The 56506-nt window shown below is 70.5% G+C and carries 52 protein-coding genes and 3 pseudogenes (2 of these 55 running past the window's edge); 35 read left to right on the top strand and 20 right to left on the bottom strand.

Annotated features, from left to right (window positions below):
* Together AQJ46_RS24290 and AQJ46_RS24285 are read right to left on the bottom strand one after the other, a co-directional pair.
* On the bottom strand, positions 1-441 hold the 5' portion of the coding sequence (locus AQJ46_RS24290; protein ID WP_057610630.1) for a type 1 glutamine amidotransferase. The gene continues 288 nt to the left of window position 1, outside the view; 441 of the gene's 729 nt are visible here — the first part of the coding sequence; it begins with the start codon at positions 439-441; the stop codon falls past the left edge of the window.
* 16 nt (positions 442-457) lie between these two features.
* Positions 458-1696, bottom strand: coding sequence for a MurT ligase domain-containing protein (locus AQJ46_RS24285; protein ID WP_057610631.1), 1239 nt, complete (start codon positions 1694-1696; stop codon positions 458-460).
* 111 nt (positions 1697-1807) lie between these two features.
* On the opposite strand from AQJ46_RS24285, the gene def reads away from it, so the two are divergent.
* A complete protein-coding gene (def, locus tag AQJ46_RS24280) occupies positions 1808-2353 on the top strand; it encodes a peptide deformylase (RefSeq protein WP_059207597.1) in 546 nt (181 codons plus the stop codon).
* Positions 2354-2416: 63 nt separating this feature from the next.
* Here def and AQJ46_RS24275 read toward each other — a convergent pair whose 3' ends face one another.
* Positions 2417-3061, bottom strand: a complete 645-nt coding sequence (locus AQJ46_RS24275; RefSeq protein WP_057610633.1) for a TetR family transcriptional regulator — start codon at positions 3059-3061, stop codon at positions 2417-2419.
* Between the two features lie 172 nt (positions 3062-3233).
* Between AQJ46_RS24275 and AQJ46_RS24270 the strand changes: the two genes are divergently transcribed.
* The gene (locus tag AQJ46_RS24270) at positions 3234-4460 is read left to right on the top strand and encodes an acyl-CoA dehydrogenase family protein (protein WP_057610634.1); all 1227 of its coding nucleotides are present in this window, start codon (positions 3234-3236) and stop codon (positions 4458-4460) included.
* A gap of 77 nt (positions 4461-4537) precedes the next feature.
* Here AQJ46_RS24270 and AQJ46_RS24265 read toward each other — a convergent pair whose 3' ends face one another.
* From AQJ46_RS24265 to AQJ46_RS24245, 5 genes are all read right to left on the bottom strand, one after another.
* Positions 4538-4774 carry a DUF6213 family protein gene (locus tag AQJ46_RS24265; protein ID WP_057610635.1) on the bottom strand — a complete coding sequence of 79 codons (237 nt, stop codon included), beginning with the start codon at positions 4772-4774 and terminating at the stop codon, positions 4538-4540.
* Between the two features lie 25 nt (positions 4775-4799).
* Positions 4800-6185, bottom strand: coding sequence for an NADP-dependent succinic semialdehyde dehydrogenase (locus tag AQJ46_RS24260; protein WP_059207596.1), 1386 nt, complete (start codon positions 6183-6185; stop codon positions 4800-4802).
* Positions 6186-6255: 70 nt separating this feature from the next.
* Positions 6256-6717, bottom strand: coding sequence for an NUDIX domain-containing protein (locus AQJ46_RS24255; protein ID WP_059207595.1), 462 nt, complete (start codon positions 6715-6717; stop codon positions 6256-6258).
* Entirely contained in the window at positions 6714-8252 is a 1539-nt protein-coding gene (locus AQJ46_RS24250) for an ATP-dependent DNA ligase (protein ID WP_059207594.1), read from the bottom strand. Before AQJ46_RS24250 ends, AQJ46_RS24255 begins: the two co-directional genes overlap by 4 nt.
* Before the next feature lie 51 nt (positions 8253-8303).
* Complete coding sequence (locus AQJ46_RS24245; RefSeq protein WP_059207593.1) at positions 8304-9239, bottom strand: NAD(P)/FAD-dependent oxidoreductase; 936 nt, start codon at positions 9237-9239, stop codon at positions 8304-8306.
* Positions 9240-9303: 64 nt separating this feature from the next.
* Between AQJ46_RS24245 and AQJ46_RS24240 the strand changes: the two genes are divergently transcribed.
* From AQJ46_RS24240 to AQJ46_RS24200, 9 genes are all read left to right on the top strand, one after another.
* A complete protein-coding gene (locus AQJ46_RS24240; RefSeq protein WP_059207592.1) occupies positions 9304-9876 on the top strand; it encodes a helix-turn-helix domain-containing protein in 573 nt (190 codons plus the stop codon).
* A 117-nt stretch (positions 9877-9993) separates the two neighbouring features.
* Positions 9994-11643: a dolichyl-phosphate-mannose--protein mannosyltransferase gene (locus AQJ46_RS24235; protein ID WP_208616976.1), complete on the top strand. Its 1650-nt coding sequence runs from the start codon at positions 9994-9996 to the stop codon at positions 11641-11643.
* 61 nt (positions 11644-11704) lie between these two features.
* Positions 11705-12541 (top strand): prephenate dehydratase, encoded by an 837-nt coding sequence (locus AQJ46_RS24230; protein WP_057610641.1) that lies wholly within the window; start codon positions 11705-11707, stop codon positions 12539-12541.
* 97 nt (positions 12542-12638) lie between these two features.
* The gene (locus AQJ46_RS24225) at positions 12639-12833 is read left to right on the top strand and encodes a hypothetical protein (RefSeq protein WP_059207591.1); all 195 of its coding nucleotides are present in this window, start codon (positions 12639-12641) and stop codon (positions 12831-12833) included.
* Positions 12834-12969: 136 nt separating this feature from the next.
* Complete coding sequence (locus tag AQJ46_RS24220; RefSeq protein ID WP_059207590.1) at positions 12970-13938, top strand: NADPH:quinone oxidoreductase family protein; 969 nt, start codon at positions 12970-12972, stop codon at positions 13936-13938.
* Positions 13935-15116, top strand: a complete 1182-nt coding sequence (locus tag AQJ46_RS24215; RefSeq protein ID WP_059207589.1) for an acyl-CoA dehydrogenase family protein — start codon at positions 13935-13937, stop codon at positions 15114-15116. The genes AQJ46_RS24220 and AQJ46_RS24215 overlap by 4 nt, the downstream gene beginning before the upstream one ends.
* Positions 15113-16195 (top strand): acyl-CoA dehydrogenase family protein, encoded by a 1083-nt coding sequence (locus AQJ46_RS24210; RefSeq protein WP_059207588.1) that lies wholly within the window; start codon positions 15113-15115, stop codon positions 16193-16195. Before AQJ46_RS24215 ends, AQJ46_RS24210 begins: the two co-directional genes overlap by 4 nt.
* A 181-nt stretch (positions 16196-16376) precedes the next feature.
* Positions 16377-17234, top strand: a complete 858-nt coding sequence (locus AQJ46_RS24205; RefSeq protein WP_059207587.1) for a phosphatidylinositol-specific phospholipase C/glycerophosphodiester phosphodiesterase family protein — start codon at positions 16377-16379, stop codon at positions 17232-17234.
* A gap of 131 nt (positions 17235-17365) precedes the next feature.
* A complete protein-coding gene (locus AQJ46_RS24200) occupies positions 17366-17560 on the top strand; it encodes a hypothetical protein (protein ID WP_057610647.1) in 195 nt (64 codons plus the stop codon).
* A gap of 2 nt (positions 17561-17562) precedes the next feature.
* Here AQJ46_RS24200 and AQJ46_RS24195 read toward each other — a convergent pair whose 3' ends face one another.
* The 4 genes from AQJ46_RS24195 to AQJ46_RS58810 all read right to left on the bottom strand — a co-directional run bounded on the left by AQJ46_RS24195 (position 17563) and on the right by AQJ46_RS58810 (position 20910).
* Positions 17563-18801 carry a phosphodiester glycosidase family protein gene (locus tag AQJ46_RS24195; protein WP_057610648.1) on the bottom strand — a complete coding sequence of 413 codons (1239 nt, stop codon included), beginning with the start codon at positions 18799-18801 and terminating at the stop codon, positions 17563-17565.
* Between the two features lie 73 nt (positions 18802-18874).
* Entirely contained in the window at positions 18875-19258 is a 384-nt protein-coding gene (locus AQJ46_RS24190) for a DUF779 domain-containing protein (protein WP_199873715.1), read from the bottom strand.
* A 67-nt stretch (positions 19259-19325) separates the two neighbouring features.
* Positions 19326-19577 carry a hypothetical protein gene (locus AQJ46_RS24185; RefSeq protein ID WP_225887387.1) on the bottom strand — a complete coding sequence of 84 codons (252 nt, stop codon included), beginning with the start codon at positions 19575-19577 and terminating at the stop codon, positions 19326-19328.
* 166 nt (positions 19578-19743) lie between these two features.
* Positions 19744-20910 (bottom strand): bifunctional class I SAM-dependent methyltransferase/NUDIX hydrolase, encoded by a 1167-nt coding sequence (locus AQJ46_RS58810; RefSeq protein ID WP_059207585.1) that lies wholly within the window; start codon positions 20908-20910, stop codon positions 19744-19746.
* A 176-nt stretch (positions 20911-21086) separates the two neighbouring features.
* Here AQJ46_RS58810 and AQJ46_RS24175 point away from each other — a divergent pair, with 176 nt between their 5' ends.
* From AQJ46_RS24175 to AQJ46_RS24155, 5 genes are all read left to right on the top strand, one after another.
* The gene (locus tag AQJ46_RS24175) at positions 21087-22736 is read left to right on the top strand and encodes a cellulase family glycosylhydrolase (protein WP_455770092.1); all 1650 of its coding nucleotides are present in this window, start codon (positions 21087-21089) and stop codon (positions 22734-22736) included.
* Positions 22737-22893: 157 nt separating this feature from the next.
* A complete protein-coding gene (locus AQJ46_RS24170; RefSeq protein WP_208616975.1) occupies positions 22894-24945 on the top strand; it encodes a galactose-binding domain-containing protein in 2052 nt (683 codons plus the stop codon).
* A gap of 22 nt (positions 24946-24967) precedes the next feature.
* Positions 24968-25558, top strand: a complete 591-nt coding sequence (locus AQJ46_RS24165; protein WP_057610653.1) for a TetR/AcrR family transcriptional regulator — start codon at positions 24968-24970, stop codon at positions 25556-25558.
* Between the two features lie 54 nt (positions 25559-25612).
* Positions 25613-25960 carry a VOC family protein gene (locus tag AQJ46_RS24160; RefSeq protein WP_059207720.1) on the top strand — a complete coding sequence of 116 codons (348 nt, stop codon included), beginning with the start codon at positions 25613-25615 and terminating at the stop codon, positions 25958-25960.
* A 54-nt stretch (positions 25961-26014) separates the two neighbouring features.
* Complete coding sequence (locus AQJ46_RS24155; protein ID WP_059207583.1) at positions 26015-28393, top strand: ATP-binding cassette domain-containing protein; 2379 nt, start codon at positions 26015-26017, stop codon at positions 28391-28393.
* Positions 28394-28459: 66 nt separating this feature from the next.
* Here the strand turns inward: AQJ46_RS24155 and AQJ46_RS24150 are convergent.
* Positions 28460-28903, bottom strand: a pseudogene (locus AQJ46_RS24150) (TetR family transcriptional regulator); the annotation flags it as partial.
* Between AQJ46_RS24150 and AQJ46_RS24145 the strand changes: the two are divergent.
* From AQJ46_RS24145 to AQJ46_RS24130, 4 genes are all read left to right on the top strand, one after another.
* Entirely contained in the window at positions 28836-29948 is a 1113-nt protein-coding gene (locus tag AQJ46_RS24145; protein ID WP_225887386.1) for an S-(hydroxymethyl)mycothiol dehydrogenase, read from the top strand. The pseudogene AQJ46_RS24150 and the gene AQJ46_RS24145 overlap by 68 nt on opposite strands.
* A gap of 163 nt (positions 29949-30111) precedes the next feature.
* The gene (locus AQJ46_RS24140; RefSeq protein WP_059207582.1) at positions 30112-30474 is read left to right on the top strand and encodes a bifunctional 3-phenylpropionate/cinnamic acid dioxygenase ferredoxin subunit; all 363 of its coding nucleotides are present in this window, start codon (positions 30112-30114) and stop codon (positions 30472-30474) included.
* Positions 30471-31631, top strand: a complete 1161-nt coding sequence (locus tag AQJ46_RS24135; RefSeq protein WP_059207581.1) for an NAD(P)/FAD-dependent oxidoreductase — start codon at positions 30471-30473, stop codon at positions 31629-31631. Before AQJ46_RS24140 ends, AQJ46_RS24135 begins: the two co-directional genes overlap by 4 nt.
* An 88-nt stretch (positions 31632-31719) precedes the next feature.
* The gene (locus tag AQJ46_RS24130; protein WP_059207580.1) at positions 31720-32847 is read left to right on the top strand and encodes an aromatic ring-hydroxylating oxygenase subunit alpha; all 1128 of its coding nucleotides are present in this window, start codon (positions 31720-31722) and stop codon (positions 32845-32847) included.
* Here the strand turns inward: AQJ46_RS24130 and AQJ46_RS24125 are convergent.
* Positions 32835-33581, bottom strand: coding sequence for an IclR family transcriptional regulator (locus AQJ46_RS24125; RefSeq protein WP_059207579.1), 747 nt, complete (start codon positions 33579-33581; stop codon positions 32835-32837). The genes AQJ46_RS24130 and AQJ46_RS24125 overlap by 13 nt on opposite strands.
* A 159-nt stretch (positions 33582-33740) precedes the next feature.
* Positions 33741-35399 (bottom strand): PucR family transcriptional regulator, encoded by a 1659-nt coding sequence (locus AQJ46_RS24120; RefSeq protein ID WP_059207578.1) that lies wholly within the window; start codon positions 35397-35399, stop codon positions 33741-33743.
* Positions 35400-35663: 264 nt separating this feature from the next.
* Here AQJ46_RS24120 and AQJ46_RS24115 point away from each other — a divergent pair.
* Positions 35664-36087, top strand: a pseudogene (locus tag AQJ46_RS24115) (aminotransferase class III-fold pyridoxal phosphate-dependent enzyme); the annotation flags it as partial.
* Here the strand turns inward: AQJ46_RS24115 and AQJ46_RS24110 are convergent.
* Both AQJ46_RS24110 and AQJ46_RS24105 read right to left on the bottom strand, forming a co-directional pair.
* A complete protein-coding gene (locus AQJ46_RS24110) occupies positions 36083-36337 on the bottom strand; it encodes a DoxX family protein (protein ID WP_059207577.1) in 255 nt (84 codons plus the stop codon). The pseudogene AQJ46_RS24115 and the gene AQJ46_RS24110 overlap by 5 nt on opposite strands.
* A gap of 164 nt (positions 36338-36501) precedes the next feature.
* Complete coding sequence (locus AQJ46_RS24105; RefSeq protein ID WP_059207576.1) at positions 36502-37011, bottom strand: carboxymuconolactone decarboxylase family protein; 510 nt, start codon at positions 37009-37011, stop codon at positions 36502-36504.
* A gap of 117 nt (positions 37012-37128) precedes the next feature.
* Between AQJ46_RS24105 and AQJ46_RS24100 the strand changes: the two genes are divergently transcribed.
* The 5 genes and pseudogenes from AQJ46_RS24100 to AQJ46_RS24080 form a co-directional block, all read left to right on the top strand.
* Positions 37129-38055: a pirin family protein gene (locus AQJ46_RS24100; RefSeq protein WP_225887385.1), complete on the top strand. Its 927-nt coding sequence runs from the start codon at positions 37129-37131 to the stop codon at positions 38053-38055.
* A 21-nt stretch (positions 38056-38076) separates the two neighbouring features.
* Complete coding sequence (locus AQJ46_RS57300) at positions 38077-38415, top strand: GNAT family N-acetyltransferase (protein WP_059207574.1); 339 nt, start codon at positions 38077-38079, stop codon at positions 38413-38415.
* A 113-nt stretch (positions 38416-38528) separates the two neighbouring features.
* Positions 38529-39635, top strand: coding sequence for an LLM class flavin-dependent oxidoreductase (locus AQJ46_RS24090; RefSeq protein WP_059207573.1), 1107 nt, complete (start codon positions 38529-38531; stop codon positions 39633-39635).
* A 111-nt stretch (positions 39636-39746) separates the two neighbouring features.
* Positions 39747-40178 carry a tetratricopeptide repeat protein gene (locus AQJ46_RS24085; protein ID WP_059207572.1) on the top strand — a complete coding sequence of 144 codons (432 nt, stop codon included), beginning with the start codon at positions 39747-39749 and terminating at the stop codon, positions 40176-40178.
* A 396-nt stretch (positions 40179-40574) separates the two neighbouring features.
* Positions 40575-41108 (top strand): annotated as a pseudogene (locus tag AQJ46_RS24080) (glycine cleavage T C-terminal barrel domain-containing protein); the annotation flags it as partial.
* Between the two features lie 44 nt (positions 41109-41152).
* On the opposite strand, the gene AQJ46_RS24075 reads toward AQJ46_RS24080, so the two are convergent.
* Positions 41153-41944, bottom strand: coding sequence for an IclR family transcriptional regulator (locus AQJ46_RS24075; RefSeq protein WP_059207570.1), 792 nt, complete (start codon positions 41942-41944; stop codon positions 41153-41155).
* A gap of 150 nt (positions 41945-42094) precedes the next feature.
* Here AQJ46_RS24075 and AQJ46_RS24070 point away from each other — a divergent pair, with 150 nt between their 5' ends.
* Together AQJ46_RS24070 and AQJ46_RS55515 are read left to right on the top strand one after the other, a co-directional pair.
* Entirely contained in the window at positions 42095-44200 is a 2106-nt protein-coding gene (locus AQJ46_RS24070) for an alpha-galactosidase (protein WP_059207569.1), read from the top strand.
* 192 nt (positions 44201-44392) lie between these two features.
* Entirely contained in the window at positions 44393-44587 is a 195-nt protein-coding gene (locus AQJ46_RS55515) for a hypothetical protein (protein WP_159064047.1), read from the top strand.
* A 51-nt stretch (positions 44588-44638) separates the two neighbouring features.
* On the opposite strand, the gene AQJ46_RS24065 is transcribed toward AQJ46_RS55515, so the two are convergent.
* Positions 44639-45190 (bottom strand): CGNR zinc finger domain-containing protein, encoded by a 552-nt coding sequence (locus tag AQJ46_RS24065; RefSeq protein WP_059207568.1) that lies wholly within the window; start codon positions 45188-45190, stop codon positions 44639-44641.
* A 61-nt stretch (positions 45191-45251) separates the two neighbouring features.
* On the opposite strand from AQJ46_RS24065, the gene AQJ46_RS24060 reads away from it, so the two are divergent.
* Together AQJ46_RS24060 and AQJ46_RS24055 are read left to right on the top strand one after the other, a co-directional pair.
* A complete protein-coding gene (locus tag AQJ46_RS24060) occupies positions 45252-45581 on the top strand; it encodes a hypothetical protein (RefSeq protein WP_059207567.1) in 330 nt (109 codons plus the stop codon).
* A gap of 42 nt (positions 45582-45623) precedes the next feature.
* Positions 45624-46700: a LacI family DNA-binding transcriptional regulator gene (locus AQJ46_RS24055; protein ID WP_059207566.1), complete on the top strand. Its 1077-nt coding sequence runs from the start codon at positions 45624-45626 to the stop codon at positions 46698-46700.
* An 18-nt stretch (positions 46701-46718) separates the two neighbouring features.
* Here the strand turns inward: AQJ46_RS24055 and AQJ46_RS24050 are convergent, their stop codons facing one another.
* Positions 46719-50324, bottom strand: a complete 3606-nt coding sequence (locus AQJ46_RS24050; protein WP_059207565.1) for a LamG-like jellyroll fold domain-containing protein — start codon at positions 50322-50324, stop codon at positions 46719-46721.
* Positions 50325-50722: 398 nt separating this feature from the next.
* On the opposite strand from AQJ46_RS24050, the gene AQJ46_RS24045 reads away from it, so the two are divergent.
* The 5 genes from AQJ46_RS24045 to AQJ46_RS24025 form a co-directional block, all read left to right on the top strand.
* The gene (locus tag AQJ46_RS24045) at positions 50723-51742 is read left to right on the top strand and encodes a LacI family DNA-binding transcriptional regulator (RefSeq protein WP_059207564.1); all 1020 of its coding nucleotides are present in this window, start codon (positions 50723-50725) and stop codon (positions 51740-51742) included.
* Between the two features lie 133 nt (positions 51743-51875).
* Positions 51876-53123: a sugar ABC transporter substrate-binding protein gene (locus AQJ46_RS24040; protein WP_059207563.1), complete on the top strand. Its 1248-nt coding sequence runs from the start codon at positions 51876-51878 to the stop codon at positions 53121-53123.
* A 20-nt stretch (positions 53124-53143) separates the two neighbouring features.
* Positions 53144-54097, top strand: a complete 954-nt coding sequence (locus tag AQJ46_RS24035; protein WP_059207562.1) for a carbohydrate ABC transporter permease — start codon at positions 53144-53146, stop codon at positions 54095-54097.
* Complete coding sequence (locus tag AQJ46_RS24030; RefSeq protein WP_059207561.1) at positions 54094-54903, top strand: carbohydrate ABC transporter permease; 810 nt, start codon at positions 54094-54096, stop codon at positions 54901-54903. Before AQJ46_RS24035 ends, AQJ46_RS24030 begins: the two co-directional genes overlap by 4 nt.
* A gap of 66 nt (positions 54904-54969) precedes the next feature.
* Positions 54970-56506, top strand: the 5' portion of a protein-coding gene (locus AQJ46_RS24025; RefSeq protein WP_059207560.1) for an amylo-alpha-1,6-glucosidase. Its footprint extends 224 nt past the window's final position; the window shows 1537 of its 1761 coding nt (coding positions 1-1537); the start codon lies at positions 54970-54972; its stop codon lies off the right edge, out of view.

Here is a 56506-nt window from a genome sequence, read left to right as displayed (position 1 = left end):
CAGCGGGGGCAGGCCCAGGCGCGGGTCGATGTCGGCGAGCACGTCACCGACGCAGCGCTCGCCCTCACCGCGCACGGAGACCACGTCGAGCAGGCCGAGGCCGGGCTCGCGCTGGCCGAGGTCGTTGATGAACTCGTGGCCGAGGATCTGGTAGCCGGCGCACACGGAGAAGACGATCGCGCCGTTGCCGACGGCCCGGTGCAGACCGCCGTCCCGGCGCAGCCGCTCGGCCGCGAGCCGCTGCGGCCGGTCCTCGCCGCCGCCGATCAGGTAGATGTCGCCGGAGGTCGGGATCGGCTGGTCGCTGCGCACGTCCAGGCGGGCCACGTCGAGGCCCCGCTGGCGGGCCCGGCGTTCGATGACGAGGGCGTTGCCCTGGTCGCCGTAGGTGCTGAGCAGGTCGGGGTAGATCCAGACGATCCGCAGGCTGTTGTCGCTCACAAAAGTCCCCTGTGTCTCAGTTGCCGACGCGGCGGCGCAGGTCCTGGAAGGCGGTGTAGTTCGCGATGACCTCGATACGGCCGTGCGGGCTCATCTGCACGGCCTGGTCGAGGTTGTCGCAGACCTGGAAGTTCTGGTTCGCGACCTCGAGTCGCACCGCGAGGTCCAGCTTACGGTCGCCGATCACGCAGATCGGGTGGCCGGTGAGTCGGGTGTAGTCCACGTCCCACAGCCAGGAGGTGTCGGTGCCGTCGGCGCCGCGGGCGTTGACGGAGAGGATCACCGGGGTGGGCGGCGGGTCGATCAGGCTGAACGTTTCGAGCCAGCCGGCCGGGTTCTTCGCGAGCAGCAGGCGCAGGTCGCGCTGCTGGAACTGGACGACGTCGTAGCGCCCCGCCACGGCCTGCACCTGGTACATGCGTTCCAGGGCGACCTGCGGCGGCACGCCGAAGACGGCGGCCACGGCGGCGGAGGAAGCCGCGTTGGCCTTGTTGGCGCGGCCGGGCAGCTGGAGGTGGATGGGCCAGGCGGAGCCGTGCGGGTCGAGCACGTGGTCGCCGGACAGGGCCCAGCTCGGCGTGGGACGCCGGAACCCGCACTCGCCGCAGAACCAGTCGTCGCCCGGCCGCTGCATCACACCACCGCAGGACGGGCAGGACCAGGCGTCGTCCTTCCACATCTGTCCGGCGGCGACCCAGATGACGTTGGGGGAGGAGGAGGCGGCCCACACGACGAGCGGGTCGTCGGCGTTGGCGACGACGACGGCCTTCGAACCCGCGAGCCCCTCGCGCCAGTTCTCCGCGAGCATGCGGGTCTCGGCGGCGCGGTCGAGCTGGTCGCGGGAGAGGTTCAGCAGGGCGATGCACTTGGGGTCGGTGTCGCGGGCCACGCCGGCGAGGTACTTCTCGTCGACCTCGATGACGCCGTACCGGGCGTCCGAGCCGCCCGCGAGGGCGGAGGTGATACCGGCGGGCATGTTGGCGCCGAGGGCGTTGGAGACGACGGGCCCGGCGGCGCCCAGTGCCTCCGCGATCAGCCGGGTGGTGGTGGTCTTTCCGTTGGTCGCCGAGACGAGGACGACGTCCAGGTTCTGGGCGAGCCGGGCAAGAAGGTCGGGGTCGAGTTTGAGGGCCACCCGGCCGCCGATGACCGAACCGCTGCCGCGACCCGCGGCTCGGGATGCCGCCGCGACGGCCTTGCCCGCCGTCACGGCCAGCTTGGCCCGCGGCGAGAGCGGGTCCGAGTTGCCTGTCATCAGATCTCGATCCTCCTTGCGTACGCGCCGCGCACAGCCTCCGGCCACGTGGTGTGGACCTCAGCCTATCGAGATCCGTAAGCACTCCCGAATCGCCGTACCCTTGCGGCCATGCGAAACGGCTCCATTCCGGGCACGCGGGGGCGCGTCCGCGCGGTCACCCTGCTCGGCACCCCGGTGTTGCACACGCCCTGCGAGGACGTCACCGACTTCGGTCCCGAACTGGCGACCCTGGTGGAGGACTTGTTCGCGACGATGTACGCGGCCGAGGGCGTGGGCCTCGCCGCCAACCAGATCGGCGTGCCGCTCCGCGTCTTCGTCTACGACTGCCCGGACGACGAGGAGGTCCGTCACCTCGGACATGTGGTGAACCCACGCCTGGTGGAGACGGACGGTGTGGTGCTGAGGGGCCCCGAGGGCTGCCTGTCGTTGCCGGGCCTGGAGGCGGGAACGGAACGTCACGACCACGCGGTGGTGGAGGGTTTCACGATGACGGGTGAGCCCGTGACCCTCCACGGCACGGGCTTCTTCGCGAGATGCCTACAACACGAGATGGACCACTTGAAGGGCAAGGTCTACGCGGACCGCTTGGCGGGCCGGCGCAAGCGGAAGCTCATGCGACAAGTGGCCCGGACTTCTTGGCACAGGTCCAGCTGACCCACCAGGGGCGCGGGGAACTGCGCGACCAGCCCCCACGAACCAGCAGTCGACCGACAACCGTCAGAACCCAGGACCCCCCACCTTGTCCCCCACCGCAGCGAGCCGCCCCCACAACAGATCCGCCAGACTCCGCACCAACTCCGCCCGCGGGCAAGGCCGCTCCCCGAGCCACCAGTCACCCGCCGCATACATCATCCCGACGATCCCGTGCCCCCACACCCGCGCCAGCAACTGACTCCCGGGCCCGAGATCCAGCCGTTCCTCGATGACCTGCCCCAACTCTTCACCCATCCTGCGCAGCAAGGGCGCGGAATGTTTACCGACATCGAACCCCTGCTCCCCGACCTGCCCTCCCTCGGCCGGGTGCATCAGGAACCGGTACACCTGAGGCCGGGCCTCGATCGCGGCCAGGTACGTGTCCAACGTCGCCTCGACCCGCTCACGCCGCTCCGCAGGAGCGTCCAGCGCGGCCCGGAGCGAGTCCAGCAGCGCATCCGTGTGCCGCTTGGCGAGGGCGGCGTAGAGTCCCCCCTTGTCACCGAAGTGCCGATACAGGATCGGCTTGGTGATGCCGGCCTCTGCGGCGATCGCGTTCATAGAGGCCTGCGGCCCGTCGCGCAGCACCACTCTGTCCGCGGCCTCCAGCAGTTCACGCCGACGGCGGTCGGCGGACCGCTGCTGATCGGTCCGCTGTGTGGTGTCCATGAGCTCTCCCCACCCGTACTGAATCGGTAACGCCTGCGCAAACTAACACCCGGCAGGCGACAGGCATCGAACAGGCTGCTGACTGGTCATCGGGAGTTGACTTTTCCTACCCGTGGGTAACAGACTCGGGTTACCGCAAGTAACATGCACGTGCGTCGCCGCTGGAGGGGACATGGCCGAGTTCACCATGGAGCTCAACGACGAACAGAAGGAGGTCCGGGACTGGCTGCACGGCTTCGCCGCCGACGTCATCCGCCCCGCGGCCGCCGAATGGGACGAGCGTGAGGAGACTCCCTGGCCGGTCATCCAGGAGGCCGCGAAGGTAGGCATCTACTCCCTCGACTTCTACGCCCAGCAGTACTTCGATCCCACCGGGCTCGGTATCCCGATGGCGATGGAGGAGCTCTTCTGGGGCGACGCGGGCATCGCCCTGTCGATCGTAGGCACCGGTCTCGCCGCTGTGGGCGTTCTCGCCAACGGTACCGAGGAGCAGATCGGTACCTGGATCCCGCAGATGTACGGCGACGCCAACGATGTCAAGGTCGCCGCGTTCTGCTCGTCCGAGCCGGACGCCGGCTCCGACGTGGCCTCCATGCGTACACGTGCCGTGTACGACGAGGCCAAGGACGAGTGGGTGCTCAACGGCACCAAGACCTGGGCGACCAACGGTGGTATCGCCAACGTCCACGTGGTCGTCGCGGTCGTCGACGCCGAGCTCGGCTCCAAGGGCCACGCGTCGTTCATCGTGCCGCCGAACACGCCGGGGCTCTCCCAGGGCCAGAAGTTCAAGAAGCACGGCATCCGTGCCTCGCACACGGCCGAGGTCGTGCTGGAGAACGTCCGGGTGCCCGGTTCCTGCCTCCTCGGAGGCAAGGAGAAGCTGGACCAGCGCCTCGCGCGGGCCCGGGAGCGGGCGAAGACCGGCGGCGAGCGGGTGAAGAACGCGGCGATGGCCACGTTCGAGGCGTCGCGGCCCGCCGTGGGCGCCATGGCCGTGGGCACCGCCCGGGCCGCCTACGAAGTCGCCCTCGACTACGCCAAGACGCGTGAGCAGTTCGGGCGGCCGATCATCGACAACCAGGGCGTGGCCTTCCAGCTCGCGGACATGCGCACCTCCATCGACGCGGCCCGACTCCTCGTGTGGCGCGCTTCCTGGATGGCGATCAACGGAAAGCAGTTCACCGCCGCCGAGGGCTCGATGTCGAAGCTCTTCGCGAGTGAGACGGCAAAGAAGGTCACGGCACAGGCGGTCCAGATCCTGGGCGGCAACGGCTACACCCGGGAGTACCCGGTGGAGCGCATGCACCGGGACGCCGCGATCTACACGATCTTCGAGGGCACGAGCGAGATCCAGCGACTGGTCATCGCCCGGACCCTGTCCGGCATGTCCATCCGCTGACGAAGTCCGAACGGCACGTCTTCGCCGACTCGTCCGCCGGGTCGGCGAAGACGCACACGGCAGCGAACCAGCAAGCCCTACGGCGCACTGCCGCTGCTGTGCGCGATACAGGCCACATCGATCCGATCGGCCAGCTTGGCCAGTTCGATCGTCAGCGCGGCCACCGTATCCTCGTCGAGCCCGTCGGCCCCGGCCTCGACCAGGTGCAGCCATCGCCCGCCAAGACTGCGGAGCAACTTGCTCACATCGGCGGCAGTCACCTGCAGGGTCCCGCGGTCATCGACGATCAGAGGCAGAGTCACTTCGCGGTTCACACCCGGGATGTTAGCCGCGCAAGCGTCACGCTCCGTGCCAAACCGTGGTGATGTTGCAGAACTCCCTGATTCCGTGCCCGGACAGCTCACGCCCGTAGCCGGACCGCTTGACCCCGCCGAACGGGAACGCCGGATGCGAGGCGGTCATCCCGTTGACGTACACCCCGCCGGCCTCCAGATCCCGTACGAACCGGTCGACCTCGGCCTCGTCCCGCGTCCACACGTTCGAACTCAGCCCGAACGGCGAGTCGTTGGCGATCAGTACCGCCTCGTCGAGGCCGTCCGCCCGGTACAGCGTGGCCACCGGCCCGAACGTCTCCTCGCGGTGGATGCGCATCTCGCGGGTGACGTCGGCGATGACGGTCGGCGGGTAGTACCAGCCGGGCCCGTCCGGGCGCTGCCCGCCGCACAGCACGCTCGCCCCGCTGCGCCTGGCGTCGTCGACGAGTTCCTCCAGATCGGCCCGGCCCTGCTCGCTGGACAGCGGCCCGACCTCGGTGTCCTCCTCCAGCGGGTCGCCGACCTTGAGGGCCTTCATGCCCTCGACGAACCGCTCGGCGAAACGGTCGTAGACATCGGTGTGCACGATGAACCGCTTGGCGGCGATGCAGGACTGCCCGTTGTTCTGCACCCGCGCGGTCACCGCGATCTCGGCCGCCCGGTCGATGTCCGCGGACGGCATGACGATGTACGGGTCGCTGCCGCCGAGCTCCAGCACCGTCTTCTTCACCATGTTCCCGGCCGTGGACGCCACGGCCCGCCCGGCGGGCTCACTCCCCGTGAGCGTGGCCGCCTTGACGCGTTCGTCGCGCAGGATCTCGTCGATCGCGCCGGACCCGACGAGCAGCGTCTGGAAGCAGCCCTCCGGGAAGCCCGCCTGATGGAAGAGGTCCTCCAGGAACAGCGCGGTCTGCGGCACGTTCGAGGCGTGCTTGAGCAGGCCGACGTTGCCCGCCATCAGCGCGGGCGCGGCGAAGCGGACCACCTGCCACAGCGGGAAGTTCCACGGCATCACCGCGAGCACGGGCCCGAGCGGCCGGTAGCGGACCAGGGCGCGGGAGGCGCCGGAGTCCTTGACGTCGTACGCGGCGGGCTCCTCGTCGGCCAGCAGCGACTCCGCGTGCTCGGCGTACCAGCGCATCGCCTTGGCGCACTTGGCGGCCTCGGCGCGGGCCTGCTTGACCGGCTTGCCCATCTCGGTGGTCATGACCCGGGCGATGTCCTGCCCGCCGTCGTCGAGGAGCTCGGCGGCCCGGTTCAGGAGACGGGCGCGCTCCGTGAAGGACGTCGTGCGGTAGGTGCGGAACGTCGCCTCGGCGAGCTGGAGCCTGCGCTCGATCTCCTCCTCGCCCATGGCCTCGTACGTCTTGAGCGTCTCGCCGTTCGCCGGGTTCACCGTCGCGATGGGCATGACCGACCTCCTGAAGAGCTGGTGTGCTTCGACCTTCCCGCGCGGCGGGGGCGACCGCAACGCGTGGACGTCAGGCCGAGTGCTCAGCCAGCCGGTCGAGAAACGCGGCCTGCGCCTTGACGATCACGGTCCGGGCCCGCTCGAGGCCGAACCACTCCACCCGGTCCAGCTCGGGGAACTCGCGCATCTGCCCGGACTTCGGTGGCCACTCCATGCTGAACACGCCCGGAACCACGGTGGCCGGATCGAGGTCCGCCTCGATCGCCCACGCCGTGACGACCTTGCCGTTCGTCTGCCGGACCTCACCCAGCGGTACGGCCTCCCCGTCGGGCGGCGGCAACCCGAGCTCCTCCTGGAACTCGCGGCGGGCCGCGTCCCAGGCCGACTCCGAGTCCGGCTCGTACTCGCCCTTCGGAACCGACCACGCTCCGGCGTCCCGCCGGGCGAAGAACGGGCCACCCATATGGCCCAGCAACACCTCCAGGCCCTCATCGGTGTGCCGGAACAACAGCAGGCCCGCGCTCGTCTTCACTGCCTCACCTCGGGGTGCGCGGCCAGCAGCGTCTCCACGGTGTCGGCCTCCTCGGGCCGCTTGTCCTCGCGGTAGCGGACCACGCGAGCGAAGCGGAGGGTGACTCCGGCCGGATAGCGGGTCGATTTCTGGAGGCCGTCGTAGGCGATCTCGACGACGAGTTCGGGCCGTACGGTCACCACGTAACCGCCGCTGTCGACGGCCAGCTCCTGGAGCCGCTCGGTCTGCCAGGTGAGCATCGCGTCGGTCATGCCCTTGAAGGTCTTGCCGAGCATGGCGAAGCCGCCGTCCGCCGTCCGCGCGCCGAGGTGCAGGTTGGACAGCTTGCCGGTACGGCGGCCGTGGCCCCACTCGGCGGCCAGCACCACCAGGTCGAGGGTGTGCACGGGCTTGACCTTCAGCCAGGAGGCGCCGCGCCGGCCCGCGCTGTAGGGGGCGTCCAGGGACTTCACGACGACGCCCTCGTGGCCGCGCTTCAGGGTCTCGGCGAGGAACTCCTCGGCCGCCCCCACGTCCTGCGGCCCGGACACCAGCGCGCGCCGGACCCGCATCGGCTCGGGCACCAACCGGGCCAGCTCCGCGTGCCGTTCGGCGAAGGGCAGGTCGAGGAGGTCGCGGTCGTCGACGGACAGCGCGTCGAAGAAGACGGGGGAGACCGGGACCGCCTCGGCGGCCGTCGTCACGTCCACGCGGGAGCCGACCCGGCCCGCGGTCTCCTGGAAGGAACGGGGCCGACCGTCCTCGTCGAAGGCGATCACCTCGCCGTCCAGGATGAACCGTTCGCCCCTCAACTCCAGCGCGGCAGCCGTCAGCTCGGGCAACCGGTCGGTGATGTCGTCGAGGGTGCGCGTGTACAGCCGTACGGCATCCCCGTCCCGGTGGATCTGGACGCGGATGCCGTCCAGCTTCTCCTCGACCGCGCAGGTGCCGAGCTTCTCGACCGCGTCGGCCACCGAGGAGGCGCTGTGCGCCAGCATCGGCAGGACCGGACGGCCGACGGTGAGGCGGAAGCGGTCCAGGGCGGGCGGGCCGTCGGTGAGCAGGGCCTCGGCCACCGTCTGGAGGGAGCCCGCGAGCATCACGGCACGGCGTACGTCGGCGGGAGGCGCCTCGGTGGCCTGGGCGAGCCCCTCCGTGGCGACCGCGTCCAGTGCCCCCTGCCGTACCTCTCCGCTGATCAGCCCGAACAGGAACTGCTGTTCGTCCTCGGTGGCCGCGCCCATCAACTGACCCACCAGCCGGGCGCGTTCGGCCTGCGAGCCGGCGCCCGCGACCTTGCCCAGCTCGCTGAGCAGCGCGTCCACCTCGCGCACGGTCAGGGTCGGCTCGGCGGCCGGGGCGACCGGGCGGCCGAGCACCTTCCAGCCGACGCCGAGCCGGCCCTGCGGGAGCCGTCCGGCCAGGTACGGGATGACGATCGGCACGTCGTCCGCCTCGGCGTCCCGGAACAGTTCGGCGAGGAGCGCGATCTTCCGGGACCGCGCCGAGGTGGCGGCGACCTCCTGGGACACGTGTGCCAGCCGGGCAAGCTGCATGCAGCTATCGTGCACCGGAGGCGGTGGGTCCACACCCCGACCGCACGACGACTATGCCCCTACGGCCGTGTCGAGGTCGCTCATCAGCAGTTCCCCGTTGATCGTGGCCGCCGCCCGGTATCCGGCGCTCGCCGCGTTGATCACCTGCTCCCCGAATCCGGCCGCGTTGCCCACGGCGTACACACCGGGCACGGTCGTCTGCCAGTTCCCGTCGACCACGGGGTAGCTGCCGAAGGGCGTCTCCTGGAGCTCGGCTCCGAGCCGCTGCAGCAGGCCGTTCTGCGGGACGGCCCGGGGCGCGGTGAAGACGACCTCGCGTGCGTGCGTCGTGCCGTCCTCCAGCCGTACGGCGGTGAGCCGGTCGTCCGTCACGACCAGCTCGGCGACCTCGCCGGGCACCACGCCGACACCGGCCGCGGCCAGCCTGCGCAGATCGTCGTCCGAGAGCTCGGACTCGGCGACCGTGTGCAGGAAGAGGGTCACGTCCTTCGACCACTGGGAGACCATCAGCGCCTGGTGCACGCTGAGCGGGGTCGTGGCGAGGACGCCGAACGCCTGGTCGCGGACCTCCCAGCCGTGGCAGTAGGGGCAGTGCAGGACGTCCTTGCCGAAGCGCGCCGCGACGCCGGGCACGTCCGGCAGCTCGTCCTTGAGGCCGGTCGCGACGACGAGGCGACGGGCCCTGAGCGCCCGCCCGCTCGCCAGCGTCACGGCGAAGCCGGGGGCGACCTCGACCACCCGGTCCCGGACCAGCTCGACGCCGTACCCCTTGATCTCCTCGCGCCCGATCGCCAGGAACTCGGCGGGCGGCATGCCGTCCCGGGTGAGAAAGCCCTGCATGTGCGCGGCGGGCGTGTTGCGGGGTTCGCCCGCGTCGACGACCAGGGTGTGACGCCGGGCCCGGCCCAGGACGAGGGCGGCGGACAGGCCTGCCGCGCCGCCACCGATCACGATCACTTCGTATGTCTCGCCGTATGTCTCGGTCATGCCGCCACGGTCGCTCCGCGGACGCGGGATTGACAAACGACTTTGCCGATTCTGCAATACGGGTATGAGTACCGACGACGTTCTCGCCGAAGTGGGTCCCCGGCTCAGGCGGCTGCGGAAGGACCGGGAGGTGACCCTCGCGGCGCTCTCGGAGACGACGGGCATCTCCGTGAGCACGCTCTCCCGGCTGGAGTCCGGCCTGCGCAAACCCAGCCTGGAACTGCTGCTGCCGATCGCCCAGGCCCACCAGGTGCCGCTCGACGAACTCGTCGGCGCCCCGCCGGTCGGCGATCCCCGGGTGCGGTCCGCACCGCTCGAACGGCACGGGCGCACCTTCTGGCCGCTCACCCGGCAGCCCGGCGGCCTGCAGGCGTTCAAGGTGCTGGTGCCGCGCCGCGAGGAGGAGCCGGAGCTGCGCACCCACGAGGGCTACGAGTGGCTGTACGTCCTGGCGGGGCGGCTGAGGGTGGTGCTGGGCGAGCACGACGTGATCATGAGTGCGGGCGAGGCGGCGGAGTTCGACACCCGGGTGCCGCACTGGTTCGGGTCGACGGGGGAGGGGCCGGCCGAGTTCCTCAGCCTGTTCGGGCCGCAGGGGGAGCGGATGCACGTACGGGCTCGTCCCCGGAAGGCGTGAGCGGCCGTTCTCCCTCTCGTCGGGGACAACTGGACGATCACACAGGTAGGTTCACCGGATGCACGAGATACCGCCCCGGTCGGACTCCGCGGCAGGGCAGGCTGCCCGGTGACCGATGTGACCCGTTCCCCCGTCGTCGGCACCCGCCCGACGACAGCACCCCGCGACTGGCAGGCGCGACTGAGTCGATTCGGGTACGCGGCCCGTCCGGGAACCAACCTCCGCGAGCGTCTCGTTCCGCGCTTTCCGAAGCCGTCGGTCTGGGACTGGCTGGGGCCGGTGCTCGTCGCCGTCCTGGCCGGGGCGATCCGCTTCTGGCACCTCGGCCGGCCGCGGGCGGTGGTCTTCGACGAGACCTATTACGCCAAGGACGCCTGGTCGCTGCTGCGCCTCGGCTACGAGGGCAACTGGCCGGACCGGAAGATCGCCGATCCGCAGATCCTCGCCCACCCCCAGGTCGTCTCGCTGTCCGACACGGGGGCGTTCGTCGCCCACCCGCCGACGGGCAAGTGGGTGATCGCCCTCGGCGAGTGGATGTTCGGTCTCACCCCGTTCGGCTGGCGCTTCACGACGGCGGCCCTGGGCACCCTGTCGGTGCTCATGCTGTGCCGCATCGGACGCCGTCTGTTCCGTTCGACGCTGCTGGGCTGTCTGGCAGGCGCGCTCCTCGCGGTGGACGGTCTCCATGTGGTGATGAGCCGTACCGCCCTGCTGGACCTCGTCGTCATGTTCTTCGTCCTGGCGGCGTTCGGCTGCCTGCTGGTCGACCGGGACCACGCACGGGGCCGGCTCGCGGCCGCCCTGCCGGTCGGCGAGGACGGCCGCGCGCGCCCGGACGAGCACACCGCCGACCACACCGGAACCGGGCTGCGTCCCTGGCGGCTCGCCGCCGGCGTCCTGCTGGGGCTGGCGGCCTCCACCAAGTGGAACGGCCTGTACGTGCTGGTCTTCTTCGTGCTCCTGACGGTGCTGTGGGATGTCGGCTCCCGCCGCGTGGCCGGGGCCGGTGACCCCTACCGGGCGGTGCTGCGCAAGGACCTCGGCCCGTCGGTCCTGTCCCTGGTCCCGGTCGCGCTGGCGACCTATCTGGCGACCTGGACCGGCTGGTTCCTGTCCGACGACGGCTACGGACGCCACTGGGCCGACGGCCGCGGCGGCACCTGGTCATGGATCCCCGCCCCGCTCCGCAGCCTGTGGCACTACGAGTCCCTGGTGTACGACTTCAACGTGGGGCTGCACACCCCGCACAAGTACCAGTCCAGCCCCTGGAGTTGGCTGGTCCAGGGCCGACCCGTGCTGTTCGACTACCAGTCGCCGAAACCCGGCCAGGACGGCTGCACCACGTCGGTCGACTGCTCCCGGACCGTCCTCGCCCTCGGCACACCGCTCCTGTGGTGGACGGCGTGCGGCGCCCTGCTCTACCTGCTCTTCCGCTGGGCGCTGCGCCGCGACTGGCGGGCCGGCGCCGTCCTGTGCGCGGTGGGCGCGGGGTATCTGCCCTGGTTCCTGTACCAGGACCGTACGGTCTTCTCCTTCTACGCGGTCGTCTTCGTGCCCTACCTCTGCCTGGCCGTGGCGATGACGGTGGGCGCGGTCCTGGGGCCACCGGGGGCGGACCGCAGACGGCGCACACAGGGCGCGGTGGCCGCGGGCGCCCTCGTCCTGCTCATCGTCTGGAACTTCATCTACTTCTTGCCGCTCTACACCGGGGAGACGATCCCGTACGCCGACTGGCACTCCAGGATGTGGCTGGACACCTGGATCTGAGGCGGAGCGTCCCTGGTACGTTACGGAGCTTCTGCCGCCCGACGACAAGAGAACGAACCCCGTGACGACCGTCGCTTACCAAGGTGAACCCGGATCCAACTCGGCGACCGCCGCGCACACCCTGTACCCCGGGTGCGCCGAGCAGCCCTGCACGAGTTTCGAGCAGGCTCTGGACGCGGTGACGCTCGGCACCGCCGACGTCGCCGTGATCCCGGTGGACAACTCCGCGGCCGGACGGGTGGCCGACGTCCATCATCTGCTGCCCGAGTCGGGGCTGTTCATCATCGCCGAGCACTTCCTCGCCATCCGCTTCGACCTGATGGGCGTGCCCGGGGCGACACCGGATCAGGTGGAGTGCGTGCGCAGCCATGTGCACGCCCTCGGGCAGTGCCGCAAGGTGCTGCGGGAGGGCGGCTGGCGCACCCTCGTCACCGACGACACGGCCGGAGCGGCGCGCGAGGTGGCCGAGCTGGCCGATCCGCGGCACGCGGCGCTCGCCCCGCCCGCCGCGGCCGGGCTGTACGGTCTCGACGTGCTGCGCTCCGGGGTCGAGGACGACCCGGACAACACCACCCGCTTCGTCGTCCTGTCCCGGGAGGCCGTCGTGGCCCCGCACACCGGGGAACCGACGATGACGAGCCTGTTCTTCTCCGTGCGCAACATCCCCAGCGCGCTCTTCAAGGCGCTCGGCGGGTTCGCCACCAGCGGGGTGAACCTCACCAAGATCGAGAGCTATCAGATCGGCGCGGGGCTGAATGCCAGTCGCTTCTACGCCGAGATCGAGGGCCACCCCGACGAGCAGCACGTCGCCCTCGCCCTGCACGAACTGGGGTTCTTCTCCACCGAAGTGCGCATTCTGGGCGTGTATCCCTCGCATCCGCACCGGCTGGAGCACTGAAGGGCGTCGGACGGGCGCCGGCCGTGGCGTCACCGCCTTGACAGGTGACGCGCTGCGCGCGCACGCTGGTGGTCCTCCGACGAAGTGGAGAACGGCCATGAGCAAGGACGTCACCCTGGACGCCGGTGCGGCGGCACGGCACCTGCGCTTCGGCAGCCTCCCCGAACGCATCCGCTTCGAGGACATGACCGAAGGCGCGGACGCCGCCCCGGGTGGCGGGGCCAACGCCTCGTACGGCCCCGAGGGCGACTGGAAGTACTACTCGTGCCTTGCCCTCGACCTCGGGCTGTAGAAGCAACCGACTCCCAGATATCGGTATGCCGAGACTTTCACCGGCGGGCTGTTCCCTGATCGGCAAGCGACCGCTTAGTATGCGGAGGACCCCGGTCAGACCCCGGCATGACGACGCAGTCCCGTGGAGGCCCCCCATGCAGGCTTGGCAAGTGCACGAGAACGGCGAGCCGAGCGAGGTGATGCGCCTCGCGGACGTGGCGCAGCCCGTTCCCGGTGACGGCCAGGTCCTGCTGAAGGTGCGCGCCGCGAACATCAACTTCCCGGACGTGCTGATGTGCCGCGGCCACTACCAGGTCCGGCCGCCGCTGCCCTTCACGCCGGGTGTGGAGATCTGCGGCGAGACCGAGGACGGGCGCCGCGTGATCGCCAACCCGGCACTGCCGCACGGCGGTTTCGCCGAGTACGCCGTCGCCGACGCCGCCGCTCTGCTGTCCGCGCCGGACTCGCTGGACGACGCCGAGGCCGCCGCCCTGCACATCGGCTACCAGACGGGCTGGTTCGGGCTGCACCGGCGGGCCCACCTGGAGGCCGGGGAGACGCTGCTCGTCCACGCTGCCGCAGGAGGGGTCGGCAGCGCGGCGGTGCAGCTCGGGAAGGCGGCCGGGGCCACCGTCATCGGTGTCGTCGGCGGTGCCGAGAAGGCGGCCGTCGCCCGGGAGCTGGGCTGTGACGTGGTGGTCGACCGGCGGAGCGAGGACGTCGTCGCCGCCGTGAAGGAGGCCACCGGGGGCCGGGGCGCCGATGTGATCTACGACCCCGTGGGCGGCGAGGCCTACACGCAGTCGACCAAGGTCGTCGCCTTCGAAGGGCGGATCGTGGTCGTCGGCTTCGCCAGCGGGACCATCCCGAGCCCCGGTCTCAACCACGCCCTGGTGAAGAACTACGCGATCCTGGGCCTGCACTGGGGCCTGTACAACACCAAGAACCCGAAGCTGGTCCAGCACTGCCACGAGCAGCTCACCGAACTGGCCGCCCGGGGCGCGATCAAGCCGCTGGTCAGCGAGCGGGTGCCGCTCGCCGCGGCCGCGGACGCCGTACAGCGCCTCGGCGACGGGGTGACCACCGGCCGGATCGCCGTCGTACCCACGGGAGCACAGGCATGACCGACGCAGCCGAACTCAAGCGCCGCACCGCCGAGTTGCTGGCCGCGCACCCGCTCGCGACCACGGACCGGCTCGACTTCCTCAAGGCCCGCTTCGACGCGGGGCTCGCCTGGGTGCACTATCCGCAGGGCCTCGGCGGCCTCAACGCGCCCCGCTCCCTCCAGGCCGTCGTGGACGCCGAGTTGGAGGCCGCGGGCGCTCCCGACAACGATCCGCGGCGCAACGGCATCGGGCTCGGCATGGCCGCGCCGACGATCCTCAGGTATGGCACCGAGGAGCAGAAGCAGCGCTTCCTGCGGCCTCTGTGGGTGGGGGAGGAGGTCTGGTGCCAGCTGTTCAGCGAGCCCGGTGCCGGATCCGACCTCGCCGCGCTCGGCACCCGGGCCGTGCGGGAGGGCGACAGCTGGGTGGTCAACGGGCAGAAGGTGTGGACGTCCGGCGCCCACAACTCCCGCTGGGCCATCCTCATCGCCCGCACCGACCCGGACGTGCCCAAGCACGCGGGCATCACCTACTTCCTCTGCGACATGACCGACCCGGGTGTCGAGGTGCGGCCGCTGCGCCAGATCACCGGCGAGGCCGAGTTCAACGAGGTCTTCCTCACCGACGTCCGCATCCCCGACACCTGCCGGCTCGGCGAGGTCGGCGACGGCTGGAAGGTCGCGCAGACCACGCTGAACAACGAGCGCGTCGCGATCGGCGGCATGCGGCTGCCCCGCGAGGGCGGCATGATCGGCCCGGTCTCGAAGACCTGGCGCGAGCGCCCCGAACTGCGCACCCAGGACCTGCACCAGCGCCTGCTGAAGCTCTGGGTCGACTCCGAGGTGGCCCGCCTCACCGCGGAGCGCCTGCGACAGCAGCTCGTCGCAGGACAGCCGGGACCCGAGGGCGCCGGCATGAAGCTCGCCTTCGCCCGCCTCAACCAGGAGATCAGCGGCCTGGAGGTCGAAGTGCGCGGCGAGGAGGGCCTGTTGTACGACGACTGGACCCTGCGGCGCCCGGAGCTGGTGGACTTCACCGGCCGTGACGCCGGCTACCGCTATCTGCGCTCCAAGGGCAACAGCATCGAGGGCGGGACCAGCGAGGTCCTGCTGAACATCGTCGCCGAGCGCGTCCTGGGCCTGCCGGCCGAGCCGCGTACCGACAAGGACGTCGCCTGGAAGGACCTGTCCCGATGAGCGCACAGCCCGACCTGCTGTACTCGGAGGAGGAAGAGGCGCTGCGGGCCGCCGTACGGGACCTCCTCGCGGACCACTGTGACGCGCCGGGTGTGATCGCCCGCACCGAGTCGGACACCCCGCACGACCTCGCGGCCTGGAAGGCCCTCGCCGACGGCATGGGCCTCGCGGGGCTCCTGGTGCCCGAGGACAAGGGCGGTCAGGGCGCCACGCATCGCGAAGCCGCCGTGGTCCTGGAGGAGTTGGGCCGCGCGGTCGCTCCCGTGCCCTATCTCACCAGTGCGGTCGTCGCCACCGAGGCTCTGCTCGCCTGCGACGCCGACGAGCTCCTCGCCGAGCTCGCGTCCGGACGGAAGACCGGCGCCCTCGCCGTCTCCCTGAGCGTCGCCCCGGGCGGCGCCTACAAGGTCGTACGCCACGAAGGCGGGGCTCTGCACGGTGAGTTGACGGCGATCGCGGACGCTCAGGGGGCCGACGTGCTGCTCGTGCCCGCGGACGACGGCGGGCTGTACGCGGTGGACGCTACCTCCGCGACCGTCACTCCGCAGGTCGCCTTCGACCTGACCCGTCCGCTCGCGACCGTCACCCTCGACGGGGCGCGGGGCCGCCTGCTGGGCGACGCCGAGGTCGCCGTGCACCGCGCGCTCCGGGCCGGTGCCGGACTGCTCGCCTCCGAGCAACTCGGGCTTGCCGAATGGACGTTGACCGAGACCGTGCGCTACCTCAAGGAGCGCAAGCAGTTCAACCGGCCCGTCGGCGGGTTCCAGGCGCTCAAGCACCGGCTCGCCCAGCTGTGGCTGGAGGTCGTCAACCTCCGTGCCGCCGCCCGGAACGCGGCCGACGCGCTCGCGACGGGTGCGGACGCCGATGTGGCGGTCGCCGTCGCGCAGGCCTACGCGGCGTCCGTCGCGGTGCACGCCGCCGAGGAGGCGCTCCAGCTGCACGCGGGGATCGGCATGACGTGGGAGCACCCGGTGCACCTGTATCTGAAGCGGGCCAAGGCCGACTCGATCGCCTACGGCACGGCGGGCGCGCATCGCGCCCGGTTGGCCGAACTCGTCGACCTCCAGGCACCTTGAGCGTCACCCGCTGAACGTCGGTGAAGCCCGCCCCACCTGGGGCGGGCTTTTCCGTGCGCCCGCGCGGAAGGAGTGAACGAGGGACGGCAGTCCGGCCAACTCCTGGCATGTACAGGTTCATTGAGGGCTGAAGTGCCCCATACTCCCTGTGGTTTCGACCCGCCCCACAGGGAGGCAGAACATGGCCCTCATCACTCGTCGCAGAGCCCTCACCACCCTCGGCGCCGCGGTCGCGGCGACGCTCGCCCCGCCCGTCGGCAGCGCCTGGGCCGACAGCCAGAGGCACCGCCCCCGTCCGTTGTGGCGTGCTCACGCCCACAACGACTACGAGCATCCGCGCCCCCTCCTCGACGCCCTCGACCACCGCTTCGGCAGCGTCGAGGCCGACATCTTCCTCGTCGGCGACCAGCTCCTCATCGGCCACACCGTGGACGACCTCGACCCGACGCGCACCCTCGAGTCGCTCTACCTCGACCCGCTGGCCAGGATCGTCAAGGCCAACCACGGCTCGGTGTACCGGGGTTACCGCCGTCCCCTGCAACTGCTCGTCGACATCAAGACCGAGGGCTCCTCGACCTACCTCGAACTCGACCGCCATCTGCGCCGCTACAAGCATCTGTTCACGACGTACGTGCACGGCAGGGTTCTCCCCGGCGCGGTGACCGCCGTGATCTCCGGCGACCGCGCCGCCCGTGTCCCGATGGAGGCCCAGACCGTGCGCCGGGCCTTCTACGACGGTCGGCTCGCCGACCTCGGCACCTCGGCGCCCGCCTCCCTCATCCCGCTGATCAGCGACAACTGGACGCTCAACTTCACCTGGCTCGGCGAGGGCGTCTTCCCCGACGCCGAGCGGCAGAAGCTGCGGACCCTCGTCCAGCAGGCCCACGCGCGCGGGCAGAGGGTGCGGTTCTGGGCCACCCCGGACCTCGCGGGCCCCGCCCGGGACGCGCTGTGGGCCGAGCTTCTCGCTGCCGGCGTCGACTACCTCAACACCGACGACCTGGCAGGCCTGGAGGCCTTCCTGGACGCCCACCGATAGCCGCCTCGGGACAAGCGCGGACACCACTCGTTCGGAGGACCCTTCAGTCGCCCGGACGAACCCTCCGCTACGCCACACTTACGGCCGAACGCCGCGAAACGGACCCGGCGGCGTGGCGGAGGAGGCTGTCCATGGCGATTTCCATCTCTCTAGTGATTCTGCTGCTGATCCTGGCGGTGATCTTCCTGCGCAGCGGCGGACTCAAGGTCTCCCACGCGCTGGTGTGCGCGCTGTTCGGCTTCCTGCTCGCCGGCACGAGCATCGCGCCCACCATCCACAGCGGCCTCACGGCGACGGCCGACATCGTCAGCAGTCTGCGCCCCTGACCTCAGGCCGTGGAGAAGACCCCGATGCCGTTCGGTACGGGCCGCTCGGCGCCGCCGGAGGGGTGGTTGAGGGCGGTGACGGAACTCGTGCCCGGCATCCGGGCGGCCATGGTCGTGGAACCCCCGCCGTCCAGGCTGAAGGCGTCGACGGAACCCAACGTCCGCATGGTGTCCGCCACTTCGGCGATCGTCAGCCCACTGCGATAGTCCGGCGCCCCGTCCAGCGCGAGGAGATACAGCCGCCGTCCGCCGTCCGCGACACCCACGGCCGTGCGCACGGCCGACGCCGTGTCGTCGAGGCCGGGCAGCGGGAGGCCGTCGTCGAGCACCGGATAGCCACCGAGCGCGAAGCGGTACGGGAGCTTCGCCGAGGCCGCGACCAGTTGGTGCCGCACCGTCACCGACGCGCCGACGGACAGCTTCCGCAGGTGCTGTGCGCCCGCCTCCCGGCCCACGAGCACGGTGGTGCCGTCGGCGATCGGGCCGCTGCCCGGGGCGTCGGCCGTGGACACGACCTTCCCGGCGCGGACCGTCACCTCGTAGGTGTCCGTGCTGCACGGGGCGGCCCGGTCGGTGTCCGTCCCGCAGGTCGACCGCACCCGGGAGGCGCTGCCCCAGTCCGAGGTGAACGCCCCGACCGAGCCCACCGGCAGCGCGTACTGGTTCAGCCCGCCGAGCGGCAGCTGTCCCTCGGGCGTCCGCACCGACCCGTCGAGCGCCAGGTCGTCAAGGCGGGCCAGACGGTCCGTGCCCACGCCGAACACCTCCTTCGTGCTCGTGCCGGACGGCAGCGCGGGCCCGAAGCGCTGACCCTTCGGCACCGCCGCCTTGAGCGCGCGGCCCTGCGCGATCGCCGGGCCCACACTCGCGCCGGTGGCCTCGACGCCCGGGTGCTGGGACTCCGTGATGTTGAAGAAGTCGCCGTTCACCCCCGCGAGCGCGCCCTGCGCGGTGGCCAGCCGGGACACCGTGGCCCGCGCGGCCACCGCCCCCGGATACAGCAGCTCCAGTCGCACCCCCGGATCGCTCAGGTCCACGCCGATCACATGGGCGTGCGTCACCCCCGCGGCCGCGTCGATGTCGAACTCCTCGTACTGCACGCCGGTCGCGAGCCGTGTCCACCCCTGCGCGGCGCCGGCCGGTGCCGCCCCCACCAGGGCCGCACCGGCCAGCGTGCCGAGTGCCGCGAGAAACGTCAGTACCGATCTGCCTGCGCCGAGACGTCTTTGACGATGTGTCACAGCTCTCCCTGATGTCTCGTCAACTGTTCCAGGACTCAGGAAGAGTGCATCAGACAGCGATGAAAGAGGGGAGCTATGCGCCGACCACACGCGAACGGATGAGGAAACGTACCCCCTCGGGTGCCTCCAGCGAGAACCCGCTGCCCCGGCCCTGGACGACGTCCACGATCAGCCGGGTGTGGCTCCACACCGCGTACTGGCTCCTCGACATCCAGAACGTCACCGGCTCCTCGACCCCCGGCACGTCCAGCTCGGCGAGCAGCACGTCCGAGCCACCGGTGCGGAACTCGCCCGCCGGGTAGCACATCGGCGCGCTGCCGTCGCAGCAGCCGCCGGACTGGTGGAACATCAGCGGCCCGTGCGCCTCGCGCAACCGGAGCAGCAGCTCGGCGGCGGCGGCCGTGAGCTCGACACGCGGCACCTCGTCGTACACGGCACGTGCGGAATCCTCGTCCATGGTCGTCGAGTGCAGCACGGCGAAGGTTGCGAGGGGGTTGCACGACGCCGTGCTTCAGTGTGCGGCTTCAGGACAGGTCGATGGGAGCCGGGTTCCACTTGTACCGCACGTCCTCCTCGTCCTTGAGGAGAACTCCGGCCTGCGCCATCCGGTCCAGGATGTCCACCAGCATGTCGCCCAGCGGATACCCGTCCACCCAGAACATCCGCTTCACCGGGGAGAACTTCTGGTCCGGCGGAAAGACGCCCAGGAACATCCCGAGCCGCAACGCCGCGTCGTCGTAGTCCCGCCAGTCGGCCAGGATGTCCTTGAGTTCCATGCTGTCGTCCGTCCTCATCTATTGACCGCCGGGCACGGCCGGGAGGCAGCCGTCTCCCGGCCGTGCCCGGCGAGCCACGGACTCGCCCACCGCCGCCGATCCCGCCGCGGCAGCCCCCCGAAGACATTGCCGACGTCCGGCAACTCACCCCGGAGCCGTTCCCCTGCTACCCGGTGTACGGCGTGAAGTGGGCCGGAGTGTGGTCGATCGGCAGGTCCGGGCGCCAGGCGGTCAGGCCCTGGGCGCTGCACACGAACAGGTTCTCCGGGAGCCGGTCCAGAGCGAACCAGCGCCAGTCGCCGACGCGTTCGCCGGGCTGGTCCGAGGGCTCGCCCCGCCAGGCGGTGACCCGGGCGGCCACGGTCATCCGCACCACGCCCTCCACGTCGTCGAGGAGCGTGCCCAGCAGCCGGACGTCGGAGGTGCGGGCCTCGATGCCGGTCTCCTCGTGGAGCTCGCGCACGACCGTCTCCGCCAGCGACTCCCCGGGCTCCACCGTGCCGCCCGGCAACTCCCAGGTGCCGCGCCGGTGCCGGCCGAGAAGCAGTCCGCGAGGGCCGTACAGGATGGCGCCGACGCCGATCGCCGCGTGCGGGAGCGGCGGACGGCTGCCGCGTGGGCGGGAGGAGACCCGGACCGGCCGGGTCGCCCGGAAGATCCGGTAGGAGGCGTGGTTCCCCTCCTCCGGCGCGTCGAGGACGTCGATCCCCTCGACCCGCAGGCCGTGCTCGCCGAGCAGGTCCGTCCAGAGTTCCGGAGTCAGTACCCACATCCGTACGGCGACCTCCCCGCCCCCGGCGAGCCGCAGGATCTCGGGCCGGGACTCGAGGACCGACGAGGGGCCCTCGCCCAGGGAGTTGGTGCGCAGCACGGTGAAGCACAGCGTCCCGCCGGGCCGGAGCGCTGCGGCGAGGGCGGGCAGCAGCCGGCGGGGATCGATGTAGGGCACCGCGTTGACGGAGTAGACGACGTCGTACGGTTCCGCCGTGCCGAGGTGCTCGACGGCGTCCGCCCTGATCAGGCGCAGTCCGGGCAGGGAGCCGTGGCGCGCGAGGGCCCGTTCGTGCTGCGTGGGGGAGGAGTCGACCGCGTCCACCGAGGCGCCGTACGCCCGGACGAGATGCGCCGCGTGCCGGGCGGGGCCGCACCCGAGGTCCAGCACGCGCCGCCCGGCGAGCTCACCGAGGATCTCGGCACCCGGCCCGGTGCCCCGAAGGCCCCAGTCGAACCGCTCCAGCTCCGGCAGGACCGTGCCGCGCCGCAGATGGTGGTCGCCGTAGGCGTGCCAGGCCTCGGCGTTGACGGCGTCGGGGCCGACGGGTCGCGTGGTCAATGTGCCTCCCGGGTGCGGTGGTCGAGGTTCGGAACCCTATGGGAGCTCCGGGCCCACCGAGTTGCACAGGGGCACCCCCATTTCCGTCCCTTGTCTTGACGTGTACTTGGCAGAGTGGCTTCTATGGGAGCGCTCCCATGCTCCTTCCGACCGTCTCACCCATCCCTGGAGCCGCAGTGAGAAGAACAAGAAAGAGCCCCCTGAGCGCGTTACTGGCCCGACTGGCCGCCCTTGTCGCACTGGTGGTGCTCGGCGCCCTCTGCCCGAGCGCGGCCCAGGCCGCCGAGGAGCCAGGCACCCGGGCCACCGGTCTGCACATCAGCGACGGCCGCCTGGTCGAAGGCAACGGCAACGACTTCGTCATGCGTGGCGTCAACCACGCCCACACCTGGTACCCGAACCAACTGGGGTCGCTGGCCGACATCAAGGCGCAGGGCGCCAACACCGTCCGGGTGGTCCTCGCCGACGGCCACCGCTGGACCGCCAACACCGCCTCGGACGTGGCCAACGTCATCGCCCAGTGCAAGGCCAACCGGCTCATCTGCGTCCTGGAGGTGCACGACACCACCGGATACGGCGAGGACAGCGCGGCCGGCACCCTCGACCAGGCCGCCGACTACTGGATCGGCCTGAAGGACGTGCTCGCCGGCCAGGAGAACTACATCGTCATCAACATCGGCAACGAGCCCTGGGGCAACACCGACCCCGCAGGCTGGACCGCCCCGACGATCGCCGCGATCCAGAAGCTCAGGAACGCCGGCTTCGAGCACACGATCATGGTGGACGCCCCCAACTGGGGCCAGGACTGGCAGCAGGTCATGCGCACCAACGCCCAGTCCGTGTACGCCGCCGACACCACCGGCAACCTGATCTTCTCGATCCACATGTACAGCGTCTTCGACACCGCGGCGGAGATCACCGACTATCTCAACGCCTTCGTCAGCGCCAAACTGCCCATCCTGATCGGTGAGTTCGGCGGTCCCGCCGACCAGTGGGGCGATCCGGACGAGGACACCATGATGGCCACCGCCGAGCAGCTCGACATCGGTTACCTGGCCTGGTCCTGGAGCGGCAACACCGACCCGATCCTCGACCTCGTGCTCAACTTCGATCCGGCGCAGATGACTTCGTGGGGTCAGCGCATCTTCAACGGTGCCAACGGCATCGCGCAGACCGCCAAGGAAGCCACCGTTTTCGGCAGCGGTTCCGGTGACACCCAGGCCCCTACCGCGCCGGGCGCCCCGACCGCCTCGGCGGTGACGGCGAGCTCCGCGAACCTGTCCTGGACGGCGTCGACTGACAACGTTGGCGTGGCCGGGTACGACGTCGTCCGGGTCAGTGGTGGCACCGAGACGAAGGTCGCGGCCTCGACGGCGAACTCGGTGACCGTGACGGGCCTGACGGCCAACACGGCGTACTCCTTCGCCGTTTACGCCCGTGACGCGGCCGGGAACCGGTCGGCCCGCTCGGCGACGGTGAGCGTCACCACCGCCGACACGCCGGCCGGGAGCTGCTCCGTCGGCTACCGCGTGGTCGGCGAGTGGCAGGGCGGTTTCCAGGGCGAGATCGCCATCCGCAACACCGGCACGTCCGCCGTCAGCGGCTGGAAGCTCGCTTTCACCTTCGCCAACGGCCAGACCGTTTCCAACATGTGGGGCGGGACCCCCACGCAGAGCGGGGGCTCGGTGACCGTCACCCCGGCCTCCTACACCCACACGATCCCGGCCGGAGGCTCGGTCACCGTCGGCTTCATCGGCAGCAAGGGCGCCACGAACGCCGCCCCCACCGCCTTCACACTCAACGGGGCGGCCTGCGTGAACGGTTGATGTCCTCGAGGTATCAGGTCAACTGTCCCGGACTCTTGACTCGGAACGTGCTCAGTCGCGATCCTCGACGCATCTATTGCGCCGGTCATGACAATTCCAAGGGCAGTCAAAACGCCCTCGGTCGACGGCGCCTCCCGCCGACCGAGGGACGTGGGCCATGGCCGGACGCACCTGCCGCCGTCGCAAGAACATCACCATCACCTCCCTGCTCTTCCTGGTGCTGGCCACGATCCTGGGCCCCACGCCGAGTTCGGCGGCCACCGACTGGTGGACACCGACGGCCAGGCCCACCCCCGACGCCCAGATCAACGTGACGGGAGCGCCCTTCACCGGCACCGACTCCGCGGGCGAGGTGAACGGGTTCATCGACGCCCACAACCACCTCTTCTCCAACGAGGCCTTCGGCGGCCGGCTGATCTGCGGCAAGGTGTTCTCCGAGTCCGGAGTCGCCGACGCGCTCAAGGACTGTCCCGAGCACTACCCCGACGGCACCCTCGCGCTCTTCGACTACATCACCCACGGCGGCGACGGCAAGCACGACCCGACCGGCTGGCCGACGTTCAAGGACTGGCCGGCGTACGACTCCATGACCCACCAGGCCAACTACTACGCCTGGGTGGAGCGCGCCTGGCGCGGCGGGCAGCGGGTGCTGGTCAACGACCTCGTCACCAACGGCATGATCTGCTCCGTCTACCCCTTCAAGGACCGCAGTTGTGACGAGATGACCTCGATCCGTCTGCAGGCCAGGATGACGTACGACCTCCAGGCCTTCATCGACAAGATGTACGGCGGCACCGGCAAGGGCTGGTTCCGGATCGTCACCGACAGTGCGCAGGCCCGACAGGTCATCCAGCAGGGCAAGTTGGCGGTCGTGCTCGGTGTGGAGACCTCCGAGCCGTTCGGCTGCAAGCAGATCCTCGACATCGGGCAGTGCAGCAAGGCGGACATCGACAAGGGGCTCGACGAGCTGTACGGCCTGGGCGTGCGTTCCATGTTCCTGTGCCACAAGTTCGACAACGCCCTGTGCGGAGTCCGCTTCGACGAGGGTGGACTCGGAACCGCCATCAACGTCGGGCAGTTCCTGTCCACCGGCACCTTCTGGAAGACCGAGACCTGCAAGGGGCCGCAGCACGACAACCCCATCGGTACGGTGGCCTCCGAAGCGGAGGACGACCTGCCGGCCGGCACCGAGGTCCCGGAGTACGACAAGGCCGCGCAGTGCAATGTCCGCGGGCTCACCGATCTCGGTGAGTACGCCGTGCGCGGCATGATGAAACGCAAGATGATGCTCGAGATCGACCACATGAGCGTCAAGGCCACCGGTCAGGTCCTCGATATCTTCGAGGCCGCGAACTACCCCGGCGTGCTCTCGTCGCACAGCTGGATGGATCTCAACTGGACCGAGCGGGTCTACTCGCTCGGCGGCTTCGTCGCCCAGTACATGCACGGCTCCGAAGGGTTCGCCGCGGAGGCGAAGCGCACCGACGCGCTGCGCGAGAAGTACGACGTGGGCTACGGCTACGGCACCGACTTCAACGGCATCGGCGACCACCCCGCACCGCGCGGAGCGGACGCCGCGAACAAGGTGACGTACCCCTTCAAGAGCGTTGACGGCGGCTCGGTCATCGACAAGCAGACATCCGGGCAGCGCACCTTCGACTTCAACACCGACGGGGCCGCCCATGTCGGCATGATCCCGGACTGGATCGAGGACATCCGGCTCGTCGGCGGCCAGGGTGTGGTGGACGACCTCTTCCGGGGCGCCGAGTCCTACCTCGACACGTGGGGCGCTTCCGAGCAGCACCAGGCGTCCGTCGACCTCGCGAAGGGGAAGACGGCCACGGCCAGTTCGTCCGAGTCCAACCCGTTCACCAGCTATCAGCCGGGGCGGGCCGTGGACGGCGACGACTCCAGCCGCTGGGCGAGCGACTGGAGCGACGACCAGTGGTGGCAGGTCGACCTGGGCTCCACGAACCGGGTCTCCAAGGTCACGCTCGACTGGGAGCGGGCGTACGGGAAGTCGTACCGGATCGAGCTCTCGACCGACGGGGCGAACTGGCAGACCGTCTGGTCGACCACCTCCGGGGACGGCGGCCTGGACACCGCCAAGTTCACCGGAACTCCTGCCCGTTACGTGCGCGTCCATGGCCTCGACCGCGGCACCGACTGGGGATACTCGCTCAACGAGGTCGGCGTCCACAGCGCCTGACGTACGACAACGGGGGACACGCATGGCACGTATGCCGTCGGCCGAGCGGCGCCGGCAGCTGACCGAGGCCGCTATCAGGGCGATGGCCCGGGACGGCGTCGCGAAGACGACGACCCGGTCCATCGCCGCCGAGGCCGGCGTGTCCCTCAGTGTCTTCCACTACTGCTTCGACTCCAAGCAGGCCCTGCTCGAGGCCGTCATCACCACCCTCACCGACCACTCCGTCACCGTCGTCAAGGAGGCGCTGCGCCCCCGGGACACGCTGGAGGAGACCGTCGCCGCCGGGTTCCGGGCGTACTGGGACCATGTCCGCGCCCACCCCGAGGCGCACATGCTCACTTATGAGCTCACCCAGTACGCCCTGCGCGAGCCGGGATTCGAGCACCTGGCCAGGCGCCAGTACGAGCTGTACGGCGAGGCCTACGCCGAGCTCATCGAGCAGCTGCGCAAGAGCATGGATCTGGAGCTGCGGGTGCCCGTCTCCGTGCTGGCCCGCTATCTCGCGGCCATGACCGACGGGCTCACCCTGAACTACCTCGTCCTCGGTGACGCGGCCGCCTGGGCGGACATCCTCGACACGGTCACGGCGCACATCGCGGGTCTGGTGCGCTGAGACCGGTCAGGATTCGAGAAGCGCGGGCCGCGGGCCGTGGCTAGCGTGACGGCCATGGACATCACGATTCGGGCGAGCTTCCTCCCGCACGACGACCCGGAGGCCTCCCTGGCCTTCTACCGGGACGTGCTGGGCTTCGAGGTCCGCGGTGACGTGGGCCGCGGCAGGACGCGCCGGCTCACGGTCGGGCCCGTCGGCCAGGCCGGCACCTCGGTCGTGCTGCACCCGGCGGGCGACGACCCCGAGCTCCTGCTCGCCACCCCCGACCTGGACTCCGTCTTCGAGCGGCTCCAGGCCCGCGCAGAGGTGATCCAGGAGCCGATCGAGCAGCCGTACGGCATTCGGGACTGTGCCTTCCTCGACCCCGCGGGCAACATGATCCGCGTCCAGGAGCTGCGCTGAGGCGTGTGCGTCGACATAGTGTTCGAAGCTGTCGAAACGGGAGGACAAGTCACCATGAGCAAGGCCACGAGTACGGGCGCGCAGCACGCTGCCGACAGCCATGACCTGATCCGCGTGCACGGGGCACGCGAGAACAACCTCAAGGACGTCAGCATCGAGATCCCGAAGCGCCGGCTCACGGTCTTCACCGGAGTCTCCGGCTCCGGCAAGAGCTCGCTGGTGTTCGACACCATCGCGGCCGAGTCGCAGCGGTTGATCAACGAGACCTACAGCGCCTTCGTGCAGGGCTTCATGCCGACCCTGGGACGGCCCGAGGTCGACGTCCTCGACGGCCTGACCACCGCCATCACCGTCGACCAGCAGCGCCTCGGCGGTGACCCGCGCTCCACCGTGGGCACCGTCACCGACACCAACGCGATGCTGCGGATCCTGTTCAGCAGACTCGGGACCCCGCACATCGGCTCGCCCAAGGCGTTCTCCTTCAACGTCGCCTCGATCAGCGGGGCGGGCGCGGTGACCATGGAGCGCGGCGGACAGACCGTGAAGGAGCGCCGCAGCTTCAGCATCGTCGGCGGCATGTGCCCGCGCTGCGAGGGCCGGGGCACGGTCAACGACATCGACCTCACCCAGCTCTACGACGACTCCAAGTCGCTCGCCGAGGGCGCGATGACCATCCCGGGCTACAAGGCCGGCGGCTGGAACTACCGCCTCTACAGCGAGTCCGGCTTCTTCGACGCGGACAAGCCGATCCGGAGGTTCACCAAGCGGGAGCTCCAGGACTTCCTGTACCGCGAGCCGACCCGGATGAAGATCGCGGGCATCAACATGACCTACGAGGGTCTCGTCCCGCGGATCCAGAAGTCGATGCTCGCCAAGGACCGTGAGTCGATGCAGCCGCACATCCGCGAGTTCGTGGACCGTGCGATCACCTTCATGGTCTGTCCCGAGTGCGAGGGCACCCGGCTGAGCGAGGGCGCCCGCTCCTCCAAGATCAAGGGGATCAGCATCGCCGACGCCTGCGCGATGCAGATCAGCGACCTCGCCGAGTGGGTGCGGGCCCTGGACGAGCCGTCGGTCGGGCCGCTGCTGACGGCGCTGGGGGAGACCCTCGACTCGTTCGTGGAGATCGGGCTCGGCTATCTCTCCCTCGACCGGTCCTCGGGCACGCTGTCCGGCGGCGAGGCGCAGCGCACCAAGATGATCCGGCATCTCGGCTCCTCGCTCACCGATGTCACGTACGTCTTCGACGAGCCGACCATCGGGCTGCACCCCCATGACATCCAGCGCATGAACAACCTGCTGCTGCGCCTGCGGGACAAGGGCAACACCGTGCTCGTCGTGGAGCACAAGCCGGAGACGATCGCGATCGCCGACCATGTCGTCGACCTCGGTCCGGGGGCCGGTACGGCGGGCGGTTCGGTCTGCTTCGAGGGCACCGTCGAGGGGCTGCGGACCAGCGACACCGTCACCGGGCGCCACTTCGACGACCGTGCCGGTCTCAAGGACACGGTCCGCAAGGCGACCGGCGCGCTGGAGATCCGCGGTGCGAGCACGCACAACCTCCAGGGCGTCGACGTCGACATCCCGCTCGGGGTGCTGACCGTGATCACCGGCGTCGCGGGGTCCGGCAAGAGCTCGCTGGTGCACGGGTCGATTCCGGCCACCGAGGGCGTGGTGTCCGTGGACCAGGGCGCGATCCGTGGCTCGCGGCGCAGCAACCCGGCGACGTACACCGGACTCCTCGAACCGATCCGCAAGGCGTTCGCGAAGGCCAACGGCGTGAAGCCGGCGCTGTTCAGCGCCAACTCCGAGGGGGCGTGCCCCACCTGCAACGGGGCCGGGGTCGTCTACACCGACCTCGCGATGATGGCCGGGGTCGCCACCACCTGCGAGGAGTGCGAGGGGAAGCGGTTCCAGGCGTCGGTCCTCGAGTACCACCTCGGCGGGCGGGACATCAGCGAGGTGCTCGCGATGCCGGTGACGGAGGCCGAGGAGTTCTTCGGGGCCGGTGAGGCGCGCACGCCGACCGCGCACAAGATCCTCGAGCGGCTCTCCGACGTCGGGCTCGGCTATCTCACCCTCGGTCAGCCGCTCACCACGCTGTCCGGCGGTGAGCGGCAGCGGCTGAAGCTGGCGACGCACATGGGGGAGAAGGGCGGGGTGTACATCCTCGACGAGCCGACCACCGGCCTTCACCTCGCCGACGTCGAGCAGTTGCTCGGCCTCCTCGACCGTCTCGTCGACTCCGGCAAGTCCGTCATCGTCGTCGAACACCACCAGGCGGTCATGGCCCACGCCGACTGGATCATCGACCTCGGCCCGGGCGCGGGGCACGACGGCGGGCGGATCGTGTTCGAGGGGACGCCGGGGGAGCTGATCGCCACCGGGGCGACGATCACGGCGGAGCATCTGGCGGCTTACGTGGGGGAGTGACGGGAGACTCGGCGGAGCCGGGGTGGTCAACGAGGCCTGACCCGCACGAGGGTCCCTGACGCGCGATCAGGCGTGCGGAGCGCCACCGTCCGCTGCCAGGCGGGTGAGCCACTCGCGCAGCAGGCGCTGCTCGGCGTCGCTCAGGACCTCGGCGTCGTCGGGGAGAGCGGCGCGCAGCGCGCGGGCCGCCGCGGCGGGGCCGCTCTCCGCCGCGGGCACCGTCGGTTCGGCGCGGGTGACGGCGGCGACCATGGCCTCGCGGAGGACGGTCAGCAGCGCCGGATTGCGGCGTTCCGCCGGGGTGGAGTGCCAGGTGATGACCGCACCTCGGCCGGTCGCCTGGATGATCTGTGCGGCCAGCTCCTCGTCGACCCGCAGCCACCCCCCGGCCGCCAGCCGGTGCACCCGGCCGTGGAGGATCTCCAAGCCCGCGCGGTGTGCCATGTCCGCCCCCCGGCCGGTGGCCCCGACCATCACCGCGAACAGCTCGGGGCGGGAGATCCCGAACTCCGCCCCGGTCTCCGTCGAGACGATCGTGGTGCCCGATCCGGGGCCCGGCGAGGCACTGGTGAAGGTCGAGGCGTGCGGCGTCTGCCACACCGATCTCCACTACCGCGAGGGCGGGATCGGCGACGACTTCCCCTTCCTGCTCGGGCACGAGGCGGCCGGCCGCGTCGAAGCCGTCGGAGAGGGCGTCACCTGCGTCGAGCCGGGCGACTTCGTCATCCTCAACTGGCGTGCGGTCTACGGTACGTGCCGGGCCTGCGCCAAGGGCAAGCCGTGGTACTGCTTCGCCACCCACAACGCGGCCCAGCGGATGACGCTGCTCGACGGCACCCCTCTCACGCCCGCCCTCGGCATCGGCCCCTTCGCGGAGAAGACCCTGGTCGCCGCGGGGCAGTGCACCAAGGTGGACCCGGCGGCCCCGGCAACCGCCGCGGGACTCCTCGGCTGCGGTGTCATGGCGGGCTTCGGCGCGGCCGTGAACACCGGCGCCGTCGGCCGTGGGGACTCCGTCGCCGTCATCGGCTGCGGCGGGGTCGGCATGGCCGCGGTCGTGGGGGCACGGCTCGCCGGCGCGACCAAGGTCATCGCCGTCGACGTCGACCCGAGCAAGCTGGAACGGGCCGCGCGGATGGGCGCCACCCACACCGTCGACGGCTCCACGGCGGACGTCGTGGCGGCGGTGCGCGAGCTGACCGGCGGCTTCGGCGCCGACGTGGTCGTGGAGGCGGTCGGCCGCCCCGAGACGTACGAACAGGCCTTCTACGCCCGCGACCTCGCCGGCACCGTCGTCCTGGTCGGTGTGCCGACTCCGGAGATGAAGCTGGAGCTGCCGCTGCTCGACGTCTTCGGGCGGGGCGGCGCGCTGAAGTCCAGCTGGTACGGCGACTGTCTGCCCTCCCGCGACTTCCCCGCCCTCATCGACCTCTACCTGGGCGGACGCTTCGACCTGGACGCCTTCGTCTCCGAGACCATCGGCCTCGGGGACGTGGAGAAGGCGTTCGAGAAGATGCACCGCGGTGAGGTGCTTCGGTCCGTGGTGGTGCTGTGAGGGGCGGGTGTCATTTGTTTCCTATGGCGCATGATGTTGCGCACCAGGCAACGGGAAACAAAGGGTGGGTCCGTCTTCTGGACGCCTTGACAAGGGTTTGTGGGCGCCCTCAAACTGACGTTGCGTTCAACGCAATCCGTTTCGCTATACGCACCGAGGTGTCATGATGATTCCCGCGTGCCGTCTCGTGGACCTTCCTCGAGGCGAGGCCTACCGGCTCGACATCGATCCGCCGGTCTCGGTGTTCCACACCGACGACGGCGAGGTCTTCGCCATCGACGACACCTGCACCCATCAGGACGCCTCGCTCGCCGACGGCTGGCTGGAGGGCTGCGAGGTCGAATGCCCGCTGCACGCCTCGAAGTTCGACCTGCGGACCGGCGCCGTCGACGCCCCACCGGCCAAGCGCCCGGTCCGCACCCACGAGGTCCACGTCGAGGACGGCATGATCTACGTCCAGCTGTCCCTGGACGCGCCCAACCTGCCGCCCTGTGTCGCGGCCCGGCTCGCCGGCGGACCCGCGTGAGGACGGTCGCCGTGGTCGGCGCCTCGCTCGCCGGTCTGTCGGCGGCGCGCTCGCTGCGGAAACAGGGCTACGACGGGCGGCTCGTCGTCATCGGCGACGAACTCCACCGCCCGTACGACAGGCCCCCGTTGTCCAAGGAGTTCCTGGCCGGCTCCCTCGCCGAGGCCGATCTCGCGCTGGAGCCGGACACCGAGGACCTGCGGGCACAGTGGCTGCTCGGTGTCCGCGCTGTCGGTCTCGACGGCCCGCAGCGCGCCGTACGGCTCGCCGACGGCAGCGAGGTACGGGCGGACGGCGTCGTCATAGCGACCGGCGCCGCCGCCCGGACCCTGCCCGGCACGGACGGCCTGGCCGGGGTGCACACCCTGCGCACCCTGGACGACGCCCGCGCGCTGCGCGACGAGCTGACCCTCGGGGGACGGCTGGTGGTGATCGGCGGCGGCTTCATCGGCGCCGAGGTCGCCTCCACCGCGTACGCCCTCGGGCTCGACGTGACCGTGGTGGAAGCGGCCCCGACCCCGCTGGCCGGACCGCTCGGCGAGACCATGGGCGCCATCGTCTCCGCCCTCCACGCGGACCACGGGGTACGGCTGTTGTGCGGAGTCGGTGTCAAGGGACTGAGCGGCGAGAGCCGCGTCGACGCCGTCCTGCTGGAGGACGGCCGCAGCGTCCCCGCCGACATCGTGGTGGTGGGGGTCGGTGCCCGCCCGTGCGTCGAATGGCTCGCGGGCTCGGGCATCGAGCTCGACGACGGCGTCAAGTGCGGCGCCGACGGCCGCACCAGCCTGGCCGGTGTGGTCGCGGTCGGTGACTGCGCCTCCTGGTACGACCCGCGCGCGGGCCTGCACCGCCGGGTCGAGCACTGGACCGGCGCCCGGGAGCGGCCCGGCGCCGCGGTCACCGCACTGCTGGCGGGCGGTGCCGTGGAACCGGGCACGCCGAGGCCGCCGTACTTCTGGTCGGACCAGTACGGCGTGAAGATCCAGTTCGCCGGTCACGCCGCCGGCGCCGACAGTGTGACGATCGAGGAAGGCGCCCGGGACGACCGCAACGTCCTGGCCGTCTACCGGCGTTGCGGCCATCCGGTCGCCGTGCTCGGGATGAATCAGCCGCGGCCGTTCATGCGCTGGCGCAAGCAGCTCGCCGCCGCGGCCTGACAGCACCGCCGCTGTCGCCCCGTTCAGAACGCCGTCCGCTCGTCCCGGCGTGCTTCACCGGTCCACGACGATCCCCGAGGAGTGCACTGTGACCTCGACCAGCCTGCCGGACAGTCTGATCGCCACCCTCCCCGGCGTCTCCTACACGGATCCCGGGATCTTCGCCCAGGAGCAGGAGCGCATCTTCGAAGCGATGTGGTTCTGCGCCGTCCGCGCCTTCGACCTGCCCAAACCCGGTGCCTTCAAGACGGTTGAGGTGGGCCGCGAGAGCATCCTCGTCACGCGGGCACGGGACAACTCGATCCGCGCCTACTTCAACGTCTGCCGGCACCGCGGCGCCAAGCTGTGCACCGAGGAGTCCGGCGAGGTCAAGCGAGCCTTCCAATGCCCGTACCACGCCTGGACGTACGACCTGACGGGCAAGCTCGTGGCGGCGCCGAACCTGACGAAGATGCTGGACGTGGGCCGTACCGAGTACGGCCTCGCGAGCGTGGCGGTGCGCGAATGGCTGGGCTATGTCTGGGTGTGCCTCGCGGAGGACCCGCCGCCCTTCGACGAGGTCGTCCAGGACGTGATCGCGCGCCTGGGCGACACCGAGTCGATCGAGCACTACGACATCGGGGGGCTGGAGGTCGGCCGGCGGATCGTCTATGACGTCAAGGCGAACTGGAAACTCATCGTCGAGAACTTCATGGAGTGCTACCACTGCGCGACGATCCACCCCGAACTCACCGAGGTGCTACCGGAGTTCGCCGACGGATACGCGGCCCAGTACTACGTGGGCCACGGCGCGGAGTTCGGTGCGGACGTCAGGGGCTTCACGGTCGACGGCTCGGAGGGGCTGGACCGGATTCCCGGAGTCTCCGAGGACCAGGACCGCCGCTACTACGCGATCACCGTGCGGCCGCAGGTGTTCATCAACCTCGTGCCCGACCATGTCATCTTCCACCGGATGTACCCGGTCGCCGCCGACCGCACGATCGTCGAGTGCGACTGGCTGTATCTGCCGCATGTCGTGGAGAGCGGCAAGGACGTCAGCAGGTCGGTGGAGCTCTTCGACCGGGTCAACCGGCAGGACTTCGACGCGTGCGAGCGCACGCAGCCCGGGATGAGCTCACGGCTGTACGCCAAGGGAGGCGTCCTGGTGCCCAGCGAGCACCACATCGGCGAGTTCCACGACTGGGTCCAGGCCCGACTGGGGGCTCAGCCCAGGTAACCCATGCGGTGGCTGATCTCCTCGGCGCCCTTGACCAGTACCGGAGCGAGCTCGTGCAGACGCTCCTCGGAGAGCCGGTACGCCGGTCCTGAGGCGCTGAGCGCCGCGATGACCTCGCCGTCCCGGTCGCGGACCGGCGCGGCCATGGCGTGCAGGCCGAGCTCCAACTCCTCCAGGGCCCAGGCGTAACCGCGCTCCCGGGCCTCGGCGAGGTTCTTCTCGAGCGTCGTCTTCGCGGTGATGGTGCGTGGGGTGACCTTCTTCAGGCCGGTCTCGGTCAACAGCACGGCGCGCTCCTTGGCCGGCAGGTGGGCCAGCAGGATCTTGCCGCTCGACGTGGCGTGCAACGGGGTCAGTTGGCCGACCCAGTTCTGCGCGGTGACGGCACCCGGGCCGCGCACCTGGTAGAGGTTGACCGCGTAACGCTCCTGCATCACGGCGAGGTTCACGGTCTCGCCGATCTCCTCCGCCAGGTCCTCGCAGACCGGGCGGCTCTGCTGGGTGATGTCGATGCGTCCGGTGACCGCGCCGGCCAGGCGCACGATGCCGAAACCGAGACGGTACTTGCCGCGCTCACCCGCCTGTTCCACCAGGCCGCGCGCCTCCAGGGCGCCGAGAAGCCGGAACGCCGTGGACTTGTGAACGTCGATCTCGGCGGCCACCTCGCTGACGCCGGCCTCGCCGCGCTGGGCGAGGATCTCCATCACGTGAATGGCCCGGTCGACGGACTGCACCCCGCCGCTCGACGACCCTGTCGTTTCGTTATCCGGGTTGTAGTTGCTCACAACGCAACTATACGGGGAGTACGGAACAACCTGTTTACCCTCGGGACGCTGACCAGTGTCTTTTGCCTGGTAGCGGGTGTGCAGGTGTTGTGCGCTTGTTCCGGGCGTTCAGTGAGGGGCACGCAGAACATCAAGTGCAGCCAGCGCCACGTGCAGTTCGGTGCGCTGTTCGCCGGATTCGAGGTCGCGGTGGAGGATGCGCTCGATGGCGCGAAGGCGTTGGTAGACCGTTTCCCGGGAGAGGCCGCCGCGGCGGGCGGCGGTGGTCTTGTTGCCGGCCGCGTCGAGGTAGTGGCGCAGGGTCGTCAGCAGGTCTGTGCCGTGCCGGGTGTCGTGGTCGACGAGACGGCCGAGCTGCCGCTCGGCGTAGTCCTGGACGCGGATGTCCTCGCGGAGTGCGTACAGCAGGCGGCGCAGGCCGATGTCGGACAGCTCGTGGAAGGACCTGCCGTCGGGCGGGGCAAGCCCGGGCAGGGCGGACTCGGCCACGCGTTCGGCCTCGCGGAAGGAACGGGGGGCGTCGTAGAGGTCCGCGACCTCGGCACCGATGCTCACGACCGCCTCGGGATCCAGGCCGCGTGCGGTCCGGCTGAGCCGCTCGACGGTGGGTCGCCAGGGCTGTGAGTGAGGCAGCGCCAGCAGCACCCCGAGTCGCCCGGGGGCCAGTGCGCCGACGAGTGCGGGCACGCCCGCGGTCCGTAGTTCCTGGGCCAGAAGGGACTCGGGCTCGGAGCCGTTGTCTCCCCGCCGCAGGTCCACCAGCACCGCGACGAATCCGCCTTCGGTGGGCAGACCCAGCGCGGCGACGCGGGCGCGGGCGTCCTCGGGGGAGTGGTGGCGCTGTTCGGCGAGGTCGCGCAGGGCGTTGCGGTGCGCGGCGCGTTCCCAGGTCGTCGTATGGATGAGGCGGGCGATGGTCAGGGCCATCGCCGTCCGCTCCAGAACGGTGACGTCCTCGGGTACGAAGAGTGCCGGCCCGCCGGCGGGGCCCGGGAGCATGGTCACGCGGCCCCAGCGATCGCCCTGGTACTCCACGGGTGCCACGAGCCAGCCCTCGGGACCGCACACTTCCGTGCGGTCGCGGGACGGTACGGCTCTGGAGCGCTGTTCCCAGTCGGCGAGCGCCTCTTCGACCGTGCTGCCGGAGGCCTCGCAGATCAGCGCCTGGTGCACCAGGTTCTCGAGGACGACCGTGCGGCCGCTCAGCTCCGCCGCCGCCCGCACCACGTCCTCGGGTCCCGCGCCGCGCAGCGTCAGGCCGGTGAACGCCTCGTGGATCCGCTGGGTCCGCCGCATCACGTCCGTCTGGTTGCCGAGGAGGAGCGTGTGGACGACCTGGGTGACCTCCAGGAAGTTGACGTCCTCGGAGAGGGTGACGAGAGGCAGGTCGCGGGCCCGGCAGGCCTGGACGAGCGCGTCGGGCGGGCGGTGGTAGCGGCGTACGAGCTCGATGACGAGGGCCGCGGCTCCGACGTCGGCGAGTTCGTCCACGTACCGGCGGACTCCGGTCGGATCCTCGGGCAGGGGCATACCCGTGGTCAGGACCAGTTCGCCGCCCTTGAGGAAGGACGCCGGGTCCGTCAGCTCGGTGATGTGGACCCAGCGCACCGGTCGGTCGAGCTGCGTCACCCCGGTCACCACCTGCGGCTGTCCCGTGGCCAGGACGGGCAGGGCCAGAACGTCGGCCACAGTGAGCGGCCGCCCCGCTGTGGCGGAGCCCCGGTCGTCCGGTTCCGGCGGCAACAAGGTGACGCCGTTCTCGCCCATAGTGCCTCCCTGCCCGCCCGGACACTGTGACAAGCCTGGCTGACCTGCGCAAGAGCCGCCCTGTGCCTGGCAACGAACTCCTGGTGGCGAGCCGCTGCCCCGGCCGCCTGACACATCGTCCGAACTCCGCGTCCCCGCTGGACAGATCAGGCGTTGTCGCCGCTCGGGCACCTGGAGAGGTTCGGGCTACGGGAGCAGACCGAGCAGTCCACACCTACGGCTCGGAGACGACCATGACCGCACTGTCGCCAGGCCACGCCCGTCGTGGCGGCCCGGGGCGAGGGCGTCCACCTCTACGCCGAGGACGGCCGCCGTTACCTCGACTTCACCGCCGGGATCGGCGTCACCAGCACCGGACACTGCCACCCCAAGGTGGTGGCGGCGCAGGAACAGGTCGGCACGCTGATCCACGGCCAGTACACGACGGTCATGCACCAGCCCCTTCGCCGCCTCGTCGACAAGCTCGGCGAGGTGCTGCCGACCGGTCTGGACAGTCTGTTCTTCACCAACTCCGGGAGCGAGGCCGTGGAGGCGGCGCTGCGGCTGGCCCGGCAGGCCACCGGGCGCCCGAATCCTGGTCTGCCACGGCGGCTTCCACGGTCGTACGGTCGCCGCCGCCGCGATGACCACCTCCGGCACCCGCTTCCGGTCCGGTTTCTCCCCGCTGATGAGCGGGGTGGTCGTCACCCTCCGAGCGTCACCGCGGTGGCCACGGAGACGGCAGTGAGGATGACGGGAGCCATCGTGTTCCTCCGGGTGGCCGGGTCGGCGTAGTCGCCGGCCTTGGCGTGGAAGGCCACCGCCCCGATCATGGTGATGGTGAATCCTAGGGCGGCCGCGATGCCCAGCGGCTGCCAGAAGAGGCCGATGATCAAGCCACCGGTGGCGGCGACCTCGGCCAGCCCGATGAAGCGCACGAGGCCCGCGCTCAGCCCCATGTGCGACTGCAGTCCGGCGGAGACGTCGCCCTCAGCGGAGCCTTGGGCGCACCCGCGGCCAGCGACACGAGGGCGAGCAGCACGCTGAGGATGGCGGCCGTGATGTCCATGGATGCTTCCTTCCGAGGTTGACGTGTCAACAATGAATCAACTTGGATGACACATCAATCCTGCTCCGGCGTGGCCCGAGCCCCGCGAGGCGCCTGCACCGGATGCCCGCTCATGATCGACACGCGGTTGAACGCGCCGATGGTGATCGCCACCCAGATCACGGCGGAGATCTGGTCCTCGCTGAGAACCTCGCGGGCGGCCTCGTAGGCGGAGGCCTGTGCGTCGGCGTTCGTCGGGTCGGTCGTCGCCTCGGCCAGCCGGAGCGCCGCACGCTCCACCGGCGTGAACATCTCGGTGTCCTGCCAGGCCGCCAGAACCCCCAGTCGCTGCGGTGACTCGCCGGCGCGCAGAGCCTTCCCGGTGTGCAGGTAGAGGCAGTAGGCGCAGCGGTTCAGCTGGGACACGCGGAGGTTGATCAGCTCCATTGTGGTGCGTTCAAGCCCTGCCGCGGCGGCCGTCGCGCTCACCGCCTCGGAGGTCTGCACCAGGGCGCGGAAGGCCTGGGGGCTCTGCTTGTCGATGAAGATCCTGCCCGGTGCGGATGCACGGATCTGCTCGCTCACTGCGTTCCTCCTTCGTGGCTACCGCGACCGCACCTCGTATGTGCGTGGTGGTCAGCGGCCTGCTCTTCGTGGCATGATAGTTGATGTGACAACCAGAGTCTGTGAGGGGTGGTCCCGGTGAGCAACGTGGAAAGCGAAGTCGAGGTGCTGTCGGCGCGGGACGTGCCGCTGGGCGGGCCGCGTGCGCTGCTCGTGCGCCGGACGCTGCCGCAGCGCGCGCGAACCCTGATCGGAGCCTGGTGCTTCGCCGATCACTACGGCCCCGTCGACGCCACGGTGACGGGCATGGACGTGCCCCCGCATCCGCACACCGGTCTGCAGACCGTGAGCTGGCTGTTCAGCGGGGAGATCGAGCACCGCGACACCCTGGGGACCCACGCCCTCGTCCGGCCCGGCGAGATGAACCTCATGACCGGCGGATACGGCATCGCGCACTCCGAGGTCTCCACGCCTGACACCACCGTCATCCATGGCGTCCAGCTGTGGGTGGCGCTGCCCGAGGAGCACCGCGACACCGCTCGCGACTTCCAGCACCATGTGCCCGAGCCGGTGCGGGTGGACGGCGCCGAGATCAAGGTCTTCCTGGGCTCACTCGCCGGCAGCACCTCCCCGGTGCGGACCTTCACCCCCCTGCTCGGTGCCGAGATCACCCTCGACCCGGGTGCGTCGGTCACGCTCGCCGTGGACACCGCCTTCGAGCACGGCCTCCTCGTCGACAGCGGAGACGTCCGCCTGCTCGACACGGCGCTGCGCCCGGCCGAACTCGGCTACGTCCCCTGTGGCGCCGACACCGTGATGGTGGTGAACGACTCGGACGTTCCCGCGCGCACGATCCTGCTCGGGGGCCCTCCCTTCGAGGAGGAGATCGTCATGTGGTGGAACTTCATCGGCCGCAGCCACGAGGACATCGTCAAGGCGCGGGAGGACTGGCAGGCAGGCTCCGACCGCTTCGGCGAGGTCGAGGGCCACCCCGGAAACCGCCTGCCCGCCCCGGCCCTGCCCAATGCCGTCATCACGCCGCGCGGCAACCCCCCGCGCCGCTGAGCCCCGTCCGAAAGGAATCCCATGAACGAGTCCTCAGGCATCCGGAGTGTCCAGCGCGTGGACGCCCGTCACCGGTACGAGATCCTGGTCGACGGCCGACGCGCCGGTCTGACGGCCTACCGCGACCGCGGGGCCCAGCGGGTCTTCTTCCACACGGAGGTGGACGACGCCTTCGCCGGCCGGGGTCTGGGCGCCGAGCTGGTCCAGGCGGCACTCGCCGATGTGCGGGAGTCGGGGAAGCGGATAGTGCCGGTCTGCCCGTACGTGGCCAAGTTCCTCAAGCGGCATGAGGAGTTCGCCGACCTCGCCGACCCGGTGACCCCGGACGTACTGAGCTGGCTGGAGGCGGAACTCCGCTGAGCGACTGGCGGGTGCTGGTCTGCCGGGCCGCGCCGAGGGCGCGGAATAGCCGGGTGAGGGGGTGTGTTGCAGGGGTATAGTTGATGCATCAACCACCAGGAGGGGTGAGGGCGATGCAGTTCGGCATCTTCACCGTCGGTGACGTGGCCACCGACCCGCACACGGGTCGTACGCCGACCGAGCACGAGCGGATCAAGGCGATGACCGCGATCGCGCGGAAGGCCGAGGAGGTCGGACTCGACGTGTTCGCGACCGGTGAGCACCACAACCGGCCGTTCGTGCCCTCCTCGCCGACGACCCTCCTCGGCTACGTCGCCGCGCGCACCGAGCGGATCATCCTGTCGACGTCCACCACGCTGATCACCACCAACGACCCGGTGAAGATCGCCGAGGACTACGCGATGCTCCAGCACCTGGCCGACGGGCGCGTCGACCTGATGATGGGCCGCGGCAACACCGGCCCGGTCTATCCGTGGTTCGGCAAGGACATCCGCGACGGCATCGGCCTCGCGGTCGAGAACTACGCGTTGCTGCGCCGGCTCTGGCGCGAGGACGTCGTCGACTGGGAGGGGAAGTTCCGCACGCCGTTGCAGGGCTTCACCTCCACACCGCGGCCGCTGGACGGCGTCCCGCCGTTCGTCTGGCACGGTTCCATCCGCTCCCCGGAGATAGCCGAGCAGGCCGCTTACTACGGCGACGGCTTCTTCCACAACAACATCTTCTGGCCGAAGGAGCACACCGGGAAGCTGATCGACCTCTACCGGCAGCGGTACGCGCACTACGGTCATGGCACGCCCGAGCAGGCGATCGTCGGTCTGGGCGGCCAGGTCTACATGCGGCACAACTCGCAGGACGCCGTCCGGGAGTTCCGCCCGGTCTTCGACCACTCGCCGGTGATGGGCGGCGGCGTCTCGATGGAGGAGTACATGGAGCAGACCCCGCTGACCGTCGGCACGCCCGAGCAGGTCATCGAGAAGACGCTCTCCTTCCGCGAGTACGCCGGTGACTACCAGCGCCAGCTGTTCGTGGTGGACGGCGGCGGCATCCCGCTGAAGACGGCACTGGAGCAGATCGACATGCTCGGCGAGGAGGTCGTACCGGTGCTGCGCAAGGAGTTCGCGGCGGTGCGGCCGGCCGGAGTGCCCGACGCCCCCACCCACGCCTCCCTGCTCGCCGCCCGCGGGACCGACGGCGCGCAGACCGCCGAACAGGCGGTCTGAGGCCGTACGAAAGGATCCGACCGACGGTCTCGCCGCCTGCGTTCCTGGGCCGGCGGCGAGTCACTCCGGGCCGCGTGAAGACGCGCGCCCGGGAGAGGAGAGGCAGGAATCATGACCGACAACGTCAACGCGTACCCGGCCACCGACGGGGTGGCGCCCGACCGCTGGGCCAGCGCGCTGCACCTCTTCGACGACGGCGTCGGAGTGCCGCACGAGGAGACCACCGTCGAGCGCTGGGAGCGTGCTGGGCTGCTGTTCGAGGCGCGGGACTACAGCGGTGCCGCGAAGCTGCTCGCCGTCGTCGTCGAGGAGGCGCCGGAGCAGGCCGGTCCCCGGCTGTTGCTGGCCCGCGCCTACTACCACTCCGCACAACTGAAGCGCGCCGAGGAGCAGTTGCGCGTGATCGTCGAGCGCGATCCGGTGGAGCACTACGCCCACCTGATGCTGGGGCGCACCCTCCAACGTCAGGGACGCCCGGACGAGGCGGAGCCCTGGCTGCGGATGGCGGGCGCGTTCGCGGGCGAGTTCCCGGACGACGAGTGAGCGGTGCGGGCGGGACGCACGCGGCGGCGGGCATCGGCTGAACCGATGCCCGCCGCCGTCGCTCCCGTCCGGGGGAGGCTGTGGTTTTCGTGGCCGGGACGGATCTGGACGCCGGTGCCCGCGGCGTCGAACGCCGCGACGGTCAGGACCCGCTCCGGACCTCCCGCGAGCTCGATGGAGTCCGGGACCTCGCCGCGGCCGCAGATGTCGAGGACGGCGTCGACTCCGTCCGGGGCGAGGGCCCGCGCGCGTTCGAACCAGCCCCTCGCCGTAGGCCCGGCACGGCGCCGAGTTCGCGCAGCAGACCGCGGTCGCGCTCGCCGGCGATCCCGATCACCCACGCCGCGGGCGACGGCCGTCTCCTGCTTCGCCCGGTCGGCGATGGTGAACTGGGCGAAGGTCGGCTGGGAGCTGTACACCACCGCCGACCAGGGCCTGAAGCTGTGGGACACGCTGTGGCGGGCGGCCCGCCCGCTGGGCGGGATCGCGGCCGGGCGGGGCGCGTTCAACAGCCTCCGCCTGGAGAAGGGCTACCGCTCCTTCGGCACCGACATGACCTACGAGCACGACCCGTACGAGGCCGGCGTCGGCTTCGCCGTCAAGGCCGACAAGGAGGACTTCGTCGGGAAGGCGGCACTGGAACGACGCAGGGCCGACGTGCGGCGGAAGCTGACCTGTCTGACGATCGAGGACCCGCGGGCCGTCGTCATGGGCAAGGAGCCGGTGTACGACGGACAGCGCGCGGTCGGCCACGTCACCAGCGCGGCCTTCGGCCACACGATCGGCAAGGGCATCGCGTACGCCTGGCTGCCCGCGGAGCTCGCCGTGGCCGGCCGTGCGCTGCACATCGGGTACTTCGACCAGCGCGTGGAGGCGGTGGTGGCCGAGGAGCCGCTGTTCGACCCGGCGATGTCCCGCCTTCGGGGCTGAGCGGGTCATAGCCACGGGCCGGGCGTCCCAGCGCCCGGCCCGTATCAGCCCAAGTAGCCGAGCCGGTGGCTGAGTTCGTCGGCGCCCTCGATCAGCACCGGTGCCAGCTCGTGCATCCGCTCCTCGGTGAGACGGAACGCGGGACCCGAGGCGGTGAGGGCGGCGACGACCTTGCCGTCGCCGGAACGAACCGGCGCCGCCATGGCGTTGAGGCCCTCCTCGTACTCCTCGACCGTCAGGGCGTAGCCCTGCTCGCGGACCCGGACCAGCTCCGCCTCCAGCTTCTGCCGGGAGGTCAGCGTGCGGGAGGTCATCCGGTCGAGCCCGGCCACGGCGACGAGCTCCTCCCGGCGCTGCTCCGTGAGATGCGCGAGCAGGACCTTGCCGCTCGACGTGCAGTGCATCGGCGTCAGCCGGCCGACCCAGTTCTGTGCGGTGATGGCGGACCGGCCGCGCACCTGGTCGAGGTTGATCACATGGTGGGACTCCAGGACCGCGATGTTCATCGTCTCGCCCAGTTTGTCGGCGAGGCGCTCACAGATCCCGCGGCCGTGCTTGGTGACGTCGATGCGCCCGGTGACCGCGCCGGCCAGGCGCACGATGCCGAATCCGAGGCGGTACTTCCCGCGCTCACCCTCCTGCTCCACCATCCCGTGCGCCTCCAGCGCGCCCAGCAGACGGAACGCGGTGGACTTGTGGACGTCGATCGCCTCGGCCACTTCACTGACGCCTGCCTCGCCACGCTGGGCGAGGATCTCCAGCACGGTGACAGCCCGGTCGACGGACTGCACACCGCCGCTGGACGTACCCCCGGACTCGGTGCCGTTGCTGCTCATGGCGGAACTCTATGCGAGCAGGTCAACAGCTGTCGGGCCGGTCGCCCTCCAGCAGGCCCGGCCCTCGCTGCGCCTGCTTGTGTGACCGGTCACATCCGTGTGAGGATGGTGAGCGGTCACATCGTGGGTGTGCCGGGGAAGGGAAATCCGTTGACCGCAGCCGTCGGAACACTCGAGAGATCCCGCCTCTGGTCACACCCGGAGCTCGGACTGCATGCCGTCCTGGACACCACGGGCTCGGTCCGGCTGGGGGCGCCCGACCAGGACTGGGCCGGTCTGGTCCCCCTCGTCGAGGTCACCGCCACCGGGCACGGACGCCTGTGGTCGGGGGAGCGCTTCATCGAGACCGCGATCGGCGACCGCCTGACCTACCGCGACCACGAGACGGTCCGGGAAAGCGGCGGGGAGCGTACGACGATCCGGCTCGCGGACCCGGAAACCGGCCTGGTCGCCGAGGTGGTCCTGGAGACGGCTCCGGGTGCCGGTTTCCTGCGCTCGCGGGTGCGTCTGGTCAACGAGGGCGGCACGCCCCTCCGGCTCGAGAGCGTGAGCACCCTGACCGTCGGCGGTATCACCGACGTGGGCGGCGGTCTCGACGGACTGACCCTGCACTGGGCGGACAACGACTGGCTCGCCGAGTGCCGTTGGCGCCAGGCCCCCTTCCGTGACCAGGTCGTCCCGCTGAACCGGCCCGCGCACGGTCACGAGGGACGCGGCTGCTTCGAGCGCTCCTCACAAGGGAGTTGGTCCACCGGCCGGCACCTGCCGATGGGGGCGCTCACCGACCCCTCAGGCCGCGCCTGGCTGTGGCAGATCGAGTCCAGCGCGGGATGGCGCTTCGAGACCGGCGAACGCGAAGGCGCCGCCTACGTCGCCCTGTTCGGCCCCGACGACGCCCACCACCAGTGGCAGCACACCCTCGCGCCCGGCGAGGACTTCCACACCGTTCCCGCCGTCCTCGTGCGCGGCGGGACGGGCGGCCTCGACGCCGCCTTCGGTGAACTCACCGACTACCGCAGGCTGATCCGCCGCGACCACCCCGACCACCGCGCCCTGCCGGTGATCTACAACGACTACATGAACACCCTCATGGGTGACCCGACCACCGACAAGCTCCTGCCGCTCGTCGAGGCTGCGGGGAGGGCCGGCGCCGAGGTCTTCGTCATCGACGCCGGGTGGTACGACGACGACGCCCAGGGCTGGTGGGACGCCGTCGGCGCATGGCAGCCCGCCCGGGGGCGTTTCCCCGGCGGCATCCAGGAGGTGCTGGACGCGATCCGGGGGCACGGCATGGTCCCGGGGCTGTGGCTGGAGCCCGAAGTCGTGGGCGTGCGCAGCCCGTTGGCCGACACCCTGCCGCCCGAGGCGTTCTTCCGGCGCGGCGGCCTGCGCGTGACGGAACACGGACGGCACCATCTGGACCTGCGCCACCCCGCCGCCCGGGCCCACCTCGACGCCGTCGTGGACCGGCTGGTCGGAGAGTGGGGCGTCGGGTACCTCAAGCTGGACTACAACATCAACATCGGACCCGGCACGGAGAACGGCCGGGAGAGTCCCGGCGCCGGTCTGCTGGGCCACCACCGCGCCCACCTCGACTGGATGTCCGCCGTCCTGGACCGGCATCCCGGCCTGGTCCTGGAGAACTGCGGCTCCGGCGGTCTGCGCATGGACTACGCCCAACTCGCCGTCACCCAGCTCCAGTCCACCAGCGACCAGCAGGACCTGCTGCGCTACCCGCCCATCGCCGCGTCCGCCGCCACCGCCGTGGCCCCCGAACAGGCCGCCGTGTGGGCCTACCCGCAGCCCGACCACACCCCCGCCCGGATCGCGTTCACTCTCACCGGCGCACTGCTGGGCCGGATCCATCTCTCCGGCTTCCTCGACCGCATGAACGACGAGCAGTTCGAGCTCGTCCGCTCCGCGATCCGGGTGTACAAGGACATCCGGCCGGAGATCGCCGGCGCCCGTCCCTTCTGGCCGCTGGGCCTGCCGGACTGGGAGGACGGATGGATCGCCCACGGGCTGCGGGGGCGCGACGCGACGCTCGTCGCGGTGTGGCGGCGGGAGCGAGCCGACGCCCCCGAGCGCCGTACGCTCACACTGGCCCACCTGCGCGGCGTCGAGTTGCGGCCGGAGGTGCTCCAGCCCATGACGGCCGACGCCACGGTGGAGTGGGACGTGGCCGAGGGGAAGCTCTCCGTCGGTCTGCCGCGCGCCGGCACGGCCGTACTCCTCAGGCTGGCCGGGCCCGGGTGAGTGCGGGACGGGGAGGGGCTGGGCCGCTCCGCTGGATCCGGCCCTCCCGCTGCGCGGCGTCGAGTCGCGGCCGGAGGTGCTCCAGCCCATGAGGGCCGAGGCCATGGTGGAGTGGGACGTGGCCGAGGGGAAGCTCTCCGTCGGTCTGCCGCGCGCCGGCACGGCCGTACTCCTCAGGCTGGCCGGGCCCGCGTGAGTGCGGGACGGGGAGGGGCCGCTCCGCTGGATCCGGCCCTCCCGCTGCGCGGCGTCGAGTCGCGGCCGGAGGTGCTCCAGCCCATGAGGGCCGAGGCCATGGTGGAGTGGGACGTGGCCGAGGGGAAGCTCTCCGTCGGTCTGCCGCGCGCCGGCACGGCCGTACTCCTCAGGCTGGCCGGGCCCGCGTGAGTGCGGGACGGGGAGGGGCCGCTCCGCTGGATCCGCCTCTTCCGGGACCGGTCATGGGCTGACGCTCTTCTTCCGGGCCCGGTAGGCCGCCGCCTTGATCTTGTTGCCGCAGGACTCCATGCCGCACCACTGCCGGCGCATGCCGCGAGAGCGGTCGACGTAGACGCGGGTGCACTCGGGGTTGCCGCACTCCTTGAGCAGGGGTACGTCGGGGCCGCTCAGGAGTTCCACCGCGAGGCGGGCCACCGTGGAGAGCGCTTCCTCCGGGCCGGCCTGCGTCCACCGCCCGGACGGGGTGAGCTGGGGCACCGCGGGCGGCTTGCGGGCCGCGCTGTTGAGGACGGCCAGCGCCCCGGTGTCGTACTCCTCGCCGAGCCGGCGGGCGGTCACCAGCTGGTACACGGCTTCCCGTACGGTCGTCGCCTGCTCGACATCGGCCTCGCTGCTCGGGGAGACCGCGTCGACGACCCCGGACTCCCGATACCATGCGTCGAGCCTGTCCGGCGCCGCGAACATCTCGAAGCGCGTCGAGCGCCGCGCCCGGAGCGTCGCGGCGAAGTCGAGGGCCGGATTGCCGCACACGAAGACATGGTCGAGATTCACGTCACCATTCTGACAGGTGATGAGTTGTGCGGGCAAGGCTCGCCGCTTCGACTCACGCGGAGTGTGGGTTGAGGGTCGAACCGGTGACACCACCAACCAGAACTTCTTCAAGCACGGCACCGCCAAGGTGATCACCGCGGTGTCGGCGACCGCCGGTGCCAACGGGAAGCGCACCTCCACCTACACCAAGGAGCAGGCGGTCTGGACGGGGGTCCGCGACATCGAGCGCCCCTACGGCTTCGCCGCCTTCACGGTCGACCCCGGCCGGCACGCCGGTGACACCACCCGCATGCACGTGACCTACTACGACGTGAACAAGCCCGGCGGCGACTTGTCGGTCTTCGAGACGTTCACGCTGCACCGCCGCCGCTCCGACGGCCACACCGGGTAACGGCTTGCGTAGGATTCGAGCTGCCGGACATCGGGAGACGCAATGACGCCAGTGGGAGGACAGGGCCAGAGCCCTGGCGCGCCGCGTGCCGTGGATGTGGCCAGGCTGGCCGACGTGTCGCAGAAGACGGTCTCGCGGGTCTTCAACGGTGAGCGGTACGTGTCCGCCGATGTGCGGGAACGGGTGCTTCAGGCCGCGGAGGAACTCGGCTACCGGCTGAACAGCGCGGCCCGCGCGCTGGCCTCGGGACGTACCCGTTCGATCGGCGTGGTCGCGCTCGGAACCGCTCTGTACGGTCCCGCCTCCCTGCTCATCGGCATCGAGCGGGCCGCCCGGGACGCGGGATACGCGCTCCGGGTGGTCAACACGCAGGAGGGCGATCCGGCGGGCGTCGCCGGGGCCGTGGAGTCGCTCCTCTACCAGGGCGTGGACGGCATCGTCGTGTCCGAACCGATCGACGAGGGTCCGGTGCCGCTCACGGCCGGCGTCCCCGTCCTGGTCCTCGGCGCGCCCGCGACGTTCGGGGGTCCACGCGCGGTGGCGGCAGGCGTCGGTGCCGAGTCACTGGCGCGGGCCGCCACCGAGCACCTGCTGGGCCTCGGCCATATGACGGTCCATCACCTGGCCGGTCCACAGAGGTGGTTCGCCGCCCGGGACCGTCTTGAGGGCTGGCGGGCGGCGCTCGCGGCACGCGACAGGGAACAGCCGCCCGTCATCGAGGGCGACTGGTCGGCCTCGTCCGGCTACACGGCGGGCCGCGAACTCGCCGCCGCCGGCGATGTCACCGCCGTGTTCGCCGCCAACGACGACATGGCCGTCGGCCTGATCCGCGCACTGCTGGAAGCGGGCCTGCGTGTGCCGGAGGACGTGAGTGTCGTCGGCTTCGACGACATCCCCGTCTCCGCCTATGTCACCCCACCGCTGACCACCGTGCGCCAGCCGTTCGACGCCGTGGCCCGGGAAGGTCTGCGACTCCTGGTGCAGGCCATCGAGAAACCGGACGCCGAGCCGGCACCGGCGAGCGACCCACCGGTCGAGCTCGTCGTACGCGCCTCGACGGCGCCCCCGCCGACGGGCGGGCGGCGGCCATCAGGACGGGGAGGAACCGGCGGCGCCTGACGGCGCCGCCGGTGGTGATCACTTCTCCCGCGAGTACGGCGCGACGGTGATCCGGTCGATCAGCGGCGCGTACCGGGATCGGAGGAGCACTCCGGGGAAGGTCTCCGAGGCGTAGGTCGTGCCGTCGAAGTTCGGCAGCTCCTCGGAACGGAAGGCGATCGTGTTCTGTCCCTTCTTCAGGGGGACGGGGACGGTCAGCTCCCAGAAGTTGTCCTCGTGGAAGCTGTGCGGGAAGCCGACGCGTCGTGCCTCGCCGCCGTTGACGCTGATGTCGGCGTGGCGGGCCAGCGGGTCCGGGTTGTAGTGGGTGGCCTCGGACTGCTCCGGGTTGGAGTAGCGGACGCGCAGCGCGTACAGACCGGCCCGGTCCGCGGTGACGGTGAACGTCGCGGTGTTGCCGTTGCCCGGGTCGCCGCCGATGCCGGTGATCGCCGTGCCGTCGGTGGCCAGGGCCAGCGGGGTCAGCGTGGCCGAGCCCGCGAGCACCGCGTCCTGGGCCTCGTACGTACGGGCCTTCAGCGCGCCCTCGGTCGGTGTGACCGTCAGGCGGTCGACGAGGGTGGCCGACGAACCGCCCGTCAGCGTCACCTTGTTGACACCGCCGGAGAGGGAGACCGCGACGCTGCTCCTGTCCTTGGCAAGGCGCAGGACGTCATGTCCGTTGGCGGAGAGCCGCGCCCCGGTGCCGCCGAGGGTGTCGACCTCGAGGGTGGCCTCACGGTCGGCGGGGGAGTACACCCAGAACGTGGCGGTCTGGCCCTTGGCGAGCCGGGCCGCGCCCGAGCCGGTGGCCGCCCGCTCGGGCAGGGTGTAGACGGGCTGTGCCCCGCCGCTCAGCCAGGCCAGTTCGCCCTCGTAGACCTGGGTGCCGGCCGAGGCCGCGGGAAGGGCGAGGGTGAGGCGGTCGACGATGGCGTCACCCTTCGTCGCCCGCTTGCCGTCCAGGCTCTTCGCCGCGAGCGTCAGGGTGTGCTTGCCCTTGGTGAGCTTCACCTTGGTGTCGGTGTGGTCCCACACCACCCACTTGTAGCCGAGCGGCAGATACAGCTGCTGCTCGCTGCCGGCCTGGCCGTCCACGCGCAGGAAGACATTGGTGGGCCCCTGCTCCTTCACCTTGTCGAAGGTGTTGAGGGAGTTGGCGAAGACGCTCAGGTCGTAGGTGCCGTCCTCGGGCACGTCCACCGTGAAGTCGAGCGTGACGTCCGAGCCGGTGCGCAGACCGCCCACGTCGTAGCCGCCGGAGGTGTAGAACTTCGACACGTCGGAGGTGGAACCCTCCGGGCCGTTCTTCGAGTAGCCGGACCCGGTGTGGGCCGCGTCCTCCGCCTCGTACGAACCCTGCCAACGCACCGGCGGGGACTGGGTCTTCGCCGCCTTCCCGGCCGGGCTGAGGACGATCTCGTACGCCGAGGACTCCTTCAGCGTCGGCAGGGCGCCGGCACCGAAGTCGACGGTGACCGTGCCGTCGTCCGCGACCTTCAGGTTCGTCTCCGTGAGCAGCTTCGGGCCGGAGGAGTCGCCGACCTGCCCGCTCCACTCGATCTCCCGCACCCAGGCGTGCACACGGTCACCGAAGAGCTTCTTCGAGACGTTCGAGAAGGTGATGTGACCCTTGCCCGTGGAACCGCCGAAGAGCAGCCGGGCCTGCTTCTTCTTCTGGTCGAGCGTGGCCACGCCCTGCATGGTGTAGTTCTCGCCGGGGAACGGCGGGGTCACCGCCACCGTGTGCCCGCTCATCGAGGCATACGAATGGAGCAGCCACCACTGGCCGTTGCCGCGGTTGGACTGCACCGCGGAGTCGGAGAGGTTGCCGTCGATGTTCCAGTACGCGATGTCGGCGTCCACCTTGGACTCCTCGATCGCGGAGACCCACTGGATCATCTGGCCGGGGACGGAGGTGTGGTAGTTGAAGGCGTACTCGTTGATGTTGATGGGGAGTTGAGTGCCCTCGCGGTCGGTGCCCTTGAACAACTCCTTCTCCCACACCCGGTACTTGGCGACGCTCGCGCGCACCGCCTCCGGGTGGCTCAGCTCGTGCCAGGTGATGACGTCCGGGAGGGTGCCTGCGGCCAGGGCATGGGTGAGGAAGCCCTTCACCTGGTCGTAGAGGATGCTGGTGTTGGGACCGGCGATACGGGCGTCCGGCATCTTGGTCTTGATGAGCTTGTACGCGGAGTCCCAGGCGGCGAAGTAGTCGTCGGGGTCGCTCAGCCAGCTGACCTTGTTGTAGCTCCACTGGCCGGTGCCGAACATGTTGCCCTCGGGCTCGTTGAACGGCACGAAGACGATGTTGTCCTGGTACTGCTTCGGCAGCTGGAGCACCTGGTCGACCTGCTTGGCGATCTTCTCCTCATAGAGCTTGAGCTTCTCCGCGGGGGTGTCGCCCGGCCACTCGTACGGGAAGCCGCGGTGGATGTCGGTCATATAGATGTAGACATCGCCGTCGGTGGAGTCGGCGAGCGGCTTGACCACGTCCAGCGCATCGGCGCCGGGGTGCTGCGGACCGTCCTGCGCCTTGGTGGAGACCGTGCGCAGGCCCATGCCCTCGATGAGGTTGTTGGTGGGGACGTCCGGTCCGTACACGCCGTAGAGGGTGCCGGAGGCGCCGCCGTGGAACGCGCCGGTGTCCGAGCCGAGGTCGACGGTGAGCTGCCCCTCGCGGACCACGGTGACGTTCGCCCGCACCGCGCGTCCCGCCGCCGTGCCGGCCACCGTGAAGGTCCCGGGCTCGGCGTACTTCTCGGGCGGCACGGCGTCCCAGGTGACCGGCGTGTCGCGGTCGTATCCGTCGGAGAAGGTGGCGCGGACGGCCGAGGGGAGGGTCGGGGCGGTCCCGTCGGTCGTGCGGACGTCGAAGGACGTCTTCGAGAGTTCCTGGAGGGTCGGCACCGCACCGACCAGGCCGGCCACCTGCTCGGCCGTCAGCGCCGAGTGCCACACGGCGAAGTCGTCGACGGCGCCCTTGAGCAGCGGGTCCGGGTAGAGGGACTTGCCTATGTAGCCGGCGGCGGTCGCCGAACCGCTCAGCAGGTCCTTGGCCTTGATGGCGGTCACGGCGGAGGAGACCGCCACCCCGTCGAGGTAGGTGGTGAGCCGGCCGGCGGTGGTGTCGAGGGTGACGGTGACCGTCCGCCATGCGTCCGCGGGCAGTGGCGCATAGCCGCGGACCTGGGTCTCCGCGCCGCCTCCGCCGGTGGTCACGGAGGTCTGGAACAGCCCGTTGCCGTTGTACGGCGTGCTGAAGAGGTACTTGCTGGTGTCGGTGCCCAGATCGAAGATCCGTTGCCAGGACGACGTGTCGCCGCTCCACTTCACCCGGGCGGAGACCGTCAAGTCGCTTGCTTCGCCGATCACTTCGCGGGGCAGACGGACGTAGGCGCCGTCGGAGGTGGGGGCCCCGCCGGGCAGGGCCAGGGCCTTGCCGCCGTCCGTACCCACGACGGACTGGGCCGTCGAGCCGTTCACCAGGCTCGCCGTCAGGCCGTTGCCGGAACTGTCGGTGATCTTTCCGGAGGCGAGGTCGTCCTGGTCGAAGGTGTAGCGGGCGGCGGGCCCGGGCGCCTCGGCCGCGTGCGCGGAGACGGCGGGCGCGGCCAGCAGGCCCGCGCCGAGGGCCAGCGCCATGGCGGCCGGCGCGCGGCGGCGCGTGGATCTGTCAGCGGATGACATGGATACGTCCTCAATCGTCGAGTAACGGGTTCCGTCGGCCCGTCTCAGTCGCCGTCGAATCGGTTCGATCCAGGCAGGTGTGCAGGGGGAGGGCGCGTGTAGGGGGATGCGGGTGCGGCGGCTCTGTGACGGTAGGTGCGAGAGAGTCGCGCTGGGCGACTGTGTCGAACCGGTTCGGCGAAGCTAGCACCGGGACATCGGGCCAGCAATCCCTTCGACACGGGGATCTCACTGCCCCTCTCCCGCCCCCTCGGCGAATAGGTTCAGGGTATTGACAGGCGTCGGGGCAGTTCCTACGTTCACTTCCACGCGAACCGGTTCGACAAGCCGGTCGCCCGTCCCAAGGAGTCGCCGTGAACATCGGTGAGATCGCCCGACGGGCCGGTGTCTCGCGCAGCACCGTGTCCTACGCACTGAGCGGCAAGCGCCCGGTGTCGGAGGACACCCGCCGGAAGATCCAGCAGGTCGTCGACGAACTGGGTTACCAGCCCAGCGCCAGCGCCCGCGCCCTGGCCAACGGGCGGACCAGCACCATCGGCCTGGTCTTCCCGCCGGCCGGGAACCACTACACGGGGATGCAGCTCGACTTCATCGGCAGTGTGGTGGAGGCCGCCGCGGCCTACGACTACGACGTGCTGCTGTCGCCCAGCGGCATGGACAGCGACCGTTCCTTCCAGCGGCTGCTGGGGGAGCGGCGGGTCGACGGCGCGATCCTGATGGAGATCCGGCTGGAGGACGACCGGGCCGATCACCTGGCCGCGCTCGGCTTCCCCTCCGTCGCCATCGGCCGCACCGCCCACCCGGAGGACGGCTGGTACGTCGGCCTGGACCACACGGCGCTGGCGGCGGCCTGCGTCCATCACCTCGCGGACCTCGGCCACCGCCGAGTCGCCTTCGTCAACCGGCCCGAACAACTCCTGAGGACTGGGTACGAGTCCGCCCACCGCGGACTGGACGGCTTCACGAAGGCCGCGGCCGAACGCGGGCTGACGGTGCGGACGTACTGCTGCGGGGACGACGCCGCAGCGGGCCAGGCCTGCGTGGAGCGGATCCTGCACGACGACCCGGCCACGACAGCCCTCGTCACCCTGAACGAGGCCGCGCTGGGCGGCCTCTACCGAGGGCTCGCCCACGCGGGCCGCCATGTACCGCGCGACTTCTCCATCACCGGGATCGTCGCCAACCGCTGGGCGGAGACAGTGACCCCGCAGCTCACCGCGGCGGACGTACCGGCGGCCGAGATGGGCCGGCTCGCCGTCGACCTGCTGGTGGAGCGGCTGGACAACTCCGACGCGCCGCCCCGGCAGCACCTGCTCATCCCACCGATCTCGCTGCGGGCCAGCACCGGGCCCGCGGGGTCCCCGCAGACCTGATCAGCTCCCCCGAGCACTCGTCACACCGCTTCACGCCCGAACGCCCGTTACCCGACGGCGTGTTCGCGGTGCCCTCTTCTCCGCGCGACCCACCGCCGCGGCACCCGCATGCCCCGAACCGAAGGAACCCGCCATGAACACCTTCTCCAGACGACGCCGTCCGACCGCCGCAGTCCTGATCTCCCTGGCCGTCGCCACCGGCGTCACCGCCTGCGGCTCCGGCTCCGGCAGCAGCGGCACCAAGGGCGCCGACAGCGGCACGTACACCGTCTGGGACCCCTACCCGCAGTTCGCCAAGGGCTCGGCCTGGACGAACCTGCTGGACAAGTGCGGCACCGAGGCGGGTGTGAAGGTCAAGCGGACCGGATTCGACACCAGTGACCTGACGAACAAGGCCCTGCTGGCGGCCCAGCAGGGCAACTCCCCGGACATCCTCATCGTCGACAACCCGGTCGTCTCGACCCTGGCCGAGGCGGGCGTCCTCACCACGACCGACGACAACAAGCTGGACACCTCCAAGGTCGACCCCAACCTCCTCGCCGCCGGCCAGTCGGGCGGCAAGACCTACGGCACCCCTATCGGCGCCAACACCCTCGCCCTCTACTACAACAAGAAGGTCCTGAAGGAAGCCGGCGTGGACATCGCCTCGGTGAAGGACTGGGCGTCCCTGACGGCGGCGCTGGAGAAGGTGAAGAAGGCCGGCAAGAAGGGCATCACCTTCTCCGCGATCGGCACCGAGGAGGGCAGCTTCCAGTTCCTGCCGTGGTTCTGGGGCGCGGGCGCGAAGCTGACCCAACTCGACTCCGCCCAGGGCGAGTCGGCGCTCTCCCTGTGGAAGGACTGGGTCAAGGGCGGCTACGCCCCCAACTCGGTCCTCAACAACACCCAGACGACCAGCTGGCAGGAGTTCGCGACCGGCGACTACGCCTTCGCCGAGAACGGCACCTGGCAGCTCGCCAACGCCAAGAAGGCCGGCTTCGACTACGGCGTGCTCCCGATACCCGGCGCCTCCGGCGGCAGCGCCGCCGCCCCGACCGGCGGCGAGTTCGTCACCCTCCCGGTCCAGGACGACACCGGCCGCTACACCACCTCCCAGAAGCTGGCCACCTGCCTGACCAGCACCCAGAACCTGTACGACACCGACACCACCCTGTCCTACGTGGCCCCCACCAGCGAGGTCCAGGACAAGCAGGTGGCCGCGAACGCGGAGCTGAAGCCCTGGGTCGACGCGGTCAAGGCGGCCAAGGGACGCACCAGTGACGACCTGGGCACCAAGTACCCGAAGATCTCCGAGCAGATGTGGAAGGCCGTCCAGTCCGCGCTCAGCGGTTCGAAGTCCCCGAAGGACGCGCTGACCGACGCCCAGTCCGCCGTCAAGTGAGCACACCCCGGGGCCAGTTGATGAGCCAGACGACACAAGTGCCGCGCCCGCGGACCGACTCCAAGGGCGCGGCCCCCGAGGCGGGGCGCCGCCCCGCCTCCCCGCAGTGGGCCGCCTGGGCCTTCCTCGCCCCGGTGACCCTGTACCTCGTCCTGTTCTACGCCTACCCGCTGTACCGCAACCTCGACCTGAGCCTGCGCAACTACACCGTGCGCTCGTTCGTCCAGGGCGACGCCCCGTTCACGGGCCTGGCGAACTACCGGAGGGTCTTCGAGGACCCGACCTTCGCACCGGCCCTGTTGCACACCGTGGTGTTCACGGGCGTGTGTCTGGTCTTCCAGTACGCCATCGGCCTGGCGCTGGCCGTCTTCTTCAACCAGAACTTCCGGCTCTCGGCCACCCTGCGGGCGCTGTTCCTGGTGCCGTGGCTGTTGCCGCTGATCGTGTCGGCGTCGACCTGGTCGTGGATGCTCAACAGCGACTCCGGCATCGTCAACGCCGTCCTGCACGCCGTCGGGATCGGCCCGGTGAACTGGCTGACCTCGCCGTCCTGGTCGCTGACCTCGGTGATCATCGCGAACATCTGGATCGGCGTCCCCTTCAACCTGGTCGTCCTCTACAGCGGCCTGCAGTCCATCCCCGGCAGCCTGTACGAGGCGGCGGCCATCGACGGCGCGGGCTCCTGGCGGCGCTTCTGGAGCATCACCTTCCCACTGCTGCGCCCGGTCTCCGCCATCACCCTGCTGCTGGGCCTGGTCTACACCCTCAAGGTCTTCGACATCATCTGGATCATGACCAAGGGCGGCCCGGCCGACTCGTCCACCACCTTCGCGACCTGGTCCTACCAGCTCGGCTTCGGCAACCTGCTGCCAGCCTTCGGCCCCGGCGCCGCCGTCGGCAACCTGCTCGTGGTCGCCGCCCTGGTCTTCGGCCTGGTCTATGTGCGGGTCCAGCGAAAGCAGGCGCTGTCATGAGCAAGGGTCTGAAGACCGCCCTCGGTCTGCTGCTGACCGGGATCATGCTCTTCCCGGTCTACTGGATGATCAACGTGTCCCTCACCCGCGACCAGGACATGCGCAAGAGCCCGCCGGACCTGTTCCCCTCCCACGTCACCCTGGAGGGCTACCGGGCCGTCGTCGACCAGCAGTTGCCCTACCTCGGCACCAGCCTCGTCATCGGTCTGGGCACCGTCGCCCTGACCGTGGCGCTGGCCGCCCCCGCCGGCTACGCACTGGCCAAACTGCGCCCGCGCGGCGGCGGAATCATGAGCTTCGTCCTGCTGGCCGCCCAGATGATCCCCGGCATCATCATGGCAATGGGCTTCTACGCCATCTACCTCCAACTCGGCCTGCTCCAGACCGTGCCCGGCCTCATCGTCGCCGACTCCACCCTGGCCGTCCCCTTCGCCGTCCTCATCTTCACCGCGTTCATGTCCGGCATCCCCGGCGAACTCCTCCAGGCCGCGAGGACGGACGGCGCGGGACCCCTGCGCACCTTCTGGTCCATCGTCCTGCCGATGAGCCGCAACGCCGTCGTCACGGTGTCCCTGTTCGCGTTCCTGTGGTCCTGGTCCGACTTCATCTTCGCCAGCACTCTCGCGGGCGGCGGCGCCCACGAGCCGATCACCCTGGGCATCTACCACTACATCGGCAACAACAACCAGCAGTGGAACGCCATCATGGCCACCGCCGTCGTGGCCTCCCTGCCCGCCGCGGTCATCCTCGTCCTGGCCCAGCGCTACGTCGCCGCCGGCGTGACCGCCGGCGCCGTCAAGGACTGACCCCCGCGGCGCAGCCCCTCCCCCTGACGATCTGACGATCCCTGCTCGAGAAACGAGTGCCCCTTCATGACCGCCGACCGCTCCGGCCCGGCCTTCTCCGTCCACGACATCCCGTTCAGTACCTACGGATCCTGGTTCGGCATCTCGCCCGTGGTGGCGGAGAAGACGTACGCGGAGGACCTCCACCTCGTCTCCCACCAGAACGGCATGCACGCCGTTCTGAGCCTCGTGCCGCTCGACCCCGTGACCGGCGAGCGGACCGAGACCCGCGTCGAGGCGACACCGGGCCTGCTCAGCTGGAACGGTACGGACGGGCGCATCGACCTCGCCTACGAGTCGCCGGACACCGTACGACTGCGCGGTGCGGGCGTGCCGCTGCGGATCTCGGCGGCGGCCCGGACGCTGACCCCGTTCAGCGGCACGTACTTCTACCGCGAACCGGCCGCCGACGCCTACGTGTTCACGTCGTACGAGACCGGACGGCGGTACCGCGTCTCGGTGCTCTCCGGCACGGTGGCCGACGTGTTCGGCAGCCAGGCGCTGGGCAGCGCCGACCGCGGTGTCACCGTCGCCGACGCGGACGGGGGATGGGAGATCGCGGTCGAGGAACTCGACACCGCCCGCCCTCCCTACGTGTCGACGGTGGCCTTCGGCAAGGTCGTCGAGGCCGTGCGGAACTCCTTCGCGGACTTCGTCGACGCCGTGGCCCCCTGGCGCTCGGCCGCCACCCCGGCCGCTGAACTCGCCGCCTACGTCCTGTGGTCGGCGACCGTACGCCCGGCCGGTCTGGTCACCCGGCCCGGCGTCCTGATGTCCAAGCACTGGATGGACAAGGTGTGGAGCTGGGACCACTGCTTCAACGCCCTTGCCCTGGCCCCCGGTTGCCCCGAGCTGGCCCGGGACCAGTTCCAGCTGCCCTTCGACCACCAGGACGAGACCGGGGCGCTGCCCGACTCGGTCACCCACTCGGAGGTGCTCCACAACTTCGTCAAGCCGCCCATCCACGGCTGGGCGTTCGGTCATCTGCGACGCCGGCTGCCCACGCCTCCCGACCACGCGGAACTCACCGGAACGTACGACAGGCTGGAGCGCTGGACGGAGTTCTGGCTCACCGCCCGCCGTGCCCCCGGCGCGGCCCTGCCGCACTACCAGCACGGCAACGACAGCGGCTGGGACAACGCCACCACCTTCGACCCCGAACGCGTGGTCGTCACCGCGGACCTCGCCGCCTTCCTCACCCTTCAACTGCGGGAACTCGCTGAGCTGGCAACGCATTTGGAGAGACCGGACGACGCCCGGCGGTGGACGCGGGCCGCCGAGGAGACGCAGCAGGCGATGCTCGACGAGCTCTGGACGGGCGACCGGTTCGTCGCCCAAGGCGTCGACAGCGGGGACACCTGGGGCACCTCCAGCCTGCTCGACCTGATGCCCATCGTGCTGGGCGAGCATCTGCCGCCCGAGATCGGTGAGGTGCTGGCCGGCCGTATCGAGGCCCATCTGACTCCGTACGGCCTGGCCACCGAGTTGCCGGACTCGCCGCACTACCTCGCCGACGGCTACTGGCGCGGCCCTATCTGGGCCCCCGCCACCATTCTTGTCGAGG

Source organism: Streptomyces canus (genome assembly GCF_001514145.1).
GTDB classification, from domain to species: domain Bacteria; phylum Actinomycetota; class Actinomycetes; order Streptomycetales; family Streptomycetaceae; genus Streptomyces; species Streptomyces canus.
Note: the sequence above shows the minus strand (reverse complement) of the source record. Positions and strands in the feature narration are given on the sequence as shown.

Excerpts from the sequence above, each read along its gene's own strand:
- AQJ46_RS24285 (WP_057610631.1), bottom strand. The coding sequence starts at position 1,696 with ATGACAGGCAACTCGGACCCGCTCTCGCCGCGGGCCAAGCTGGCCGTG.
- def (WP_059207597.1), top strand. The coding sequence starts at position 1,808 with ATGCGAAACGGCTCCATTCCGGGCACGCGGGGGCGCGTCCGCGCGGTC.
- AQJ46_RS24275 (WP_057610633.1), bottom strand. The coding sequence starts at position 3,061 with ATGGACACCACACAGCGGACCGATCAGCAGCGGTCCGCCGACCGCCGT.
- AQJ46_RS24270 (WP_057610634.1), top strand. The coding sequence starts at position 3,234 with ATGGCCGAGTTCACCATGGAGCTCAACGACGAACAGAAGGAGGTCCGG.
- AQJ46_RS24260 (WP_059207596.1), bottom strand. The coding sequence starts at position 6,185 with ATGCCCATCGCGACGGTGAACCCGGCGAACGGCGAGACGCTCAAGACG.
- AQJ46_RS24250 (WP_059207594.1), bottom strand. The coding sequence starts at position 8,252 with ATGCAGCTTGCCCGGCTGGCACACGTGTCCCAGGAGGTCGCCGCCACC.
- AQJ46_RS24245 (WP_059207593.1), bottom strand. The coding sequence starts at position 9,239 with ATGACCGAGACATACGGCGAGACATACGAAGTGATCGTGATCGGTGGC.
- AQJ46_RS24240 (WP_059207592.1), top strand. The coding sequence starts at position 9,304 with ATGAGTACCGACGACGTTCTCGCCGAAGTGGGTCCCCGGCTCAGGCGG.
- AQJ46_RS24225 (WP_059207591.1), top strand. The coding sequence starts at position 12,639 with ATGAGCAAGGACGTCACCCTGGACGCCGGTGCGGCGGCACGGCACCTG.
- AQJ46_RS24220 (WP_059207590.1), top strand. The coding sequence starts at position 12,970 with ATGCAGGCTTGGCAAGTGCACGAGAACGGCGAGCCGAGCGAGGTGATG.
- AQJ46_RS24215 (WP_059207589.1), top strand. The coding sequence starts at position 13,935 with ATGACCGACGCAGCCGAACTCAAGCGCCGCACCGCCGAGTTGCTGGCC.
- AQJ46_RS24210 (WP_059207588.1), top strand. The coding sequence starts at position 15,113 with ATGAGCGCACAGCCCGACCTGCTGTACTCGGAGGAGGAAGAGGCGCTG.
- AQJ46_RS24205 (WP_059207587.1), top strand. The coding sequence starts at position 16,377 with ATGGCCCTCATCACTCGTCGCAGAGCCCTCACCACCCTCGGCGCCGCG.
- AQJ46_RS24200 (WP_057610647.1), top strand. The coding sequence starts at position 17,366 with ATGGCGATTTCCATCTCTCTAGTGATTCTGCTGCTGATCCTGGCGGTG.
- AQJ46_RS24190 (WP_199873715.1), bottom strand. The coding sequence starts at position 19,258 with ATGGACGAGGATTCCGCACGTGCCGTGTACGACGAGGTGCCGCGTGTC.
- AQJ46_RS24185 (WP_225887387.1), bottom strand. The coding sequence starts at position 19,577 with ATGGAACTCAAGGACATCCTGGCCGACTGGCGGGACTACGACGACGCG.
- AQJ46_RS24170 (WP_208616975.1), top strand. The coding sequence starts at position 22,894 with ATGGCCGGACGCACCTGCCGCCGTCGCAAGAACATCACCATCACCTCC.
- AQJ46_RS24165 (WP_057610653.1), top strand. The coding sequence starts at position 24,968 with ATGGCACGTATGCCGTCGGCCGAGCGGCGCCGGCAGCTGACCGAGGCC.
- AQJ46_RS24160 (WP_059207720.1), top strand. The coding sequence starts at position 25,613 with ATGGACATCACGATTCGGGCGAGCTTCCTCCCGCACGACGACCCGGAG.
- AQJ46_RS24155 (WP_059207583.1), top strand. The coding sequence starts at position 26,015 with ATGAGCAAGGCCACGAGTACGGGCGCGCAGCACGCTGCCGACAGCCAT.
- AQJ46_RS24145 (WP_225887386.1), top strand. The coding sequence starts at position 28,836 with ATGTCCGCCCCCCGGCCGGTGGCCCCGACCATCACCGCGAACAGCTCG.
- AQJ46_RS24140 (WP_059207582.1), top strand. The coding sequence starts at position 30,112 with ATGATGATTCCCGCGTGCCGTCTCGTGGACCTTCCTCGAGGCGAGGCC.
- AQJ46_RS24120 (WP_059207578.1), bottom strand. The coding sequence starts at position 35,399 with ATGGGCGAGAACGGCGTCACCTTGTTGCCGCCGGAACCGGACGACCGG.
- AQJ46_RS24110 (WP_059207577.1), bottom strand. The coding sequence starts at position 36,337 with ATGGGGCTGAGCGCGGGCCTCGTGCGCTTCATCGGGCTGGCCGAGGTC.
- AQJ46_RS57300 (WP_059207574.1), top strand. The coding sequence starts at position 38,077 with ATGAACGAGTCCTCAGGCATCCGGAGTGTCCAGCGCGTGGACGCCCGT.
- AQJ46_RS24090 (WP_059207573.1), top strand. The coding sequence starts at position 38,529 with ATGCAGTTCGGCATCTTCACCGTCGGTGACGTGGCCACCGACCCGCAC.
- AQJ46_RS24085 (WP_059207572.1), top strand. The coding sequence starts at position 39,747 with ATGACCGACAACGTCAACGCGTACCCGGCCACCGACGGGGTGGCGCCC.
- AQJ46_RS24075 (WP_059207570.1), bottom strand. The coding sequence starts at position 41,944 with ATGAGCAGCAACGGCACCGAGTCCGGGGGTACGTCCAGCGGCGGTGTG.
- AQJ46_RS24055 (WP_059207566.1), top strand. The coding sequence starts at position 45,624 with ATGACGCCAGTGGGAGGACAGGGCCAGAGCCCTGGCGCGCCGCGTGCC.
- AQJ46_RS24050 (WP_059207565.1), bottom strand. The coding sequence starts at position 50,324 with ATGGCGCTGGCCCTCGGCGCGGGCCTGCTGGCCGCGCCCGCCGTCTCC.
- AQJ46_RS24040 (WP_059207563.1), top strand. The coding sequence starts at position 51,876 with ATGAACACCTTCTCCAGACGACGCCGTCCGACCGCCGCAGTCCTGATC.
- AQJ46_RS24035 (WP_059207562.1), top strand. The coding sequence starts at position 53,144 with ATGAGCCAGACGACACAAGTGCCGCGCCCGCGGACCGACTCCAAGGGC.
- AQJ46_RS24030 (WP_059207561.1), top strand. The coding sequence starts at position 54,094 with ATGAGCAAGGGTCTGAAGACCGCCCTCGGTCTGCTGCTGACCGGGATC.